35 protein-coding genes (1 of these 35 only partly in view) are annotated in these 41,675 nt (G+C 49.4%); 13 read left to right on the top strand and 22 right to left on the bottom strand.

Annotated elements, in window-relative coordinates:
• From ACFQRK_RS14840 to ACFQRK_RS14830, 3 genes are all read left to right on the top strand, one after another.
• The coding region (locus tag ACFQRK_RS14840; protein ID WP_379008031.1) for a UDP binding domain-containing protein at positions 1-293 on the top strand (293 nt) is incomplete at its 5' end.
• A gap of 313 nt (positions 294-606) precedes the next feature.
• The gene (locus ACFQRK_RS14835) at positions 607-3,669 is read left to right on the top strand and encodes a SusC/RagA family TonB-linked outer membrane protein (protein WP_379008028.1); all 3,063 of its coding nucleotides are present in this window, start codon (positions 607-609) and stop codon (positions 3,667-3,669) included.
• A 12-nt stretch (positions 3,670-3,681) separates the two neighbouring features.
• Entirely contained in the window at positions 3,682-5,313 is a 1,632-nt protein-coding gene (locus tag ACFQRK_RS14830) for a SusD/RagB family nutrient-binding outer membrane lipoprotein (protein ID WP_379008026.1), read from the top strand.
• A 99-nt stretch (positions 5,314-5,412) separates the two neighbouring features.
• Here ACFQRK_RS14830 and ACFQRK_RS14825 read toward each other — a convergent pair whose 3' ends face one another.
• The 14 genes from ACFQRK_RS14825 to ACFQRK_RS14760 form a co-directional block, all read right to left on the bottom strand.
• Positions 5,413-6,348 (bottom strand): SGNH/GDSL hydrolase family protein, encoded by a 936-nt coding sequence (locus ACFQRK_RS14825; RefSeq protein ID WP_379008023.1) that lies wholly within the window; start codon positions 6,346-6,348, stop codon positions 5,413-5,415.
• A gap of 40 nt (positions 6,349-6,388) precedes the next feature.
• Complete coding sequence (locus tag ACFQRK_RS14820; protein WP_379008021.1) at positions 6,389-7,291, bottom strand: glycerophosphodiester phosphodiesterase family protein; 903 nt, start codon at positions 7,289-7,291, stop codon at positions 6,389-6,391.
• 89 nt (positions 7,292-7,380) lie between these two features.
• Complete coding sequence (locus ACFQRK_RS14815; RefSeq protein ID WP_379008019.1) at positions 7,381-7,977, bottom strand: histidine phosphatase family protein; 597 nt, start codon at positions 7,975-7,977, stop codon at positions 7,381-7,383.
• A 2-nt stretch (positions 7,978-7,979) separates the two neighbouring features.
• Complete coding sequence (locus ACFQRK_RS14810) at positions 7,980-9,413, bottom strand: FGGY-family carbohydrate kinase (RefSeq protein ID WP_379008016.1); 1,434 nt, start codon at positions 9,411-9,413, stop codon at positions 7,980-7,982.
• Positions 9,414-9,416: 3 nt separating this feature from the next.
• A complete protein-coding gene (locus ACFQRK_RS14805) occupies positions 9,417-10,862 on the bottom strand; it encodes an FGGY-family carbohydrate kinase (RefSeq protein ID WP_379008014.1) in 1,446 nt (481 codons plus the stop codon).
• Positions 10,863-10,869: 7 nt separating this feature from the next.
• Positions 10,870-11,874, bottom strand: a complete 1,005-nt coding sequence (locus tag ACFQRK_RS14800; RefSeq protein WP_379008013.1) for a 2-hydroxyacid dehydrogenase — start codon at positions 11,872-11,874, stop codon at positions 10,870-10,872.
• Between the two features lie 5 nt (positions 11,875-11,879).
• On the bottom strand, positions 11,880-13,133 hold the full coding sequence (locus ACFQRK_RS14795; RefSeq protein WP_379008010.1) for an MFS transporter: 1,254 nt from the start codon (positions 13,131-13,133) through the stop codon (positions 11,880-11,882).
• Positions 13,134-13,237: 104 nt separating this feature from the next.
• The gene (locus ACFQRK_RS14790; RefSeq protein ID WP_379008008.1) at positions 13,238-14,350 is read right to left on the bottom strand and encodes a metallophosphoesterase; all 1,113 of its coding nucleotides are present in this window, start codon (positions 14,348-14,350) and stop codon (positions 13,238-13,240) included.
• Between the two features lie 55 nt (positions 14,351-14,405).
• Positions 14,406-15,812, bottom strand: coding sequence for an FAD-dependent oxidoreductase (locus ACFQRK_RS14785; protein WP_379008005.1), 1,407 nt, complete (start codon positions 15,810-15,812; stop codon positions 14,406-14,408).
• Positions 15,813-15,913: 101 nt separating this feature from the next.
• On the bottom strand, positions 15,914-17,170 hold the full coding sequence (locus ACFQRK_RS14780) for an MFS transporter (protein WP_379008002.1): 1,257 nt from the start codon (positions 17,168-17,170) through the stop codon (positions 15,914-15,916).
• Between the two features lie 10 nt (positions 17,171-17,180).
• Positions 17,181-18,728 carry a calcineurin-like phosphoesterase C-terminal domain-containing protein gene (locus ACFQRK_RS14775; RefSeq protein ID WP_379008000.1) on the bottom strand — a complete coding sequence of 516 codons (1,548 nt, stop codon included), beginning with the start codon at positions 18,726-18,728 and terminating at the stop codon, positions 17,181-17,183.
• A gap of 12 nt (positions 18,729-18,740) precedes the next feature.
• Positions 18,741-19,997, bottom strand: a complete 1,257-nt coding sequence (locus tag ACFQRK_RS14770) for a BACON domain-containing protein (RefSeq protein ID WP_379007998.1) — start codon at positions 19,995-19,997, stop codon at positions 18,741-18,743.
• 39 nt (positions 19,998-20,036) lie between these two features.
• On the bottom strand, positions 20,037-21,824 hold the full coding sequence (locus tag ACFQRK_RS14765) for a RagB/SusD family nutrient uptake outer membrane protein (protein ID WP_379007996.1): 1,788 nt from the start codon (positions 21,822-21,824) through the stop codon (positions 20,037-20,039).
• Between the two features lie 14 nt (positions 21,825-21,838).
• Entirely contained in the window at positions 21,839-25,072 is a 3,234-nt protein-coding gene (locus ACFQRK_RS14760; protein WP_379007994.1) for a SusC/RagA family TonB-linked outer membrane protein, read from the bottom strand.
• A 360-nt stretch (positions 25,073-25,432) separates the two neighbouring features.
• Here ACFQRK_RS14760 and ACFQRK_RS14755 point away from each other — a divergent pair, with 360 nt between their 5' ends.
• Positions 25,433-26,197: a DeoR/GlpR family DNA-binding transcription regulator gene (locus ACFQRK_RS14755; protein WP_379007992.1), complete on the top strand. Its 765-nt coding sequence runs from the start codon at positions 25,433-25,435 to the stop codon at positions 26,195-26,197.
• On the opposite strand, the gene ACFQRK_RS14750 is transcribed toward ACFQRK_RS14755, so the two are convergent.
• Positions 26,194-26,544: a hypothetical protein gene (locus ACFQRK_RS14750; protein WP_379007990.1), complete on the bottom strand. Its 351-nt coding sequence runs from the start codon at positions 26,542-26,544 to the stop codon at positions 26,194-26,196. The genes ACFQRK_RS14755 and ACFQRK_RS14750 overlap by 4 nt on opposite strands.
• 94 nt (positions 26,545-26,638) lie before the next feature.
• Here ACFQRK_RS14750 and ACFQRK_RS14745 point away from each other — a divergent pair, with 94 nt between their 5' ends.
• Positions 26,639-27,820 (top strand): glycosyltransferase, encoded by a 1,182-nt coding sequence (locus ACFQRK_RS14745; protein ID WP_379007988.1) that lies wholly within the window; start codon positions 26,639-26,641, stop codon positions 27,818-27,820.
• A gap of 16 nt (positions 27,821-27,836) precedes the next feature.
• On the opposite strand, the gene ACFQRK_RS14740 is transcribed toward ACFQRK_RS14745, so the two are convergent.
• Positions 27,837-29,072, bottom strand: a complete 1,236-nt coding sequence (locus ACFQRK_RS14740) for a dipeptidase (RefSeq protein ID WP_379007986.1) — start codon at positions 29,070-29,072, stop codon at positions 27,837-27,839.
• A 115-nt stretch (positions 29,073-29,187) separates the two neighbouring features.
• On the opposite strand from ACFQRK_RS14740, the gene ACFQRK_RS14735 reads away from it, so the two are divergent.
• Complete coding sequence (locus ACFQRK_RS14735; RefSeq protein WP_379007984.1) at positions 29,188-29,742, top strand: TetR/AcrR family transcriptional regulator; 555 nt, start codon at positions 29,188-29,190, stop codon at positions 29,740-29,742.
• 30 nt (positions 29,743-29,772) lie between these two features.
• Complete coding sequence (locus tag ACFQRK_RS14730; protein WP_379007981.1) at positions 29,773-30,681, top strand: NAD(P)/FAD-dependent oxidoreductase; 909 nt, start codon at positions 29,773-29,775, stop codon at positions 30,679-30,681.
• Between the two features lie 9 nt (positions 30,682-30,690).
• Here the strand turns inward: ACFQRK_RS14730 and ACFQRK_RS14725 are convergent, their stop codons facing one another.
• Positions 30,691-31,212, bottom strand: a complete 522-nt coding sequence (locus ACFQRK_RS14725; RefSeq protein ID WP_379007979.1) for an NADPH-dependent FMN reductase — start codon at positions 31,210-31,212, stop codon at positions 30,691-30,693.
• 124 nt (positions 31,213-31,336) lie between these two features.
• Between ACFQRK_RS14725 and ACFQRK_RS14720 the strand changes: the two genes are divergently transcribed.
• From ACFQRK_RS14720 to lepB, 5 genes are read left to right on the top strand one after another with little or no spacing between them, the layout of a single operon-like run.
• Entirely contained in the window at positions 31,337-32,134 is a 798-nt protein-coding gene (locus tag ACFQRK_RS14720; RefSeq protein ID WP_379007978.1) for a ParA family protein, read from the top strand.
• A 3-nt stretch (positions 32,135-32,137) separates the two neighbouring features.
• The gene (locus ACFQRK_RS14715) at positions 32,138-33,061 is read left to right on the top strand and encodes a ParB/RepB/Spo0J family partition protein (RefSeq protein ID WP_379007976.1); all 924 of its coding nucleotides are present in this window, start codon (positions 32,138-32,140) and stop codon (positions 33,059-33,061) included.
• A complete protein-coding gene (locus tag ACFQRK_RS14710) occupies positions 33,061-33,822 on the top strand; it encodes a DUF5683 domain-containing protein (RefSeq protein ID WP_379007974.1) in 762 nt (253 codons plus the stop codon). The genes ACFQRK_RS14715 and ACFQRK_RS14710 overlap by 1 nt, the downstream gene beginning before the upstream one ends.
• 49 nt (positions 33,823-33,871) lie before the next feature.
• Entirely contained in the window at positions 33,872-34,609 is a 738-nt protein-coding gene (dapB, locus tag ACFQRK_RS14705; protein ID WP_379007973.1) for a 4-hydroxy-tetrahydrodipicolinate reductase, read from the top strand.
• Between the two features lie 13 nt (positions 34,610-34,622).
• Positions 34,623-36,047, top strand: a complete 1,425-nt coding sequence (lepB, locus tag ACFQRK_RS14700; protein ID WP_379007971.1) for a signal peptidase I — start codon at positions 34,623-34,625, stop codon at positions 36,045-36,047.
• Positions 36,048-36,060: 13 nt separating this feature from the next.
• On the opposite strand, the gene ACFQRK_RS14695 is transcribed toward lepB, so the two are convergent.
• Both ACFQRK_RS14695 and ACFQRK_RS14690 read right to left on the bottom strand, forming a co-directional pair.
• A complete protein-coding gene (locus tag ACFQRK_RS14695) occupies positions 36,061-36,957 on the bottom strand; it encodes a hydroxypyruvate isomerase family protein (protein WP_379007969.1) in 897 nt (298 codons plus the stop codon).
• A gap of 68 nt (positions 36,958-37,025) precedes the next feature.
• The gene (locus tag ACFQRK_RS14690) at positions 37,026-37,748 is read right to left on the bottom strand and encodes a pyridoxine 5'-phosphate synthase (RefSeq protein ID WP_379007967.1); all 723 of its coding nucleotides are present in this window, start codon (positions 37,746-37,748) and stop codon (positions 37,026-37,028) included.
• A gap of 169 nt (positions 37,749-37,917) precedes the next feature.
• Here ACFQRK_RS14690 and cdaA point away from each other — a divergent pair, with 169 nt between their 5' ends.
• Positions 37,918-38,700, top strand: a complete 783-nt coding sequence (cdaA, locus tag ACFQRK_RS14685; RefSeq protein ID WP_379007965.1) for a diadenylate cyclase CdaA — start codon at positions 37,918-37,920, stop codon at positions 38,698-38,700.
• Positions 38,701-38,714: 14 nt separating this feature from the next.
• Here cdaA and ACFQRK_RS14680 read toward each other — a convergent pair whose 3' ends face one another.
• The 3 genes from ACFQRK_RS14680 to ACFQRK_RS14670 all read right to left on the bottom strand — a co-directional run.
• Positions 38,715-39,563 (bottom strand): DUF2911 domain-containing protein, encoded by an 849-nt coding sequence (locus ACFQRK_RS14680; protein WP_379007963.1) that lies wholly within the window; start codon positions 39,561-39,563, stop codon positions 38,715-38,717.
• A gap of 375 nt (positions 39,564-39,938) precedes the next feature.
• The gene (locus ACFQRK_RS14675; protein WP_379007961.1) at positions 39,939-41,234 is read right to left on the bottom strand and encodes a sugar MFS transporter; all 1,296 of its coding nucleotides are present in this window, start codon (positions 41,232-41,234) and stop codon (positions 39,939-39,941) included.
• Positions 41,235-41,616: 382 nt separating this feature from the next.
• On the bottom strand, positions 41,617-41,675 hold the end of the coding sequence (locus tag ACFQRK_RS14670) for a DinB family protein (RefSeq protein WP_379007958.1). The gene runs 454 nt beyond the window's last position; 59 of the gene's 513 nt are visible here — the last part of the coding sequence; its start codon lies off the right edge, out of view; its stop codon occupies positions 41,617-41,619.

Below are 41,675 nucleotides of genomic sequence, written 5' to 3'. Positions count from 1 at the left end.
TGTACGACCCCAAGGTTTCCGCCGAACAGGTCTATCAGGACCTGGACTACCTGGGCACCCGGACCCCCGGCGAAAACCGCAGGCTGGTCACCGTGGCGGATGATCCCTATGAGGCCGCAGCACGGGCGCACGCCATCGCCGTGCTCACCGAATGGGACGAGTTCAGGACCTACGACTGGGAGAGAATCAAGGACAACATGATGAAACCCGCTTTCCTGTTCGACGGAAGGAAACTGCTCGCCGCAAACCGCCTCGCAGATCTCGGATTCGCCTATTACGCCATCGGGGAATAGCTGGAACACCCTATTGCTGCAAAGAGAAACGGCAAAGCAAACAAGGTATAACGCTTCTAGCCGAAAGCGCTATAAATTTTTTCAAAAAAGCTTTTTTTTGTAAAAATCTTGTTATATTTACCGAAACACAACAAACACACGTGAATAGACTACAGTAAACACAACAAACACACCAAATATCAGCCCAACAGGCTATTTTTCCAGATACTGAAGCAGTTTTTTGAGATGCGCGGCATTCGCCCCGTACTGATGTTGTATTCTTTCTGAATAATTGAGTATACATTTTAGTTCAAACACTTAAAAATGATGCAGCATGCGCAAAATTCTGTTAATTTTAATCCCATTTTTATGGGTAAGCACGTCTTATTTAATGGCTCAACAGCGTACTATTGCCGGACGTGTGTTAAACGCGGATGGTAAAACGCCTGTTAGTGGGGCAACTATCCGTGTCGAAGGGGCCACCCTTAGCACGGTAAGCAATGACGACGGCAACTTTTCCTTGGAAGTCCCGGCAGAAAACGTTACCTTAGTAATTACCTCCGTAGGCTATGAAACGACAAGTGTGCCCGTAGGCGCCGAGCGTCGCGAAGACATTACCATCCTTCTCAAGGCCAGCAGTGATGAGCTGGAAGAAGTGGTGGTAACCGCACTGGGAATTGAGCGTAAAGCAAAAAGTCTTACGTATTCAACACAGGTTGTCAAAGGCGACGAACTGACAAAGGTAAAAGACGTAAATCCAATCAACGCACTTACAGGCAAGGTATCTGGACTACAGATCAATAGAAGCTCATCAGGAATGGGCGGTTCAGTAAACATAGTGCTACGGGGCTTCAAATCTAACCGCAACAACCAGCCCCTATATGTGGTGGATGGTTTACCGATCACCAATACCGCCGGTTCCGGACCAACCGGACCCTTCGGCGGAGGGACGGACCGTGGCGATATTTTAAGCACGCTGAATCCGGATGACATTGCCAGCATCAACGTGTTAAAAGGTGCTTCTGCTTCCGCACTATATGGCAGTCAGGGAGCCAACGGCGCCATCATGATCACCACCAAAAAAGGAGCCGCCGGTCGGATGCGTATCGAGTTAAGCAGCGGAGTAACGTTGGATCAAGCGTTTTACCTACCGGATCTGCAGTATCGCTACGGGCAGACGACGCCCGAAAGCGAAGAAAGCTGGGGAGCCCAGGGGACATTTTCCGATCCGGTGGACGGATTTTTTAACACGGGAACTACCTATCTGAATACCATCAGTTTAAGTGGCGGAACAGAAAAAATGCAAAATTATTTTTCTTACGGGAACACGACAAACAACGGTGTCCTCCCTACCAACACCTTTAACCAACACAGCCTTACCTTCAGAAACGCTACTAATTTTTTTGAAGACCGGCTGAAATTTGATGGCAGCTTGATGTATTCGAAACAGGACGTACACAACCGGCCGGCTTCAGGGCTATATTTCGGTCCGCTCAGTGGCTTGTACATGTTTCCGCGTGGCCAGGATTTCGACCAGTATAAAAACAACTTTGAGTATTTTTCCGAAACCCGGAATCTTTACCTCCAAAATTGGTGGAACGTCAACCATGACGCCGGATTAAGTGGCACACACCATCAGCAAAACCCGTATTGGATTCTTAATCGGAACGCCACCGATCAGCTCCGGAACAACATCATCGGACAAGCGAGTCTTTCCTTCCGGTTTACCGATTGGCTTAGTCTTTCCGCCAGGGGTACGCTGAACCAGCGGTGGGATCGGTTCCAGCGCAATGTATATGCCGGTACACAGGGCGTAATTTCCGGAGAAACCATAGCCGGTGTACTAGAAGACAATGGCCGGTACATCCGCGAAGAAAGCGAAAGTACGGACCTATATGGCGATATCCTTCTGAATGGCAATAAGGAACTCAACGAGAATTTTGACCTTACCTTCACACTGGGAACGGCTATCACGGACAGCCGTTCAACCGGTTGGGCGCTTGATCAACGGCGTTTGGCAGTGGCCAATATCTTCCTGCTTAGCAATATTTACCGGGAGTCTCCCATGAATAGCATGACGCTGACCGCGTCCCGTCGGCAAATACAATCCGTATTTGGCTCCGCGAACATCGGCTTCAAGGAGAAGGTGTATATCGATCTCACCGCCCGGAATGACTGGTCTTCGACGTTGGCGAATACGCCAAACATGGAAAAAGGGTATTTCTACTGGTCGGCCGGGATTACCGGAATCCTCTCCGATCTGATGGAATTACCAGACTTCATGACCTACAGCAAGCTTAGATTCACCTATGCCGAAGTGGGAAATGATGTGGCTCCGTTTTCCACAATCCCCACCAATAGCCTCGCCACGGGCACACTGACCGCCAACGTTTCGGGGCCTTACCTGGGGTTACCGCTCCGGCCGGAAATCAGCCGAAGCTTCGAATTGGGCTATGAAGGACGATTCTGGAATGATCGCATCAACATGGATGTTGCTTTATATAAAACCAATACCACCGATCAGTATTTCTCGTACGCGGGCCCTGTGGGCTCCATTTACACCACCGTATTTCTCAACGCCGGCAATGTGGAAAACAAGGGGCTTGAAGCAGCACTTGGAGTCGACCTCTTCAAATCGGAAAGCTTTACCTGGAATACCGGGCTGAACCTCACCGTGAACCGCAATAAGATCCTGGAGCTTGCCGAAAACTTGGGGGAAACCTACGGTGTCGGTGAAAATTTCAACGTCATGCGACTGGGAGGATCATTCGGGGATTTCTGGGGAAAAATGTTTCTTCGGGATGCCAACGGAACGCTGGTGGTGGATGCCGATGGACGGCCTCAAGGCGCCCCTGAAAATGGATTTCTGGGCAATAACAATCCCAAATCGATTATCGGATGGAACAATACCCTAAGTTACAAAGATTGGTCGCTAGGTCTAAGTATCGACGGTCGCTTTGGCGGTCAAGTGATCAGCATTACGCAGGGTTACCTAAATTCATTCGGCGTGAGCGAGGAAAGCGCCGCTGCACGTGACCGCGGGGGCGTGGACGTGCCGGCCGTACTGGCGGATGGCACACCCTTCGAGGGCCTGCTCCCTGCGCAGAGCTACTACGGTGCAATCGGCAACCGCGACGGAATCATTGAGGGCCAAGTGTACGAAGCGACCAATATCCGGCTGCGTGAAGTTTCGTTGTTCTATCGGCTACCGATCCAGCGGAAAGGCATTCAATCTGCCAGCTTGGGGCTTACGGGCCGCAATTTATTCTTTTTCAGGAACGATGCGCCCTACGATCCGGAGTTAAATACGACAACCGCTGTCGGCGGACAAGGCTACGATATATTCGGGCTGCCCACCACACGCAGTTACGGGTTGAACTTGAAGGTTTCATTTTAATTGAATATACCGATGAATTTCTATTTAATTGGACATAAGTCTTTCGTTAAAGCCGTAATGGCTATGATGCTCATTGTCGGAATAACGGCATGTACCGGCAACTTCATGGAGTTGAACACCAATCCCATAGGGGTCACCGATGAACAGGCAAACGGTGACTATGCATTGATCGCTTCTTTCCTTGCCCAGGCTCAACGCGACATCATTCCACAGGATGTCGGTGAATACCAGTTAGCGAATAACCTGTGCAGCGACGTTTACGGCGGGTATTTTGGTGCCGAAGCTCCCTTTGTTGGGAACGCCAACAACTTAACCTACAGCTTGGTCGAAGGCTGGTATCAGGCGATTTGGAACAACCGCTACATCAATGCCATGAATCCGCTGTATCGCGTCGGAGAATTAACCCGCACCGATGGCGCACTGCAGGACATTTTTGCTTTTTCCAAATTGCTGAAAGTGGCTGCTATGCACCGGACCGCCGATAAAGTCGGACCGATTATTTACAGCCGCTATAATTTACCCGAAGGCGACGGAAGCATCCGGTACGATGCGCTGGATGCGGTGTATGGCCAGTTTTTCGTAGATCTGGATACGGCCGCTAACATTCTGAAAGGGCTCGTGGGTTCCCAAGCGTCTTCAGCCATGCTGAAATCAGACTTGGCCTATACATCTAACAACTACGAGCGATGGCTGAAGTTTGCCAATACCCTACGCCTTAGGCTGGCCCTGCGCGTCAGTTATGTAAATCCTGAACTGGCAAAAACTGAAGGTGAGAAGGCGCTCGATCCGAGTGCAGGGGGACTTTTGGAGGACAATGCGGACAACTGTTTCATCTCGCTGTCGGTAGACCATCCGCTGAACATTATTACCTCGACCTGGAGCGACACCCGGCTGGGTGCTCCCTTTGAAGCCATCTTGAAGGGATACGACGACCCGCGACTGGCATATCATTTCCTGCCAGCTACGGATAACGCGGTCAAAGGACAAATCAAAGGCATACGGGGCGGAATCAATATCGATGCAAAAAGCCGTTACGACGGCTATTCGAAGCTAGTGCCGCAGGAAACGAAAATGCAACTCATGATTGCCGCCGAAAGCTGGTTCCTCCGTGCAGAGGCTGCGCTGCGTGGTTGGTCCAATGCGGGTGACATTAAAACGAACTATGAGAAAGGAATTACTTCCTCGTTTGCCATGCATGGCCTCCCCGGGGTAAATGCATACCTAGCTGACGATTCGAGTATGCCTGCGGAATACATCGATCCCAAAGCATTGAATGCGGGTGAAAACGACATCAAATCCGATTCGCCCCACCTCAGCAAAATCACCATAAAGTGGGAAGACGGCGCATCCGGTGATGAGAAGCTGGAACGGATCATTACACAGAAGTGGATTGCGCTCTTCCCCGATGGGGACGAAGCGTGGGCGGAATACCGGCGCACCGGATATCCGATCTTGTTTCCGGTGGTAGTCAATTACAGTAATGGGGCAATCCCCACCGATCCGGGAATCCGGCGGATGCCCTATCCGCAACGGGAATACAACAGTAACCGTGCAGGTGTGAGCGAAGCATTGAATTTGCTGGGAGGCCCTGACAATGGTGGTACCCGCCTTTGGTGGGACGTGGAAAATAAGCAACTGCCCTAGTTTATCCCATAGACTCCACGGGACCTGATACGGTTCCGTGGAGCTTCTTTAACGGACAGCTTTCAACATTCGTGTTTTAGGGAATTAAATTTAGATCGCTTATTTTAAGTCGCCGATTTCCCGTTGAATCTCTTGATATTGCTTTTTCGCCTCTTTCATGGCCAGTCCTTTATTCATGCCCGGCCTTTCATGCCCCGTGTAGGTAAGCCATGCGTCCTTCATCATTGCCTGTCGCTTGCTGACTAATTCATACAGTTTTTTCAGGTCGGGACTACCGTTTAGATAGGCCTCCCGTGAAGGAAATGAATCAACGGCGGGATTGAAATGAGACATCAGTGCCTTCGCCATTAGCCAGTGTCCCTCCCCTCCTGGATGCACCCCATCCTCCGCCAATCGGAACGCAGGATTTGTCCTGCGTTGTTCCTGCAGATAACGGCGCATTGGAAAATGCAGATCAATCACCTCCCAACCTCGTTGCTCGCGTTGTTCCAGCAACCACTCGGCGTAGCGATCCAACACCAAGTTATATCCTTCCAAGCCCTTTGCCGGATCGTCGTGTACCGGAGGGGTCAGAAAAACAATACGCTTCACGCCTGCGTTTTCCAATTCCTTCCGGAGCCGCTCAATACCGGTCTTGTAAGCCGCAAAACGTTTCTCATCAAGAGGTTCATAGATGCCGTCATTCATCCCATAACAAACAAAAACCACATCGGGTTTGGTCTTCTTCAATACGCTGCTCAACCGACTGAAAAGCCAGGGGCGTGGAAATTTACCATAGGCATGATTTTGTTCACTCAGCCCCGATACCGTTTCGCTCGGCAACCCGGCATTGATGATTTCCGTTTCGGCAGTCGGATATTGGGTGATGTGAAAACTCTCGAACAAGGCTACGTAATCGCCAGCGTATGTAATGCTATTGCCTAGAAAAAGAATCCTTCTGGCATCGGATAGCGGATACATGGCATCGACCGATTGCGCCATCGCCGGAACGGATAGCCACATCCAAAGGAAATAGATGTTTATGAGTTTACCCATGCCTGCTAAGATTAGCATTTCGTGGGGAAATTACAAATTCTTAGGGATGACACGCTTCCGACACTTCAATCGGCAAATCGGATTCGAGAATGGATGCACCGTCGGCAAAAATAGCCCGGTATGCTTTGGCACGCTCCTCTTTGGCTTCGAGTTTGTCATAGGTGGGGGCTGCGGAAATCATGCACATCACACCCTCCGCGTGCAACAAGCGATACAGCTCCTGATTCTCGGGTTTGATTTTGGGACCGATATAGGCGATCATGCGATTGAAAGGAATCCCAGCCGCCTTGTATTCCTGAAATTTTTCCTTGGTGAGGATGTGAGCGGAAAGCATCTGGTTGCTATTCTGATCGAGGTAGTAACGCGCCTCCTCAGGCGAATGGACGGTAACCATCACAAATGAATAGGCATTGTGCTTGCGGATAATCTCGGCGGTCTGTTCCAGCGGCAGATCTTTGTGGTCGAGATTTAATACCGTCTTCCCCCTTGCCCATTCGATCGCTTCATCCAGCGTTGGAATACGGTGGTCGGTCGCCCTGCCGTTGCGGTCTTTCAACCGCAATTCCTTTACTTCCTCCCAGGTACGGTCGGCAAGCTTACCCGCGCCGGTAGTCGTCCGATCCAGTGTTGCGTCGTGCATAAGCACCACGACTCCGTCTTTTGTGAGACGCGGGTCAATTTCAAAAAAAGCTGGCGTGTGCTGCAACACGGCTTCCATACCTTCGATGGAATTCTCCGTCAGCCCCTGTTCCACCGTTCCCCGATGGCCACTGATGACGGTCTTTCCTTTTTTGTATTTGAAAAAACGGTGCAGTTGCTTGGGCGACTTGAAATCCAACCGATGAAGGGCTTGCGCTTGTGCATGAGATTGAGTCCCTACCAGCAGAAGCACCAAAATCCCAGCTAAATAACGCGTGTGCTTCATTCGAAAATAATTACTCATTAGGTGTTTGTTTTTATTCATGTTACGAATGTTGTTAGACCTATTTTAAGGGCTTCATCAAACCTGCATTTACATCGATTTACATCGCCTTACGCATTCAATTTCAATAACGAGAATCCCTCTATGTCGTCAAAGCGGATAACAGTAATCGCCGAATTCTCCTGTACAATCCGTCGGTAATGTTTGAGGGGCATCCCCAGTTTCCACGCGAGATACAACCGATTAACCCCGTTGTGAGCCACCACCAATATATGCTGTCCTTCGTGCTTTTGCATCATCTCCGCGAAGAAATCATCCACGCGGTGCACTACCTCCAGGGCGGTGTCGCCCGAGCCTCCGGCGCGCGTGTGGTCCGGCGACTCGCTCCACGACTTCCAAAGATCGGGATCTTCCGATATGAATTCTTCTCGGGTCTTGCCTTCCCACGCGCCGAAATCGAGCTCGATCAATCGCCTATCCTGAACTACGGGCAACCGGTTGCCGCTCGCAATTTCAGCAGTAAGGTATGCTCGCTTCAAGGGAGAGGCGTACACAGCATCAATCGGACGGCCCTGCAATGTCTCGGCCACCCGATGTGCCTGCGCGATCCCCTTTTCTGTCAATTCAGCGTCCGTCCGACCGCAGTAACGGTTCCCGTCAGCGTTGTAGGTTGTTTCCCCATGCCGGAGCAAATAGATCGTCAGCATGCTCAAATATATTTCCGTTTTTTCAATTCATCAATAAACCGGTGGTAATTTAACTCATAAGCGGCTACCCATTCCGGTTTGGGGGCTATTTTCATTTCAATCGACGTCATGTGATTGGCGGCTTCGGCAAGGGAAGCATAGAACGTCTTAGATGCCGCTGCAATAGCGGCTCCTACCGCCCCGCTGGCTTCTTTACTTTTATAAATGGGCAGATTCAGCACACTGCTGCGGATGGCCAGCCACACATCGCTGTTGCTGCCCCCTCCCGCGGTGTACACAGCTGCGGGGCGTTCGCCCGACAATTGCTCAATCAATTCATATGCGAGCCGCTCGATGTAAGCGACACCTTCCATGCTCGCTGCAAATCGTTCGGCTGGCGCCAACCCTTCGGGTATAAATCCCTTTGCTTCCGGCGCAATGAATGGGAAACGCTCGCCCGGTTGCTTCAATGGCCAGGCCAATTGTCCCGTGGGAATTAGCGCCGCAGCTTGCTCGTTCAACTGCCGCAGGTCCGTTCCAAAATCTGTCGACACCCAATCGGCGCCGGTATTGCTTGCCCCGCCCGGCATCCAATGCCCATCGGGGTGGCGGTGGCTGTATAGCCTGCCCTCCGGATCGTTAATTGCGCCCGTCGTAACGCCCTTGATGACCAGCGTGGTGCCGATGGTCGTATTCCAGTCGCCTGGCTTAACAGCGCCTGAAGCAATCTGTGAAGCACAGCCATCGGTCATTCCAACGATCACTTGTGCCTGGTAGAGCCCCCACCTGGCGGCCAATTCATCGGTAAGGAAACCAACTGGGGTTCCGGAAGGAACCACGTGCTGGAACCAGTCCCTTTGCAGGGGTAGGTGGGAGGTAAGATAGGTCGGCCATTGATAGGCAGATACGTCGTAGCCCGACTTCAGCGCATTGGTGCAATCGGTTACATCATAAACACCGCTCAATTGACCCACCAGGTAATCAGCAGCGTGCACCCATTTCTGGATGGCCTTTGCCTTCTCGGGGTAGGTTTTAACGAACCACACCATTTTGGCCAATCCGCTTGAGGCGCCGAATCCCGTATAGCCATCGCTCACAAACCGCTCCGCAACCGCTGTGCATTCTCGGCCGATTGCTGCCGGACGGGGGTCACTGTACATCAACGCGGGGTGTAACGGTTTGTTTCCCTCGCCCAGCGGTATGACCGTGCCGGATGTTGAATCGACGCCAATGGCCAATATGCTGTCGCGTGGGATATCCGGCGTAAGCGATTGCATCAATTCGTCCAATATTTCGAACGTCTTTGCTGTCCACTCTTCGGGCGACTGTTCCTGCCGCGACGCCGGTGTCAAGACGAAGCTTCGGGCGGCCTCGGCCCACACTTTTCCAGACTCGCTCACCAGTGCAGCGCGTACTCCCTGCGTTCCCACATCAATGCCGATAAAGTTCTTCTCCATCCCCTACCTGATCTGCTTAAACGTATTGCGCGCCCGTTTCCACTCCGCATACAACCCCAAAAACAACTCCCGGTTTTGCGGTTCCACTTCTTCCAACAATTGCGGGTCAACGGGTTTCAGTCCCAATGCACGGGCACAGATAAACGCACCTCCCAACACTGATGATTGACGGTAGGTATTTCGGATCCGGATTTTTTTATTGGTCAGGTTGGCGATGAACTGCCGGAGCTTGCGGCTTTGCACACCGCCCCCGCATGCCCAGATGTAATCTTTCTCATACTTAGATACGCTGCACAACACGTTGTAATTTTCGTAAATGCTGCACGCGATATCCCATAAAATGGCGAACACAAATCCTCCCCGGGTAAGCTGATGCGACACGGGGGCATTAAAGATAAATCCACCCTTGGTAAGCGGCGTATCTTCGTCAGCCACCAGCGATCCAAGTGAAGCCACGCACTGCGAATAGGACGCTTCATCAAGTTCCTTTTCAATCACTTCGTACGGCTCGTTCGGATAAAAAATCTCTTTGAGCCGCTGGTAGTTAAGTCCGGTTACACCCGCGTTGGCTTCCAGCATAAAGCTGTTTTCATCGACATAGCGGCCCGTCCAGGTTCGCTGATGGTTGTCGATCACATACGCGTCCACCACCTTGATGATAGGCGTAGTTGTACCCGAAACCACCACGACGTCGTCGGTATCCGGCTGCAGGCTATGGATGGCCAATTGCGTATCCGCACCACCCACTACTACAACGGCCTGCGGAGCAATGGCCAGTTCCCGTGCCACGTCGGGTAATACGGTTCCCAACACCGTCCCGGATGACAACAACGGTGGCAAAAGTGAGGGTGAGAGACCGAATACGCCGCAAAGTTCATCAGACCATGCGCCCGCATTGATATCATAAAGCAGGGTTTCCGAGGCTTGAGAATGCTCATAACCCATCACACCGGAAAATTGAAATTGCACCCAATCGCTGATGCTTGTAAACGACACGACGCGGCCCCAAAGCTGGGGCTTGCGCTCGCGCAAACCGACCAACTTCAATGCCGAAAAGAGCGCCGTCGGGTACCGCCCTGTCAATGTATACATGCGGTCTTTGTCGGCAATCATCGATTCCCACTCCCTTCCACGGTTGTCGTGGTTCGACATGCCGATCAACGGCTGCCCTGCGGCATCTAATACCACAATGCCTTCACGCTGGCTGGTAGCCGTAATGGCGAGAATTTCCACATCGCCGGTTTGTACAAGCACGGCTTCCACCAATTGCTTGATTTGAACCCACAATGCCGACGGATCGAAATAAATGGAATCGGGATAGTCGCTATCCTTCATGTAGCTCACATTCTCCCGCGCCAGGGCTAGTAGTTCACCCCCTGCGGAAACGACGGCGGCACGCACATTTCCGGTACCGATATCGATTGCTAAAAAGGCTTGTTTTCGCTCCATCTAATGATTATTTAACGATCGATGATAACACTTCCCTGTTTACAAGCTGAGGTACTTGATGATTTCCCTTACCGAAATACTCATTCAGCACCCGGTTCAGGATTGCCACATGGTGATCTTCCACTTCGTGGGTCGCACCAGCGATATGGGGAGTAGCTAATACATTCGGATGGCGGATGAGCCGATAGTCTGTTTCATCTGGTGGCTCCTGATCAAACACATCCAATATTGCACCGCGGATGCGGCTATTTTCGATGGCTTCCAGTAAACTATGGCGGTCTACCACCACGGCGCGCGCTGTGTTGACAAATATGGCGTCCGGCTTCATCAACGACAATAACTCCCCTCCGATCATCCCTTTGGTTTCAGTAGTTACAGGAAGGTGAATACCGACTACATCGCTGGTCCGGAACAGGTCCTCGAGCGACTGCTTTTTAAATGCAGGGTCGTCTGATGTGAAAAACGGATCGAAGTACGTAATCTCGCAGGGAAACGTTTTCAATATATTGGCAATGGTTTGCCCCACCGCGCCGAACCCGACCATTCCGACCTGCTTTCCCGCCAGCTCATTGCCCTTGAACTGGAGGTACGATGTATGTGCTCCTACTCCCCACTGGCCGCTTTCCAGCCACTGGATGCTATTGAGCGTATGCCGCATCAGGGTAATGACATTAGCGATAAATAATTCCGCAACGGCCTGCGCGTTACGTGCCGGTGTGTTGAATACGGGAATGCCCAATTTGGTGGCTACCTGCACAGCAACATTAGACGGCGTGCCCCGGCACACGCCGATAAACTTCAATTCAGGGTGCGCTTCAATCACCTCGGCGGTTACCTCATCGTGCTCGGTAATCAGTGCTCCGGCTTTCGTTTCATTCAGCAAAGCGATCAGCTCGTCCGGCTTATAGCCCCGCCCATGGGATTTCCAGGGCCGGTAAATAACCTCTCCAAATAGTCGTGTCAATTCTTCTCTGCCTTTTTCATGATAAGGCGCCGTAACCAGTATCCTCATAAATGTTATTGTTTGGTATCTTTTAAATCCCCTTCAGGCATCGTAATAAACCTGGTGAGCAGTGCACTCAGAAAATACAGCCCGGAAAGCACCCAGATTACGCCTTCATCACCGATTACGCCAATCAATGCGCCGACGATGGCCGGCCCCACAAAGACGGGCAGTCCAGCTCCCAGATTGAGGATGGCCATGGCTGCTCCCTTATCCTTTTTCACCAGCGAAGGAACCAGTGCCGAAAGGGGTACATATCCGGCCAGTAATCCGCCCCAAAGCACACCGCTGAACAGCACTGCCCAAAAATCGCCCCCAAACCACACCGGCGAATAGAAGAACAGCAGGGTGGTAAGGCCGCATCCGACTCCACCGAACCACATGATGGTGGTGCGCCATCCCAGGCGGTCGCCCACGAATCCGAAAATCAGATTGAAAGCAATGTTACTGGTAAAAATGGTACCCCAGATCTGTAACCACTCCTTGGTACTGAATCCGTGCGTCGCCATATAAATGGGCAGGAATACCGGAAAGGCAAACTGTGCCGTGGTATTGATGACCCGGACCAGCCCCCCAATGAACACTTTGGGCTCTTCCCGCACAATCGTCAATCCTTTAAGCAGTTCTTTTGTTTTTGAACCTGCATCACCCGAAGGAATAAACCGGTCCTTATTCAGTACTAACGAAAAGAAGGCTCCTACCAATACCCAGAATATGGAACTCCAAAGTGTGTTTTGGTACCCCATAAAGTCAATGGCCCAACTTGAATAGTAGGCTCCGAATACATTTAATCCACCGGTAAACACAAACCAAAACCACCCCACTGCCCGACCCAACCGGTCTTTGGGCGTACGGTAGGTAATCCATACCAGAAATGAATAGGCAAAAAGCGGATATCCAAATCCGCGGATGGCGTAGGTAACGAGCATGACCGGATAATCCAATTTGGCCATTCCCAATCCAACAAATCCAATGGTGCCGATTATATAGAGTAACAATCCCATTCCCATGGCCTTCCGCGGTCCGTAACCCTCGGCCAATACACCCGAAAACCAGGAAGAAATGGCGATGGTGATGCCATATACCGTAAATAACAATGCAGATTGTTGGATGGACATGCCATGTTCCAATAGATACGGGCTCAGCCATCCTTGCTCCACGCCATCACCCATCATGAAGATAATGATACCGAGATACCCCCATGCCAACGGTTTCGGCAAACCAAGTCTGTCGACCCACGTGGTGTTTTCTTGTGTTTGTAAATTCATTTGTAATTCTATAATTGGCAATTGTTGTTTAAAACGAAATCAAAAATAACAAAATTTAACATAAATAAAACAAAATTAAACAAAACACCCGACTAAACAGATATTCAATCAAATAAGATAACATATTCGTTCCGTTCGTCTCGCTTCCATGCAAATTGCTGTGAGGTTGGGGATGCACCGAAAAGCGGAGAGAACGTTTTTACCTTTACGGTTTTGTTATCCGGGAAGAATTCCAATATCCGAAGCCAACCGTCTCCCCCGTTCCCGTGGCGGTGACCACCACCCATTGATTGAGCATCAAACAGCATTTGATGTACGGCCTTGCCTGCTACGTTTTCGTCGCTTCGGTATCCTTCCCCTGAAATATGCCCGCACAGCACCAATTCGATATTCGATGCGGGCTGCACCAGTTTTTCCCATAGTTGCTTTCCGTTGTTTGCGTGTTGTAGTTTGATCTTTGGTGATTTCTGAATCATATTATCTATTGCATAAGGTTCCCAAAAGAGCCAATTTATCTCTCCGGCTGTATGTTCATCCTTTGCATTTAGGTAATTGTGTGTCACGAGCACGATCCGATGATCCCGATACTGTTCCATATCAGCAATCCGCTTTGCCCAGGTCACCACAGTGTCCCTCGGAGCGAATTCAACGGTCATAAAAAGGTAGTCCTGACCATTCAGGCCCTTTAGTTCATAGGCCGAATTTTCCAGCGTGGGCTTTCCTTGCTCATTCCGGCTATTCTGGACGAGTATTTTCTGATTCAGGTAGTTCCGTTCCGAGGTAAAAAACTCGCTATAGTGCGACGTACGGTTGCCCTGCCGATCGATGCTGTAATCGTGGTTTCCAGTTGCGGCGATATAGGGAACCTTGCCATCTAATCTCGAAAATGCATGCGATACCGCTTCCCATTGCTGCTGCGTAGTTTGATTGCCATCATAATCATTGGTGATCTTCTCGTCATTTTCGACCAAATCCCCTACACAAACCACCATCTTGATATTTAGTAAATCGAGGTTATCTTCGATCCATGCCATCATCAGATCCATGATCGGTTGGTTCCTACCCCATTTTACATAATTTTGAAGATCCGGGATCATGATCATGGACCATGAACCTTCTCGTTCCAAAGCAGGCTTTTCATAGGTCTGTTGTGCAATCCCTTCTCTAAAGAAGCTTATTAGAAACACGAGTGTCAAAAAACAATAAACCCTTTTCATAATTTCAAATTTGATTAGTCGTTGCTTAATTTTCCTCTACATTGGACTTCGCGTATCAATCGACGAGATTTACCTCATTAATAGGTGATTCAGGATAGGGACGCAGGTACGCACCGCTGCTTACCAATTCGTCTTGTAAGCTTTTTACGTTGATATCGCCCGGAGTCACACCTGCCCTAACCGCTCTTTTCGCGGCTCTTCCGGCGGCCTCACCCATAGCCATGCAGGGAGCCATTACTCGTATGGCAGACATGGCCTCGTGGGTGGTGGATATGGCTCGTCCGGCCACCAATAAATTCTTCACCTTTTGTGGCACCAGCGAGCGATAAGGGATGTCATAACAATCACCACACCACGTCAGTGTACAACCTCCTCCTTCCGGATGATGGATATCCAACGGATAACTGGCCACCGCAATTGCATCATCGAAATGTGCGCATCCCAATACATCTTCCTGGTTCATCACGTATTGGCCGACGATCCGCCGGGTTTCCCGGATTCCCAAAAAAGGGGCCGTTTTTAAAAAGTAGGCGTCTTCAAATCCGGGAACATATCGGATTAGGTATTCCTGTATATCCTTTATTTGCTTTCTTCCTTCAATTTCACCATAAGTCAGGCTGCTGGGATCTGTACCGTTTACACCATTCACACGACTCATATTCACCCATATTTCCCCTTTGCGTAAGCCCGTGATCAGGATCGTCCGTTCCACCGGTAATGTAATCCCTTCCTGTTGCGCCTGCTGAATCAGACTTCTCAATCCGACAACGATAAATTGATTGTTCTGACCGAAATATTCGGCAGGAATAAAATCAGTCAGGTAAGTACGTGATTCTTCGGCAATACTCAGCCTAAGCTTTTCGGTATCCACCCCGCCCAGGCAGAACATCAATGTAGGAGGTTGTACTCCTCCTTGCTCGTTGCCGTATTCACAAGGCACACCAGCACGATAAGCAACATCCGCATCGCCACTGCAATCAATCACTACTTTTGCCAGTATCACCTCCCTACCTGCCTTACTTTCGACAATCACACCTTTCAGTTCATCGCCTTCCATGATCACATCAGAGAAAAATGTATAAAACAAAACATCTACGTTGCTTTCCACCAGCAGTTCAAGGCCCGCTGTCTTCACCGCTTCAGGTTCTACCAAGGTAAGGCTCATATGCAGCGGACAAGGGCGGTGTTCGCTGGCTGCGTTTATTTTTTTGAGCCTATCAATAAATTTCTGGGGTAACCCTTTGATTATCTGGTTGCCTTTTTGGCCAAGAAAACCCAATACGGGTAGGCCGATCGTCATGTTACCACCCACAAAGCTCCTGCTTTCAATCAAGGTGACCGACAAGCCGTCCTCGGCCGCTGCCTGTGCAGCAATCAGACCGGAGGGGCCACCGCCGACAACTAACACATCAGTTTCTTTTCTTACCGACAATTCTTTTGATGGTTCTTTAATGGTTTTCATATTTTTAATTTTTTGTGAACGAGAGAACTTATAAATGAGGGAACTAGCGAGCTTGGCAATTTTCTGCCCCCGTTTCCTTACTCACCTGTTCACTTGTTCCCTTACTCACGTGGTTCCAAGTCCATCTGCGCCGTAATTGCTGGCCGTTCCGGACGTATCATTGTCCATAAAATCACCGCGGCGATCGGATGAAGCAATGCCATCGCCATAAAAATCTTATCGGCTCCCAAGGTGCCCATAAGCTGCCCGACTACATAGTTAAACAACACGGCCCCCAACGCTCCAAAACCACCCGCAATACCCAACACACTTGCCACATTCTTTATTGGGAATGCTTCCGCCACCACCACGCTGACCGTAAACAACCAACTGATACACATTGCTGCTATGATGGCGAACAGCACTAACGTACTGCCCGCGTTGGGCACGTAAGGAGTCAATACGCATAACGGTCCGAATACCGCCGTCGCAGTCAGCATCACTTTCCGGGCACGCAAAGGTTGCATACCCCTACGAACAAGGCGATCTGACCAAGCGGAGGTACCGACACCTCCTAAATCGGCGACTAAGAAGGGTATCCAACCAAACATTCCTACTTGAGCGAGGGTAAGCCCCGATTCCTCCTGCAAATAACCTGGTAGCCAGAAGAGACAGAAATACCATACTGGATCGCTGATAAACCGGATCAGTAAGATTCCCCATAGACTTCGGGTTGTCCAGAGTTGTGCCCATGTAAATCCCCTATTGGTGCTGCTACCCGACGCCCCGGTTTCTGCACGTATATGTTCAGGTGGACTGCGGTATACCAAGGCCCACAGAACAGCTATCACCAAGCCCAACGCACCACACACGAAAAAGACCATATGCCAATCAAATGTCAAAGCAAGCCAAGCAACCAACGGCGGCGCGATGATAGCGCCGATGGAGCTGCCGGCTACACATAAACTATTCGCTGTGGCACGCAATTTACCCGGGAACCAAACGGACACGACCTTCAACTGTGCCGGGAAATTCGTCGGTTCGGCCATCCCTAGTAGCCCACGGAAAAACGCAAACTGCCCCACTGTACGGGAAACCCCTCCACCGATACATGCGAGCGACCACGCAATCACGCCATACAGCATCACCTTACCCGCTCCGAAGCGGTCGACCAGCCAACCTGCGAGCGGATACATGGCAGCATAGCATACTGTAAACATATTTACAATAAACGCATAGCCGTCATCGCCCAAACTAAAAGTTTCTTTTAAAGTCGGCTTTAGGATGGACACGATCTGCCTATCCACATAGTTGAACACAATGGCGACAAAAATAACTGCCACCATGAGCCACCGTCTTTTTTCAGCGGGAATTGTCATTTTTCAAGGTTCAATACGAAATGGCCGGCGTGAAATCTTTCGTAATCACATCCTGCTCATACACAGTTCCGAACCGATCCGTTGCCACGACCTTGATAGCTGCCGCTGGATTTTGAGGCAGATAGGTGTATAAATGATCACAAAGCTGACTGTAGTTATTGGGATTACGATTTAATACACCAATGTGGTAGCCCATACTCCATGCGTCGCGATTGACGTTGGCCGGCTTCATGTTCCCCGTTTTCACTCCGTCTTCGTATACTTCAAGCGTCCATTCGTTGTCGGCATTCCATACATTAGCTACCAGTGTACTTCCCGGTTGTGAAAACGAGAAATAACCATACTGCCCACCGAACGAAGCATCCCCCCAATGCAACCGCAATTGGAATTCACGATCGTAATTTACGGCTTTGTAGTACCAATTTTTGATGGAATTCCCCCGGATGTCATAAACCGCATATCCATTGGGTGTACCGTCACCATTAACGGTGGAACGCCACCAAGCTCCGCAGGCCGCCCCATGAATGTGCTCGTATATGCTGGGAGATACGGCCGTATGGATATAGTTCTGGTTATAATGGGTATGCCCACTCATGAAATGTACCTCAGCATATCCTTCGAGCAATTTCAAAAGCCGATCCTTGTTGGGTACACCGGAACCGCGGAGGGGCATATGGAAGTATACGATGATCATTTTATCTTTAGACACGTAGGCCAGATCTTCCTTGACCCAATTGATCTGATCTTCGCTAAAAGCAGCAGCATAACTGCTGTTATCGGAAAAAGCCACATTGTCCAAGCAGATAAAATGAACCTCACCCCGGTTAAAGGAATAATTCAGTGGCCCATAAATCCCACTGAAGAAATCGCCGTTTTTCGGGGCAGGCGCAGCTGCGAACTTGTCGTGGTTGCCAATTGTCGTAAAAACTGGCATCGACGTGCTTCCCAATGCGTTTTTCATGGTATTAAGCAATCCCTGTTGGTCGCCGACCACGTCGCCCATAGACAACCCGTACGCCGGTACAGAAAGGGAGGCCAACGTCCCTTTTAAGTCGTTGATGGTCTCCTCACGAAAACGGGTCACTTCCGCTTGGTTCGTGACCTGCGGATCGCCGATACAAATCAACGTGAAGTCAGTTTCGCTGGCCGCTAGTTCCGACAATCCGAAATCGGCCCGAAACGCCTCACCAGCCGATGCTCGGATGGCTTGATAAAAGGCGGGTATTTTCCGGGATGAGGTCTCCACGCTAACGGCATAGTTTGGAGGGGTCGAATAAAATACAAAATCTGCTTCACCATGCCGTTTCATCTGGTAAATACCCCTTTCATCCGTTAGACTGCACGTAAATCCATCGCTGACCACTACGCCGGGTACAGGCTGTCCGGCGTTGTCCGAAATAATGCCATACAAATCGTTCCCGGGTTCCGGTTCAATATCAACGGCTCCCGGGGTACCCGGTGGATCTTTATCCACGGGCGTCGTATTCGATTTACCACAATCAACACATAAAATCGCTGCCAGAAAAAGGCAAATTTGCAGGATTGCTCGTATTTTCATTGGTTATACTAATTAATCTGTCGATTTTCTCACCACGATATCATCCAGCATAAACCGGTTATTCCCCTGCGCTTTGGCCCGGAATTCGATAACGGTTTCCGGAGTAGCGCCCCGAACGATGAAGGTCATCTCTTGCCAGCTTGGTGTCAGATCGATCTCCATCCCTTCGATTTCGGATGTCCCGCCGTTGGCAACCTTGATGATCAATTTAGCGTTCTGATCGGCCGTAGCATTTTCGCTCCAACGGGCCGTCTTAAAGGTAACACGGATATCATCGGTACCCTCGATACCGTTCAACGGCGGTGTCGCCAAGTATCCGTCGGTGCTACCGGCCGTGCCAATCTTTGGGTAACCGGGGCGTTCATACACGCGCATACCTGTCCAGCCTTCCAATCCGCGCTGCACCACAAAGCTCGGATGCATGGTGTTGAAATAATCGCCGGTTCCATCGGTATTCGGTGTTCCGCTGGTTGCAAGCTGCGGATTTTCGGGGAGCACGCGCTTTCCATCGACCGTCGGCCAATCGCCTACCAGGTGCAGACCAGGGGCCTTACCCACATGGTCACCCCCCAGCACGAACGCATCAAAATGTTGCGCTAGGTAAACCACATTACCGGGATCGGTCGCATGCACACGCGATTCAAGCGAAACAGACAACCCCAGAAGTTCGACGGTGACGGTAATAGCACCGTCTGCCTGCGGCATTCCTTCAAGCGGTACTTCCAGTGTTCCCGTTTCTTCGGAAAGCTGAATGGTCAACTCAGATGCATGAATGCCTTCAGCGCCCGGCCCGGCAAGCGAGACAGATACCGCAATCTCCTCATCAACGACCCCTTTGGTGTAGGGTATTGCGATTGCCGCACCTTCTAGTTCTATTCCTTTGACCAAAGTCTTATTCAACGCCGGTTCACCGAGTACCATATGCCCCTCCGCTTGAGCCAAATCAACGTAGATTGTACCGCCTGCAGCATTGATGGCTACCCGTCCCGTACGCGCATCGCCCATATTCCGCTTTACCGCCACGGTCACCACTTCACGCGCTTCACCGTCGCCCCTACCCGAAGCAGGGGTTAACGTGACCCAGTCAGCGTCCTCGGCAGATACACTCCAGTCGCCATTCGTACAAACGGTAAATGTTTGAGTCGAGGCAGCATACCCAAAAGCCAAGTTATCGGTACTCCGCAATACAAACGGCAGCTCAGCTTTGGAACAGGCGCCGAAATATGCCAGGGACACCAACAGGATCAAGTTCCTAATTAATCTTTTCATAACTAATCTAATCAGTTCATTTCTGTTACATCTCATTGTTTATTCCCATCCCGGATTTTGTCCCAATGCGGGATTCACCTGTAGGGCGCTCGTAGGTATCGGCCGCAGGTATTTCCGATCTGCCCATTTCCGTCCCTGGCTGAAGCCAAATTCGAGATTACCACGGTTGCCTTCGGATAAGCGATACGTCGATCCTACCACCACATAGGCAACCCCCGGTATACGTTCGTTGGCAGGCGGCTCCGCATCCACCACGCTCAAGTCCATGGTCCCGTCTCCATTCAGGTCGTACACCTCGCCTTTCTCCGGGATGTAGATGCCTTGCCAGGTGTTCTCAAGCAACGGTCCCATGCGCCAACGCATGATATCGTCATAGCGAACATTTTCGAAAGCCAGTTCCACACCGCGTTCACGGCGCACTTCCAGAATCCATCGGTCGGTCGTCTGGTTCAGAAAATACGCGGCAAGGTATGGGTCATGGCTTACGGGCGCAGCGCCGTTGACGCCGGCCCGTTCGCGCAACAGCCGGATCGAGCGGTTCCATTCAACATCCGTCATTTCGCCTAGTTCGGCTTTGGCTTCCGCGTAATTGAGTAATACTTCCGCAAAACGGAACATGGGAACCGAATTATTGGACGTCGCCAAGCCTACGTGTGCATCGTCATCAATTGCCCACTTAATGGGCTGATATCCCGTCGATGTAAGCGCAAAATTCGGCGCATCTCTTCGTACGGTGCCACTGATACGGCGGGTGTACGCGGGTGAAATCACGGTTTGTTCCAATCGACGGTCCCGGTTTTCAAACACCTCCCGGTAGGTATTCTCCTCGTAGCCTGGTTGGTCAGTATAACGGCTTCCATCCAGCATTAAGTACTGGTTGACGAACGACTGCGTCAAGGACCAATTGTTCCCGAAAGACGCTGAAAAAAGCTTCCAGGTCATGGAATGCATCCGCACATCGGTTTTGAATGCCAGTCCCAGGATCACCTCAGTCGTATTTAAACTTTCTGAGGTAAAGAGCGAGCGGTACTGCGTCCCGACGTTTGCCGGGTTATGCACCAGGCGATAAGGGCCCGTCGTCATCAGCTCCTCGGCAGCATTGGCCGCTTCCCGGAGGAAATCAGGGGCTGTCGCTTCCAACCCCAATGTTGTATGATACTTGCGATACGTACCTTCAAATAAACAAACCCTCGACTTAAATGCTAACGCCACCCACTTGTTGATCAAGGTCGAAGAGCGCACGTAGCGATCTTCAGCCGAACAATTCGCCGCGGCAAAGTTCAAATCTTCCAAGACTTTTCCCATGACGAATTCACGCGAGTCGCGCGGCTTATTGAGCAGTTCTTCATCCGCTACATCAATCTCGGCTTCATACCAGGGGACGTCGCCAAACGTGCGGACCATATGGTAATAAAAATAAGCCCGCCAGAAATGTCCCACGCCTTCGTAATGCCGATAGGTTTCGTCAGACACATTGTCTTTTGCCTTGGGTAGGTTATCCAAGAAATAGTTCACATTACGCAACTCCGACCAAGTTCCGCTTGCTCCGCTGGACCATCCTCCTTGCTCGTCGGGGCCCCAGTTATCACCGATCAGGAATTGTGTGGAAGTCCGCGTTGCAATATTATCCGCGTACTGGTCGCCCCAAGCCAGTGTTTCTTCGTCGGGCATGTGCCGTTGCAAAAAACCGTTGGTATAAAGGACCAGGTCGTTTTCGGTTTGCATAAATTCTCCGGAACCAATTTCGTTTTCCGGGTTTCTCGTTAAAAACTTTTCACAGGACGACAGCAAAAAGAGTCCCGCTGCTAAGATATATACTCGTTTCATTGTTCTGTTTTCCGTTAAAAAGTCAAATTAATTCCCACTGTATACGTATTGAGCATGGGGTAGCCGTATCCATCGCCATCGGTACCCGACGTCGACCGGAAATCGGTATCGCCCGCCAGAATTACCTCGGGGTCAAAGTTGCGTGTCACGCGGAACATCGGAGACCACGTATACAGGTTTTCACCCGCCACGTAGAGGCTCAATGCCTGCAAGCCCAACTTTGAGCAAAGGCGTTGATCAAACGCGTAGTTTAGCTGTAGGTTTTTTAACCGTACGTATGCAGCATTCTGCAGGTAACGATCGTTCGTAACGGTCATGCTGCGGTTAGCGTTTAGCGCAAGATAACCCCGGTAACGCGGCCAATAGGCATCTGCATTCTGGTTTTCTTCTGTCCATACATTGTCACCGGTATGCATGTTAAGCATGTACCCGTAGGGCCGGTTATACTGTCCCCAGAAATATGCCGACTCTTTAGCCGGATACCAATGACGCTGCCCAACCCCTTGGATAAAAGCCACCAGCCCGATCCGGTTCCACGAGAAGTTCAGATTCAGCCCAAACTGGTATCTAGGCGTAGAATTGCCGATTATGGTGCGGTCGCCCGGATCTCCCACCGTGTTTGCACCAGGCGTGATTTCGTTGTCTCCGTTGAGGTCCGCAAATTTCAGGTCTCCCGGTTTTATAATATTGCTTCCCGAAACGATGATACGCGATTGGTCGACGTGATTATCGATATCCTGCTGGTCTCTGAACAAGCCGAGTATACGGTATCCCCAGATTTCGCCGATCTCCATTCCTTCGTAGTAAGTCGACAACAGTTTATTTTCGTTGTTGAATTTGGTTACCCAGCTGCGGCTATCCCATAGCATCGCTTTTACACCGTATTGGAAAGGTTTCCCGGCGATGGTACCCTGGTCTCTCCATTCCACAGATGTTTCCCATCCCTTGGTCTTCAGATCTGCATTGTTTCCTCTCGGCACCGCGGCGCCGAATACGTGCGGAACTTCTGGCCCCACGGTAAACATATCGGTCGTATGGCGTTCGTAATAATCCAGGATTACGCTAAGCCGCCTGTTAAGCACGGTAAAGTCAAGCCCGACGTCGTATGTAGTCGCCTTTTCCCAAGTCAATCCACGTGGGATATTAGCCGGCGCATAGGTATACGTCTGCAGCAGATCATCCAAGATCAGCGACGTACGGCCAATGGGCATGGTTGGCAGATAAAGATACGGGTCTACATTACCATTACCAAGGCCACCTATGGACAGCCGCAGCTTCAAATCGTCCAACCAGCGGCGGTTGCTTTGCATGAAGTTCTCCTCAGCAATGCGCCACGCCAACGAGGCAGATGGGAAAAAGCCCCACTGTTGGTTTGCAGGGAACTTGGAAGTACCGTCATACCGTCCACTTACCTCTACCAGGTATCGATCCTTAAAATTATAGTTACCACGGAAGAAAAGTCCCGCATAAGCCCATTCATAACCACTTTGGTTATTGGTATAAAAATCGCCATCCATCAGTGCAAAACTAGGTTTCGTTGGATAGAGCAATCCGCGGCGATAGGTCTGTATGTCACGCGAACGGCGTTCCTCCATATTCCATCCGACGAGCAGGTTTAGGCGGTGGTTGTCGGTTTCAAACTTCGGAATGTAGTTTGCGGTAGCATTAAACACCATGTACGAATTATCGTAGTTCATATGTTCCAGCGAACTGAACGTATTCCGCGATTTCTTAATCGATGGCCCCGTGTAAAAATCGTACATATTTTCCACCCGCCAGCGCTCTGAATTATTGAACAAATAGGTGAACTCTCCTTTCAGAATCAGTTGTTCCGCTATCGGGGTATATGTCAGTCCGGTGATATTCCGAAGGTCAAACTTGTTATTCTTCTGGTACGATGTGCCCTCCACGAAGCCAGCCCACCCCGTGTAAACGGCCGCCTCGGTCCAGGTACCATCCAGGTTACGCTCCAACGTCATGGGGTATCCTTGGTGTTCGAGCATCCGGGGGATTAACTGACGGTCATACATGACCATCGGCTGGTGGATATTCCGGCGGATAAAATCCATATTATTGTCAAGCACCAACTTCGGCGTTAGCTGAATTTGTCCTTTCGCCCGCACATTGTACTGTTTGTAGTTTTCATTTCCTGCATTGTAAATTCCACCCTGATCAAAATACCGCCCCGATAAGTAATATTTTGCCCGATCGGATCCACCGGACATACTGAGGTTGTGCTCAGTCGAGAGGTTATAATCGCGATACACCACATCAAACCAATTGGTATTACCGAAATACTCGTATTCACCATTGCTATTCACGCGCATCTTCTCCAACGTAGGGTCTGCATCCCGCTTTTGCAACTCGTTGTACCACTCGGTCGAGTATTTGAACACATTATTTATTCCCCCCGGGGGCGTTCCCAAATCCATGCCCTCCATATAGGCACTATACCAGCCGTCGGTCCATTGCAAGCCATTGGTCACGACATTGTCTTCCATTTTTACCAGTCGCTGATGCCGCGACACACCCCCGCTGTAATTAATTCTCGGCTTTCCCTCAGCCGCCTTTTTTGTGGTAATCAACACGACACCGAACGCACCTCTGGCGCCATACACCGCTGCTGAGGAAGCATCTTTCAAAATACTCACGCTTTCCACGTCGTCGGGATTGACGGTGGTCATGTCACCTTCCACTCCGTCGATCAGGATCAGTGCCCCGCCGCCGGCTCCGATACTGCCTGTGCCACGGAGATTGAGGGTCGCACCCCGCGAAGGTTTGCCATCGCGCATCGAGATATTCAATCCCGGCATTGCGCCTTGAAGTGATCGTGAGATGTTCATATTCCCGCGGTTTTGTAATTGTTCGCCGCCGATTTGCTCGACTGCTCCCACCAAATCACGTCGGCGTTGCGTCCCGTAGCCTACCACGACCACTTCATCCAAACTCCGCTGTTCGGGATGAAGCTGCAGCTGTAATGACGGCTGCCCCTCGTAAATTACTTTTTGAGTCTCGTAGCCGACCAGACTGACGGAAATTTCTTCTCCGCGGTGGACATCCAGCGAAAATGTGCCGTCGGCTGCAGACTGTGTTACATGCCCTGAACGGGATGCCTGAATCGTGGCGCCCTCTACCGGGAATCCCTGGTCATCGATAACCCGGCCGCCCAAGCGCACCTGCTGCTGCGCCAGACTTACCTGTGCAGACAACAAAGCAAACAATAACAAATAGTAGATTCGTTTAGTCATTGTGATTTAGCTAATTATTAATTATTTAATGATATATATTGACAAAAAGCAAGCAGAACAGATCTTGGGTTTACCAGCCGGCAGTGCAGTATTGGCATACCCCTTTTATTCCATTAGCTTTCATTGCGATTATTTTTAAAGGTTTATAACATCACAAATTTAACAAAATAAAATATTTAAAAACAAAATAAAATAAAAAATAATAATAAAGTAAACATTTATTAACATAATACTCCTTCAACAGGAAGTGTTTTAACCCGTCTAAAAAACAGCAATCGTTTCATTTATCAAGAAAAATCAATTATCATTGCAAGTAAATACGGTTTCAAGCTGTTAAAATAAATTTAACATTATTTAAACATGAAAAATATCACCAAACGACACCAGTTTATTTTGGAACGTCTTAAAAATAAGGGTCAAATCACAATCCCCGAATTGATAGACCTAACGCAGGTGTCAGGTGTAACGATCCGGAAAGATTTGAAGTTTTTAGAAGATAAGGGACTTATTTTCATTACCCGTGGAGGCGCATCGCTCACCAATCCGTATACCATTGATCGCCCTATTTACGAAAAGGCTACCATCAATGCGGATCAAAAGAAGAAAATTGCTCAGGCCGCGGTCAAACTGATCGGTGAAAACGACGCGATCATCATTGGTTCCGGCACGACCGCATTTGAATTTGCGCACTACCTGCATCCAGTCAAGCCACTTACCGTCATCACTCCTGCAATCAAGGTAACGATGGAACTTTGCAACCGACCGAACGTGGAAGTGCTGCAGCTTGGCGGACTTATCCGTCCTAATTCATCGTCCGTAGCGGGCGCATACGCCGAATATATGCTCGATCGCGTATCATGCGGCGTTCTTTTCATTGGCGTGGATGGCATTGATTTCGATTTCGGCTTCTCGATCAGCAACCTCACCGAAGCCAACATCAACCAAAAAATGATCAATGCCTCGCAGATTATTGTGGTATTGGCCGACAGTTCGAAATTCGGTAAACGCGGCATAGGGAAAATATGCGAATTGGAGCAGGTACAATATGTTGTCACGGACCAAGGGGTTTCCGACAACGTCGTCAAGGAACTTCAGGAGCGGGGCATCAAAGTCATTGTTACCTAATTTTTTCTTTTCACCAGCAAAACTTCTCCGTCTTCCAGGAGCAAATAACCGTATTCATAACAAAATCGGTATTGCAGACCTTTTCCTGTCTCATACATTTCGGTGATGTACTCAAAGTTAAACCCTTCACGCATGAGTGTCTTCCAGGTTACTTTCGTCCTCCCGTCGGTAGTCAGAACTTCGAGAATTTTTCGGTTGCGCTTCAAAATGCTGTTCACCCTGCGTAAGTAGCTATTGTCTTCGCTGTACCGCTTATTGTTATAATTGCCCCGGCACCCGTCGTCGCAAAATTTTTTATCGGCACGCCCCGAAATCGGTCGGCCGCAGTCCAGGCATTTCTTTTCCATAGCAATTGGTTTCGTTTGATATCCGTTTGAAAGATGATGCTTTAAAGATAGGAATTTTCACACATTTTGTAGCTTTGCTTTCTCATCGGCATCCATGCGCATTCTCATTATACACAATCACTATCAAAACCCCGGCGGGGAAGACACCGTCGTTGCCCAAGAAAAGCGCCTACTGGGTGGAACGGAAAACGTAGAACTGGTGACTTTCCACAATCGAAAAGGATGGATGGGTATGTGGCAGACATTTTGGTCCCCCTTGAACATTTGGGCGGCGCAAAAAGTAAAACGTGCCATAAAACGGCACCGCCCGGATATTATCCATATTCACAATTTGCACTATGCGATAGGACCGATTGCCATCCGGATTGCCAAACGGACGGGCATTCCGGTTGTGATGACGCTGCACAATTACCGTCTATTATGTCCATCCGCAACCTTATTCTACGACGGAAAGCTATTTATCGATAGTATCCACAAGGGATTTCCCTGGCGCGCGATCCGCCTGGGTGTCCATAGCCGATCGCGTATTAAAACTTTTTGGTTGGCGCTAACCGTTTGGTTGCATAAAAAAATAGGCACCTGGCAAATGGTGGATCGGTACCTTACGCTTACCGATTTTGCTAAACAGCTGTTTATCCGCTCTTCCTTTGGTTTATCCGCCGAAAAATACGTAACCAAGCCCAACTTTGCCGCAGTCGGTCAAAGCCCGCCGCGACACACTGACCGCCCACAAACAGCCCCTTTTCTATTCATCGGCAGACTCACACCAGAAAAGGGAATAAACGTACTTTTGGAGGCATTTGCGGGCACAGACCTACCCTTGCAGATCGTGGGCGACGGCCCGTTACGGAATGAGGTGATGAAGATTGCTGGCGTCTCCCCGCACATCACTTACTTCGGTGCGCTCGATCAAGCCGCTATTACCCCGTTACTGGCCTCCTGCACGGCCCTTATCTTTCCTTCCATTTGGTACGAGGGCATGCCCATGACCCTACTGGAGGCATTTGCCGCAGGCACACCGGTAATTGTTAGTGACCTAGGAGCCATGCAGTCGATGGTACAAGATGGACAAAACGGGTGGCTTTTTACCCCAGGAGACGCCGAAGCACTGCGGGAAAAAGCAAAATTATGGCTTGCCACGGAAAACGCCTACAGGCATCGCCTGGGGAGCGGAGCCAAGCAGTCTTACGAAAAATTTTATACCGCCGAACGGAACCGGCTGCTGTTGACGGAAATTTATTCGTCGGTCATAGCCTCACATCCACGAAAGCAATAGTCGGTCAACGTTCGGTTCAGTTTAGTTCCTGCGCTACGCGTCGTGCTTCGTTCATAACGCGAAAAAAATTTCCGCTCCAGATTTTCCCTATATCTGCTTCACTATAGCCGCGCTTGACCAATTCATACGTAATATTACCCGCTTCACTGACATCATACATCCCTCTAACACCACCTCCGCCATCCAGATCCGGACCAATGCCTACGTGATCTACGCCAACTAGATCAACAATATGGTCGATGTGGTCTACGACTTGCTGTAGCGTGGCCAGCACGATTGGATAACGGTTGTTGATTTCCTGCAATGCCATGCGCCTTTCTTCCCGCTGTATGTCCGTCAGCTCGTTCACACGTGGATATTTTGCATGGAGCGCCTTCATCGCAGCCGTACGCTTCGGATTGTCACTTTTTAGATAACCGCTGTACATATTCATCTGGATGACCCCTCCTTTCGCCGCTAATGCCTTGATCATCTCGTCTGACAAATTGCGCCGATGATGATATATGGCGCGCGCGGAACTGTGGGTAGCGACAATGGGCGCTTTCGACAACGCCAGGCAGTCCCAGAAGGTTTCGTCCGAGACATGCGAAATATCCACCAACATCCCCAACCGGTTCATTTCCTTCACCACTTCTTCACCGAACGGACTTAGCCCCTGATGTTCCGCGCCTGTCGGATCTGTGGATGAGTCACAGATATCGTTGTTGCGCGTATGGCACAACGTCATGTACCGCGCACCCAAATCGTAATACGTTTTCAATAACGAAAGATCTCGACCGATGGCCCATCCATTTTCGATACCGATAAATATCGCTCGCTTCCCTTCTTTTTCCAATACATAAGCGTCTTCCTCCGTGGTAGCAAGACCTGCCAGATCCGGGTGATCGGATACGCTCTTGTGAATAACATCAAACAATAATTTGGCTCGTCTTTTTGCATCCTCATTGCCCGCCTCGGTACGAGGTCCCTGTCCGAGATAGACGGCAAAAAACATCGCATCCAGCCCTCCTTGTCTCATTCGGGGAAAATCAACCCGGGAACCGGTCGTTCGTGGATTATGTGTTTTCGAAAGATCAAAACCTGGATGAGCAACCAGATAGGCAGGGACATCTGCATGGGTATCCAACGTAAGGACTGCGGCATGAATTTCTGCTGCTTTTATCTTAATCGCCGGATCATCATACGTCTGGCCGAAAGCGGCAACGCCCGACAGGGTCATGCTGGCTAACGCAGTAAATGCAATCTCATTCATGAAATAAAGATACGAAAGATCACGCATTAAGAATGCTTGCGGTCCGCATTCGCGAAACGTGACATCAAGATGTCACATTTATGAGAAATTTGTCGTTACTTTGCGACATACTGATATGCGAGATACTAAGCAAAAAATCATTGATGCGGCTATCATCGTTTTTAACGACGATCCATCTGCTGCTTTAGAACGCGTTGCCGACAAGGTACCGGTTACCCGGCGAACCCTTCATCGTTATTTTGTGGACCGAAATGCTTTGCTGACCGCGTGCAGTCTTGACATCCGAAAGCGATGCAGCGAGGCAATGGGCCGGGTATTTCAACAAGCGGCTGACCCGATCGCACAATTGGAGCAGTTACTGTATGCCGCAATAGATTGCGGGGCTAAATACGCGTTTTTCCATAAACTACATAGCAGCGAAGGGCACCAACATCAACACCACAACGATGACTGCGCAACCTACGACAGCATGCAAGCGCGTCTTTTTCAATTCTTCGTTCAGCTACAGGAGTCGGGCATTGCAACCAAACACGTTACGGCGGCATGGATGTGTGATTTTTTCGCGGGTGTAGTCAACACAGCAGTGAAGTCTGTCGCCATGGGCTCAGTTGCTGAACAAAGTCAAAAACAATTTGCTTGGCTCACATTCAGCCGGGGAATTAGGAGTTAGCATTTATTTATTCATTCAATTTAGTTGAGCATGGAAGAAAACAACACGTTTGAAGTCGTTATTGTAGGCGGAAGTTATGCCGGATTAGCCGCAGGGATGGCTCTGGGCCGCTCAATGCGCCGGGTTCTCATCGTCGATGGAGGTAAGCCCTGCAATGCGCAGACCCCTCACTCGCATAACTTTCTCGCCCACGATGGCCATACGCCCGCACACATCTCGGCGGTTGGCCGGGAGCAAGTACTTGCCTACCCTACGATCCATTGGCTCTCAGACGAAGTACGTGATGCAAGCGGCTCGAATCTGGACTTTCAAATTGAAATGGTATCGGGCAAAAAGATAAGCGCCAAAAAACTGTTGTTTGCCACCGGAATCAAGGATCAGCTTCCTGAGATAGAAGGCATCAACGACTGCTGGGGCATCTCCGCCATCCATTGCCCTTATTGCCACGGTTACGAATACCGCGATATGCCAACCGGCCTTCTTATCAACGGAGAAATGGCTTTCGAAAAAGCACGGCTGATTCATCACTGGACAAAGCAGCTAACCGTGTTTACGAACGGCACAAGCACGATCAGCACGACTCAACTGGAGCAACTGGCTGCCCGGGGCATAACCGTGGTGGAAACGCCGGTAAACCGAATTGTGCATACCGATGGATCCTTAAGCCATGTGAAGCTATCGGACGGAACCATGGTGGCTTTGAAAGCACTTTACATTGCCGCGCCCTTTGTGCAGCATTGTCTGATACCCGCAAAGCTGGGCTGCGAGCTCCTGCCAAGTGGACACATCAAAGTGGACGAATTTCAAAAAACCACGGTGCCGGGCGTCTCTGCAGCCGGCGATAACGCAACAAAATTCCGAAGTGTGGCGTCAGCCGTGGCTGCGGGCACCGTCGCCGGTGCTTTTATTAACCACGAGCTGATTACCGAATTGGGCTAGAATAAAATTCTAAAACCGAATAAACTCTTCGATCTGTTCATCCGTAAACCGTACAGTATCCTCCTTATAAAGGCTGCCGTCCGAGTTGAACTCCTGAAAAATGTGGGGAATATGGATCCGTAACGGGAGTACGTTCAGGCGGACATAGTGGCATACGCCGGTAAAATGATCGACTCCTCTTATGTTCCCGTATTTGCCGCTCGAGAGTCCGACCAATGCGGCTTTCTTGTTAAAAAAACTGTCCGGGAATTTGCAGGCATCCACAAACGTTTTCAGGATACCTGGAAAACTTCCGTTATATTCCGGTATGACAAAAATAAACTTCTCGGTAGCCATAACACGATCCTGGTATGGTTGAAACGCATCGCTACGGGTTTTATACATATCTGCCGAGATGAAATCGACCGACAATTCGGCCAGCGAAAGAATATGAGCCGCTACTCCTTTTTCTATCAGCTTTTGCTGATAATATGTGGCCAATTTAAGCGTATTACTATGTGGGCGATTCGTACCGGATATGATGGTAATCATGATGGATTAAATTAAAAAGCGTATCTTAGCCCCTCGCATTTGAAGTTGCTAAAATGCCCAAAAGTACGAATAAATGAATACTTTTGGGTCGCAAAGCACATAGCGCGTTAATTTTTCATCACTCATGGGCAAAATCATTGCAATCGCTAATCAAAAAGGAGGAGTCGGCAAAACCACCACTTCCATCAACCTGGCAGCCAGCCTGGCTGTATTGGAATATAAAACGTTGCTGGTCGATGCAGACCCGCAAGCCAACTCGACCTCTGGTATCGGATTTGACCCCCGGACCATTAAATCCAGTGTGTATGAATGTTTAATCAATGACCTTGATCCGCATGAAGCCATCCAGCAAACCGACACGCCGAATCTCGATCTGCTACCTGCACATATCGACCTGGTAGGTGCGGAGATCGAGATGATCAACCTGCACGAACGGGAATTTAAAATGCGGAATATCCTGGATCAGATAAAAAATGAATATGACTTTATCGTCATCGATTGCTCCCCGTCTTTGGGTCTTATTACCATCAATGCATTGTCTGCGTCCAACTCAGTCATCATCCCTGTGCAATGCGAATATTTTGCACTGGAGGGATTGGGCAAATTGCTTAACACCATCAAGATTGTGCAGAACCGACTGAATACGGCTCTCGAGATCGAAGGCATTCTGCTAACGATGTATGATGTCCGCCTTAGGCTCTCCAACCAAGTCGTGGAGGAGGTAAAAACCCACTTTAACGAACTGGTTTTCGATACGATCATTCAACGCAATACGCGGCTGAGTGAAGCTCCCAGCTTCGGCATCGCGGTAATCATGCATGACGCCAACAGCAAAGGAGCCATCAACTACCTGAACCTGGCGCGAGAGATATTGGAAAAAAACAACCTTAGTAAGGAAAAAAAAGAACACGTAAGCGCATAGTAAATGGCAGCACAACAACGGAAAATAGGTTTGGGTAAGGGATTAAGTGCACTGCTCGACGATTCGGAAGAAGTAATCAAACGGCCCACCGAAAACAAAACGGTTGGCGATGTAAAAGAGCAGAAAATACCTGCCGGAATAAGCGAAGTTCCGCTTTCGCAAATCGCGATCAATCCTTACCAACCGCGGACCGATTTCGATGAAGAAGCGCTCCGCGAGTTGGCTGACTCCATCAAGCTACAGGGGCTTATACAGCCCATTACCGTGCGGCAGGCAGAAAACGGGGCTTATCAGCTAATAAGCGGGGAACGTAGATTAAGGGCGGCAAAACTAGCCGGCCTTACGGAAATACCGGCATATATTCGGACGGCCAATGATCAGCAAATGCTGGAAATGGCGTTGATCGAAAATATTCAACGTGAAAATCTCAACGCTATCGAGGTCGCACTGAGTTTCCAGCGGATGATTGAAGAATGCAACCTGAAGCAGGAAGAACTCGGCGAACGGGTCAGCAAAAACCGCTCAACAGTAACCAACTATCTGCGCTTGCTGAAGCTGCCGCCGGTCATACAGGCAGCCATACGGGATGGCCAGCTCAGCATGGGACATGCACGTTCATTGATCAATGTACCTGAAATTGACAAGCAGCTGTACATCTTCCGGGAAATCGTAAAAAAAGGATTATCCGTACGGAAAACCGAAGAGCTGGTGCGAGATATTCAGCAACGTACTACTGCCCAACCCGGCAAACGTGACAAAACAGCCCCCCTATCTTTTCAGTATCAAAAGGTCGAGGACGACCTTGCTTCCAAATTTGCTACACGCGTAAAACTCAAAGTATCCGGCAAAAAAGGCACCGGAGCCATCGAAATCCCCTTTCACTCTGAGGATGATTTAAACCGGATTCTTGAATTATTGGACTGGTGATGAACAGGCTACTCGTCATCCTGGCATTGCTGTTTGCAGGTACCGCCGTCGTTTGGGCCCAAGAACCCGGCCGTCAGCAGCGCGACACGATTCCGAAGCCCGCGGCGCCCCAAGTTACCGATAGTCTCAAGGTGGTTCCAACGGATACCGCAGCGACGGATACCGCTGCTGCGGAGACCCGCCGCGAGCGGAGGCAACGGGAGAAACGCGAGCGGGAAGCCAAGGAACAAGCGCAAACGGTATTCAAAGACTCCGCACGGCTGGCCCTTGAAGCGATGTCAGTGCGACCCTGGAAGCAATCGCTGATGGTGCCCGGATGGGGGCAGATCACCAACGGTGGTTGGTGGTGGCTCAAGGTACCGGTTATTTACGGAGGTTTCGTGAGCGCAGTGCTGGTATTTGAGTTTAATAATCGCTATTACCACGATATCCTTGAAGAAGTGCAGTACCGTATCAACAACAATCACGCGATCCCACCAAACACGAAATATCCCAATCTTGGATCCGGACAACAGATGACGGACTATATGATTGTCGCGAAAGACTCGTATCGCCGTAACCGCGACCTTACGGTACTGGTAACGGTGGGTTGGTGGGGCCTCCAAGCAGTGGAGGCCTACGTCACATCCATGCTCAAGCACCGGTGGGAGATCGGGGATGACCTGAGCATCAAGATTTCACCTACCCTCATATCCCAACCCAGCGCCGGTTGGGCGTACCAACCTACTGCCATCGGTTTTAAAGTGAAAATGAATTTTTAACCATTTATACACATTTTATACTAAGTTTGCGTACTAGCAAAATACGTACATGAACATTGCATTACTCGGATATGGAAAAATGGGGCGGCTTATCGAGAAATTCGCCCTGCAACGCGGTCACCACATCCATCTCATCGTAGACGAGAATAATCGGTCGGATATCGGCCCTGCCGATTTGGAGGGCGCAGATGTAGCCATCGACTTTAGCCAACCTGAGGCTGCCGTGGCGAACATCGACCTGTGCTTTGAAGCCGACGTACCGATTGTCGTCGGAACCACCGGCTGGTATCACCGGCTCGAGGACGTCAAAAAGAGATGTCTGGATGGTAACAAAACCTTGATGTACGGCTCTAATTTCAGTATCGGAGTCAATGTCTTTTTCCACATCAACAAATTGCTAGCAGCTGTCATGAATCCCTATAAGCAATACGATGTGCAGGTTGAAGAAATTCACCATACCCAGAAACTGGATGCGCCGAGCGGCACTGCCATTACGATTGCAGAAGGAATTCTTGAAAACACCGATTCCAAAACGGAATGGATAAACAACCTGGTGGGCGAGGGCGAGGAAGTCATTCCAAAGAGCCAGCAACTGCTGATTGAAAGCCATCGTATTGACGATGTACCCGGCACACATACGGTCCTCTATAGCTCTGAAGTCGACCAGATCGAATTTAAGCACACGGCGCATAGCCGGGCAGGTTTTGCCTTGGGGGCGGTAGTCGCTGCCGAATGGACAGCAGGCAAAACCGGGTTTTACCAAGTCACCGAAATGTTTAATTTTTAACGAAACCTATTATATGGGATATATTGTTTTTGCCATCATTCTCATCCTCATTCATATTGGGCTTTGGAAACTTTTCATAAAAGCCGGGCGCAAAGGTTGGGAATCGCTCATTCCGGTTTATAAGGAATTTATCATTGCCAAGCATATTACCGGGCATCCCGGCTGGTGGATTGCCTTACTGCTGATTCCCATTGTAAATATTTTCATCTTTTTTGGCTTGTATCTGGATTTAGTGAAGTCATTTGGCAAGCGTCGCTTTTGGGAATATGCGGCCACGATCCTGTTACCTTTCGTTGTGCTTCCTTGGTGGGGCAATGACCCGAAAGTCGTTTATCTCGGACAATCGTCCACCCAGGAGTTCAAGGAAAAGTATCCCTACAAAAAAACCGTGGCACGTGAATGGGCCGATGCGATCGTATTCGCCGTTGTTGCCGCCACGCTGATCCGTGGCTTTTTAATCGAAGCCTACATGATCCCCACGGGTTCAATGGAAAAAAGCCTGCTGGTTGGCGACTTCCTGTTTGTCAGCAAATTGAACTACGGCCCGCGCATTCCAATGACGCCCATTGCCTTTCCCTTTGCGCACCATACCATGCCGTTGGTGGGCGGAAAAGCATATTGGGAGGGCGTAAAAATAGGCTATAAACGACTACCTGGATTCCAACAAATTGAACGCAACGATGTGGTCGTATTTAATTATCCGATGGAGGCAGACCCGCCTTTCAACCGACCGATCGACAAACGTGAAAACTACATCAAACGTGCAGTGGGTATCCCGGGAGACACCGTTTCGCTGCGTGAGTCCATATTATACATCAATGGAAAAAAAGGCTTCGTCCCGCCACACGGACAGATGGACTATTACGTGTATACCGATGGAACAGGCCTAAACCCACAGCGGTTGCTGGATATGCGCATCGAACACAGTCCCTACGCACGAGAACCTTATCAGCTTTTCCTGACGGAAGAGGCCTATCAGGAAGTTAAAAGCTGGGCAAACGTAACCAAGATTGTTCCAAATATCCGGCATCGGGATACGGAAGAGCCCGGCATATTCCCGAACAATCCTTTATACCATTGGAATATCGACAATTTCGGACCTATCATCATACCGAAAAAAGGCTGGACGATTACCCTTGATAGTCTAACGATGCCGCTTTATGAACGCGCTATCCGCGTATATGAAGGCAACGAACTGGAAAGCCGTGCAGATGGCGTATACCTCAACGGTGCGAAAGCAGACACGTATACGTTCAAAATGAATTATTACTGGATGATGGGTGACAACCGCCATAATTCAGAGGATGCTCGGACCTGGGGGTTCGTACCGGAAGACCACATTGTAGGCAAGGCCTTGTTTGTGTGGCTAAGCTGGGACAAGGATGGCACGTTCTTCGACAAAATCCGTTGGAACCGGATTTTCATGGGTATAAAATAGGGAACGAAGCTGCCTAAACGTCACATAGCCGGATAGCCTGTGCCAGCGATTGGAGGGGCTCCGGCTGTTTGGGGATAAATTCTTGCGCAACGTAACCCGTGAATCCCGTCTCCACGATGGCTTTCATAATGGCCGGATAGTTGAGCTCTTGGCTTTGATCAATTTCGTTACGCCCCGGTACGCCACCCGTATGGTAATGGGCGATGTAAGGGTGGTACTTACGGATCGTAGCGATGACGTCGCCCTCCATGATTTGCATGTGGTAGATATCGTAAAGCAGCTTAAACCGGTCTGACCCGATGGCATCGCACAGAGCCGTTCCCCACGCAGTATGATCGCATTGGTAGTCGGGATGATCTACTTTGCTATTGAGCAATTCCATTACCAAGGTAACGCCATGTTTTTCGGCCGTGCCCATGAGCCGTTTCAGGCCGGTGGCACAATGGCGGATGCCCTCCTCATCGCTTAGTCCACGGCGGTTGCCGGAAAAGCAGATGATTTTGTCGTATCCGGCCGCAGCCACTTGCGGGATAAGGGTCTCGTAGCTGGCCACCAACTCATCATGCAGCGACGGGTCGTTGAACCCTTCGGGAATCCCTTTGCCCGCACCATGCGGCATGGCGGCATGTAGTCCGTACTGTTTCAATATAGGCCATTCTTTGGGACCAACCAAATCGATTGCCGTAATACCGATTTCTTTGGCGGCCTGGCAGAGCTCCGCTAAGGGGATTTCGGGATAGCACCAACGACAAACCGAGTGATTAATACGACCTTTCAACGGTGTCAACGCAGCTTCTTGTGCGGCTGATGCCCCTCGTTGAAACAAGTCGGTCGCCATCATGGCCGTGGTGCCGGCAGCCACGGCTTTCAAAGCACTTCTTCTTGAGAAAAGTTGTGGAGTGGGTTTCATGCTGTAAACCTACATAAAAATCCGTGAAACATCAATGCCAGAACGACCGTATCACAGGGAAATCGAGGTCACTTTTCAGCAGCCGCGGCTAAGTACCGTTTAATTGTATCTTCCAGTCCTAAATAAAGTGCATCGGCAATCAAGGCGTGGCCGATGCTCACTTCCAGCAATCCGGGGATGTGCTGCACAAAATATGGCAAATTATGAAGATCGAGATCATGACCGGCATTAAGGCCGATCCCCGCTTGCTGTGCCACCTGCGCAGCTTCGATGTACTGCGCTATCGCTTGGGCGGGATCCTGCGGAAACTCCCGGGCATAACCTTCGGTGTATAACTCAACGCGGTCCGTGCCGGTTTCCGCGGCTGCGGCAACCATTTCAGGATTGGGATCCACGAAGATCGAAACCCGGATGCCTTCCCCCTTAAACAATGCACAGATATCCTGTAAATAGTCGCGATGTTTGATGGTATCCCATCCATGGTTTGAGGTGATCTGTCCAGGCTCATCCGGCACCAAAGTAACCTGAGCGGGCTGCGTATCCAAAACCAACCGAACGAATTTCTCCTCCCGGCTGTTACCTTCGATATTCAATTCGGTGGTCAGCACCGACTTCAGATCATAGACATCCCGATAGCGGATATGCCGCTCATCTGGCCGGGGATGCACCGTAATGCCCTCCGCACCGAATCGCTCACAGGCCCGCGCTGCCTGAAGTACATCCGGGTTATTTCCGCCCCGCGAATTGCGGAGCGTCGCGATTTTATTGATATTAACCGAAAGTCTCGCCATATAGATCGTTTTTTACAAAGGTACAAACTTTATAATTGCGAAGCCTTCATGAACCGAACGCAGCTAGCCCATAAACACGGTTGGAAACAACACCTCGCGCATACCATCCTTGAAAGCAGATCATCGATGAATAATTATTTTCGGATGAATTTATTAAATTGCGTGGGTTATGGAGAGCTTCGACTTTAGTTTTAGGTTACTGGATATCATAGACATCTTCTTAGTCGCTGTCATCCTGTATTATATATATAGCCTCATCCGCGGCACCATTGCGGTTAATATCCTTATCGGGTTGGGGCTTATCTATGTAATTTTTCTGCTGGTCAAGCAATTCAACATGCACCTTCTTACCGAGATTTTCGGCGGGTTCATCAGTGTGGGATCGCTGGCGCTCGTGGTCGTGTTCCAGCAGGAAATCAGGCGCTTCCTTATCCATATCGGCAAAAATATATCCGTAAGACGGAAAAATTTCCTATGGTCGATCTTCGTGAGCAAAAAAGCAGCCGAACAAGATCACCGCACCCACCTCAAGCCCATTATCGACGCATGCAGAAGTATGTCAAAATCTTATACAGGAGCCTTATTGGTTTTCGCCAAATATTTTGACGAGGAATATTACCAGAGCAGCGGCGAATACATGGATGCGCAACTTTCCAAACGGTTACTCGAAAGTATATTCCAAAAAAACAGCCCCTTACATGATGGGGCTGTCGTTATTGTGGATTTCAAGATAAAAACCGCCAGCTGTGTGCTACCCTTATCAGATAGCGAGGATTTACCGCTGCATTTCGGCTTACGTCACCGCGCCGCCATCGGTGTCACCGAGGTGAGCGATGCGGTGGCAGTAATCGTCTCGGAAGAAACGGGAGAGATCTCGTTTGCAAAGGATGGCAATGTCAACATGAATATTACGCACGAAGAACTGGAGGAATTGTTGAATGCATCACTTTGAAAGGGACCGCCTGATTATTTCTTAGCTTCAGCCAATACCTTTCCGTTCAGCCGCACATACTCCTCGTTATTTTGTTGTTTGGCTATTTCTATCCCCTCCTGGGCCGTGGCCGCTGCTCCGGCTTTGTCTCCTGCCTTAAGTTGGATACGCGCCTTCCAGTATTTGATATAGGGCGGAGAATTAGGTGCTTTGTCTGCCTCATTTATCCAGGTGAGCGCTTTCTGGATATCCTTATTGTTGTTATAATAATACTGCGCAGCTTGCATGTAGGGCTTCTTCTCTCCTTTCATTGCTTGCTCAATGGCTGCCATGATTTCGGCATCTTGGTCGACCACCAAGTCGAAAGCAACTTTGGTATTTTCCCAGGAGATATTCAGCTTTGCGCTTTGAGGTTTCACATCCGAAAAATCCATGGTGAAGGTTTCCACGGGTTTACCCAATCGTTCCGGTTTAACGGTAAAGCGGAGCACATCCTCTTCTTGCTTATAAGCGTACGCTCCCCATTGTTGGCTATTCTTACTAAAAATGATTGTCCATTCATTTTTTCCCGGTATGGTCAACAAACCGTAGGTTCCCGGCTCGATCGGGTGACCGGCCACCGTTACCTTATCCTCAAACTTGATGGTAGGAATGCCGTTCGCTCCCGTACGCCACACCTTACCATGAGGCTCCAACTCTCCGAAAATTTTCCGGCCATTCACATTAGGTCGACTATAGGTAAGCGTAACGTTGCGGATACCCAGTCCCTGAATAACGGTTTGCGAACTGCTCGCGGGCGGAAGTTTCAGTTGCGCTTTTAGAGGTTGCGCCACCGTGGCAACAACGAGGGCCAGGACGGCCGTTTTTACTAGGTTTTTTTTCATGTTACTTATTTTGTTTTTTAATGGCAAATGAAGCTTGCATGAGGCGTTTAATCAAGTCCTTTATTGAGCGGCGGCTCCTGCAGGCTTCCTATTTGCTTATTGAGATTTACAACCCTCCGAAATTAGGAATTATTCGTCAAGTCGTCATTCAACATTACCGAAATATTACAATCCGCATGTAATAACACCTTTACATCATTCGTTTTAAAAATGATATTTCATTAGAAATCTTTGTTCTAATGGCCTAATGGAACCTGCATTTTCATCGCCTTTTGTTAATAGGCGCTGACAAGGCAGGTTTCACAAAAAAGTCCTGTTTTCCTGCGTCGTTTACCCAGACGCAGGAAAATCAGGCACAATTTCTTGAACATTCTTTTATTTAGAGGTCCGGGATTCGCTCAATCTATGTCCGTAACTTGCAAAGTAGAGGATGTACAGGTAAGCGGGCACCATCGCGTACAGGAATGCGTGTTGAAAATCGATGCCAAGGGTGTCTTTTAGGTATCCGTATACCAACGGCCAGATGGCGCCGCCGGCGATCCCCATAATCATCACTCCGGATCCAACTTTGGTAAATCGTCCCAGCCCCTTAATGCCCAGCGGAAAAATTGCCGGCCACATCAGTGCGTTGGCAATACCCAATAACGCCACAAAAATATAGGAAGTTATTCCCGAAGTGAATACCGAAATTACGGTGAAGGCAATGCCGACCAACGTACAAATGCGAAGTGCAGATTGTTGCGAGATCAATCTTGGGATGGTTGCAATCCCGACAAAATAACCCACGAGCATACACCCCAGTGTAAAAGCAGTGCCATATTTCACAAAGAATGGAGGCAGTGATAACAATCGACCATATGTCCCAATAATGTCGCCTGCCATCACCTCTACTGAAACGCAAAAGAAAATTGCTAACGCACCGAGAAACAGATGTGGAAATTGAAAGATGCTGCTTCTCCTTTTTACGTTCGCACTTTCTTCGACCACTTCCTCTTTGTTTACATCAACATCAGGCATTTTCACAACAAACACAATGATAGCCAAGACCGCTACCCCAATGGCCATTCCGATATATGGGCTATGAATCCGTTCTGAAAGTTCGGCCAATAATGCATCGTGTTCCGGGCCTGCTTTAAGATCTCTTATTTTATTAGAAATCGTATCATAATCTTTCAACAATATACTTCCCAGGACAAACGGGACGATGATACCAGCGGTTTTATTGAAAATCCCGACGATGGAAATACGCTTGGCAGCGCTTTCGATGGGACCGATAATACTTAAGTATGGATTAATCGCGGTCTGAAGAAGTGCCATTCCCGATGCTTGAATAAATATAGACACCAAGAACAGGCCATAACTTAACTTAGATGCGGCCGGCAATATAACCAATGCGCCAATCACGATTAAAAACAGACTGGCCACAATTCCATTTTTAAAACCGATTTTGTCCAAAATCCATGAACTGGGAAGAGCCAAAAAGAAATAGGCTATATACGAAGCAAATAAAATAAAGAAAGCCTGCAAATCTGTCCCTAAATTAAAGGCTAATCTCACAAATGGGATCAGCGCCCCATTGGCCCAGGTGATGTAACCAAGAATAAAAAACAGTGCACAGCATATAATCATAGGTAATATGGCTGTCTTTTGTTGAGTTGGTATAGCGTTCATTGATTCAAGATTTACTTTTCATAATTACTTTTCATAGGTTGGTCGTATTTAGGAACCTTCCATTCCGCAAGACTATAAAATAAAATCAACATTTAAAATAAAAAAATCACGCAATCGGTTGTTTTCCTGGGGTGAATAGGCAAATGAGTGACTGGCCGAATGAGTGACTGGCCGGGAGAATCTAAATGGGTATCTACAAAATAGGAAACGCCCTGAAGTATCAGGGCATCTCCTACACCTAAACCGTATCATAAAACCATGGAAATGGTTTTGTAGATACAATACTTACAAAAGACACTGGAAAAGGTTTTTAAAGTTTTTTATTTTTTTGTTCACTTCCTCACTTGTTCCTTGTCTACTTCCTTACCTTCGTTTCCTCACTTTACTCACCGAGATAACGTTCACGAATAATGTTACGGTGATGATTAAGGTGTCCGGCGA

The sequence above is a fragment of the Parapedobacter sp. GCM10030251 genome, assembly GCF_042666505.1.
Taxonomy (GTDB): Bacteria; Bacteroidota; Bacteroidia; order Sphingobacteriales; family Sphingobacteriaceae; genus Parapedobacter.
The sequence above is the reverse complement of the archived record's forward strand: the minus strand, read 5'-3'. Positions and strand labels throughout refer to the sequence as shown.

Bases quoted from the DNA above. Each gene is read 5' to 3' on its own strand.
- ACFQRK_RS14835 (WP_379008028.1), top strand. From the start codon at position 607: ATGCGCAAAATTCTGTTAATTTTAATCCCATTTTTATGGGTAAGCACG.
- ACFQRK_RS14830 (WP_379008026.1), top strand. From the start codon at position 3,682: ATGAATTTCTATTTAATTGGACATAAGTCTTTCGTTAAAGCCGTAATG.
- ACFQRK_RS14825 (WP_379008023.1), bottom strand. From the start codon at position 6,348: ATGGGTAAACTCATAAACATCTATTTCCTTTGGATGTGGCTATCCGTT.
- ACFQRK_RS14820 (WP_379008021.1), bottom strand. From the start codon at position 7,291: ATGAGTAATTATTTTCGAATGAAGCACACGCGTTATTTAGCTGGGATT.
- ACFQRK_RS14815 (WP_379008019.1), bottom strand. From the start codon at position 7,977: ATGCTGACGATCTATTTGCTCCGGCATGGGGAAACAACCTACAACGCT.
- ACFQRK_RS14810 (WP_379008016.1), bottom strand. From the start codon at position 9,413: ATGGAGAAGAACTTTATCGGCATTGATGTGGGAACGCAGGGAGTACGC.
- ACFQRK_RS14805 (WP_379008014.1), bottom strand. From the start codon at position 10,862: ATGGAGCGAAAACAAGCCTTTTTAGCAATCGATATCGGTACCGGAAAT.
- ACFQRK_RS14800 (WP_379008013.1), bottom strand. From the start codon at position 11,874: ATGAGGATACTGGTTACGGCGCCTTATCATGAAAAAGGCAGAGAAGAA.
- ACFQRK_RS14795 (WP_379008010.1), bottom strand. From the start codon at position 13,133: ATGAATTTACAAACACAAGAAAACACCACGTGGGTCGACAGACTTGGT.
- ACFQRK_RS14790 (WP_379008008.1), bottom strand. From the start codon at position 14,350: ATGAAAAGGGTTTATTGTTTTTTGACACTCGTGTTTCTAATAAGCTTC.
- ACFQRK_RS14785 (WP_379008005.1), bottom strand. From the start codon at position 15,812: ATGAAAACCATTAAAGAACCATCAAAAGAATTGTCGGTAAGAAAAGAA.
- ACFQRK_RS14780 (WP_379008002.1), bottom strand. From the start codon at position 17,170: ATGACAATTCCCGCTGAAAAAAGACGGTGGCTCATGGTGGCAGTTATT.
- ACFQRK_RS14775 (WP_379008000.1), bottom strand. From the start codon at position 18,728: ATGAAAATACGAGCAATCCTGCAAATTTGCCTTTTTCTGGCAGCGATT.
- ACFQRK_RS14770 (WP_379007998.1), bottom strand. From the start codon at position 19,997: ATGAAAAGATTAATTAGGAACTTGATCCTGTTGGTGTCCCTGGCATAT.
- ACFQRK_RS14765 (WP_379007996.1), bottom strand. From the start codon at position 21,824: ATGAAACGAGTATATATCTTAGCAGCGGGACTCTTTTTGCTGTCGTCC.
- ACFQRK_RS14760 (WP_379007994.1), bottom strand. From the start codon at position 25,072: ATGACTAAACGAATCTACTATTTGTTATTGTTTGCTTTGTTGTCTGCA.
- ACFQRK_RS14755 (WP_379007992.1), top strand. From the start codon at position 25,433: ATGAAAAATATCACCAAACGACACCAGTTTATTTTGGAACGTCTTAAA.
- ACFQRK_RS14750 (WP_379007990.1), bottom strand. From the start codon at position 26,544: ATGGAAAAGAAATGCCTGGACTGCGGCCGACCGATTTCGGGGCGTGCC.
- ACFQRK_RS14745 (WP_379007988.1), top strand. From the start codon at position 26,639: ATGCGCATTCTCATTATACACAATCACTATCAAAACCCCGGCGGGGAA.
- ACFQRK_RS14740 (WP_379007986.1), bottom strand. From the start codon at position 29,072: ATGAATGAGATTGCATTTACTGCGTTAGCCAGCATGACCCTGTCGGGC.
- ACFQRK_RS14735 (WP_379007984.1), top strand. From the start codon at position 29,188: ATGCGAGATACTAAGCAAAAAATCATTGATGCGGCTATCATCGTTTTT.
- ACFQRK_RS14730 (WP_379007981.1), top strand. From the start codon at position 29,773: ATGGAAGAAAACAACACGTTTGAAGTCGTTATTGTAGGCGGAAGTTAT.
- ACFQRK_RS14725 (WP_379007979.1), bottom strand. From the start codon at position 31,212: ATGATTACCATCATATCCGGTACGAATCGCCCACATAGTAATACGCTT.
- ACFQRK_RS14720 (WP_379007978.1), top strand. From the start codon at position 31,337: ATGGGCAAAATCATTGCAATCGCTAATCAAAAAGGAGGAGTCGGCAAA.
- ACFQRK_RS14715 (WP_379007976.1), top strand. From the start codon at position 32,138: ATGGCAGCACAACAACGGAAAATAGGTTTGGGTAAGGGATTAAGTGCA.
- ACFQRK_RS14710 (WP_379007974.1), top strand. From the start codon at position 33,061: ATGAACAGGCTACTCGTCATCCTGGCATTGCTGTTTGCAGGTACCGCC.
- dapB (WP_379007973.1), top strand. From the start codon at position 33,872: ATGAACATTGCATTACTCGGATATGGAAAAATGGGGCGGCTTATCGAG.
- lepB (WP_379007971.1), top strand. From the start codon at position 34,623: ATGGGATATATTGTTTTTGCCATCATTCTCATCCTCATTCATATTGGG.
- ACFQRK_RS14695 (WP_379007969.1), bottom strand. From the start codon at position 36,957: ATGAAACCCACTCCACAACTTTTCTCAAGAAGAAGTGCTTTGAAAGCC.
- ACFQRK_RS14690 (WP_379007967.1), bottom strand. From the start codon at position 37,748: ATGGCGAGACTTTCGGTTAATATCAATAAAATCGCGACGCTCCGCAAT.
- cdaA (WP_379007965.1), top strand. From the start codon at position 37,918: ATGGAGAGCTTCGACTTTAGTTTTAGGTTACTGGATATCATAGACATC.
- ACFQRK_RS14680 (WP_379007963.1), bottom strand. From the start codon at position 39,563: ATGAAAAAAAACCTAGTAAAAACGGCCGTCCTGGCCCTCGTTGTTGCC.
- ACFQRK_RS14675 (WP_379007961.1), bottom strand. From the start codon at position 41,234: ATGAACGCTATACCAACTCAACAAAAGACAGCCATATTACCTATGATT.